The organism is Tenacibaculum sp. SDUM215027, from assembly GCF_050566205.1.
Lineage (GTDB): Bacteria > Bacteroidota > Bacteroidia > Flavobacteriales > Flavobacteriaceae > Polaribacter.
The window spans coordinates 1-57,671 of record NZ_JBNXUE010000008.1 but is presented as its reverse complement, the minus strand read 5'-3'; the positions used below and the strand labels follow the sequence as shown (position 1 = coordinate 57,671).

At 31.3% G+C, this 57,671-nt stretch carries 56 protein-coding genes (1 of these 56 running past the window's edge); 26 read left to right on the top strand and 30 right to left on the bottom strand.

Annotated features, from left to right (window positions below; genetic code table 11):
- From ACQYZ7_RS15760 to ACQYZ7_RS15740, 5 genes are all read left to right on the top strand, one after another.
- Positions 1 to 1,682, top strand: the 3' end of a protein-coding gene (locus ACQYZ7_RS15760) for a translocation/assembly module TamB domain-containing protein (RefSeq protein WP_430730672.1). 2,707 nt of this gene lie to the left of the window's left edge; 1,682 of the gene's 4,389 nt are visible here — the last part of the coding sequence; its start codon lies off the left edge, out of view; the stop codon is at positions 1,680 to 1,682.
- Positions 1,683 to 1,694: 12 nt separating this feature from the next.
- Entirely contained in the window at positions 1,695 to 2,618 is a 924-nt protein-coding gene (locus tag ACQYZ7_RS15755) for a DUF368 domain-containing protein (RefSeq protein ID WP_430730671.1), read from the top strand.
- Between the two features lie 33 nt (positions 2,619 to 2,651).
- On the top strand, positions 2,652 to 3,659 hold the full coding sequence (locus ACQYZ7_RS15750; protein ID WP_430730670.1) for a DUF368 domain-containing protein: 1,008 nt from the start codon (positions 2,652 to 2,654) through the stop codon (positions 3,657 to 3,659).
- A complete protein-coding gene (locus tag ACQYZ7_RS15745) occupies positions 3,640 to 4,401 on the top strand; it encodes a shikimate dehydrogenase family protein (protein WP_430730669.1) in 762 nt (253 codons plus the stop codon). Before ACQYZ7_RS15750 ends, ACQYZ7_RS15745 begins: the two co-directional genes overlap by 20 nt.
- An 86-nt stretch (positions 4,402 to 4,487) precedes the next feature.
- Positions 4,488 to 6,332, top strand: coding sequence for a DUF349 domain-containing protein (locus ACQYZ7_RS15740; RefSeq protein WP_430730668.1), 1,845 nt, complete (start codon positions 4,488 to 4,490; stop codon positions 6,330 to 6,332).
- 59 nt (positions 6,333 to 6,391) lie between these two features.
- On the opposite strand, the gene ACQYZ7_RS15735 is transcribed toward ACQYZ7_RS15740, so the two are convergent.
- Entirely contained in the window at positions 6,392 to 6,799 is a 408-nt protein-coding gene (locus ACQYZ7_RS15735) for a hypothetical protein (RefSeq protein ID WP_430730667.1), read from the bottom strand.
- A 22-nt stretch (positions 6,800 to 6,821) separates the two neighbouring features.
- Entirely contained in the window at positions 6,822 to 8,459 is a 1,638-nt protein-coding gene (locus ACQYZ7_RS15730) for a M1 family metallopeptidase (protein ID WP_430730682.1), read from the bottom strand.
- A 125-nt stretch (positions 8,460 to 8,584) separates the two neighbouring features.
- On the opposite strand from ACQYZ7_RS15730, the gene ACQYZ7_RS15725 reads away from it, so the two are divergent.
- From ACQYZ7_RS15725 to ACQYZ7_RS15710, 4 genes are all read left to right on the top strand, one after another.
- A complete protein-coding gene (locus tag ACQYZ7_RS15725; RefSeq protein ID WP_430730666.1) occupies positions 8,585 to 9,385 on the top strand; it encodes an SDR family oxidoreductase in 801 nt (266 codons plus the stop codon).
- A gap of 114 nt (positions 9,386 to 9,499) precedes the next feature.
- Positions 9,500 to 10,153, top strand: a complete 654-nt coding sequence (gene fsa, locus ACQYZ7_RS15720; RefSeq protein WP_430730665.1) for a fructose-6-phosphate aldolase — start codon at positions 9,500 to 9,502, stop codon at positions 10,151 to 10,153.
- Positions 10,154 to 10,262: 109 nt separating this feature from the next.
- Positions 10,263 to 11,915, top strand: a complete 1,653-nt coding sequence (menD, locus tag ACQYZ7_RS15715; protein ID WP_430730664.1) for a 2-succinyl-5-enolpyruvyl-6-hydroxy-3-cyclohexene-1-carboxylic-acid synthase — start codon at positions 10,263 to 10,265, stop codon at positions 11,913 to 11,915.
- Between the two features lies 1 nt (position 11,916).
- The gene (locus ACQYZ7_RS15710) at positions 11,917 to 12,327 is read left to right on the top strand and encodes a DNA-binding protein (RefSeq protein WP_430730663.1); all 411 of its coding nucleotides are present in this window, start codon (positions 11,917 to 11,919) and stop codon (positions 12,325 to 12,327) included.
- Position 12,328: 1 nt separating this feature from the next.
- Here the strand turns inward: ACQYZ7_RS15710 and ACQYZ7_RS15705 are convergent, their stop codons facing one another.
- Positions 12,329 to 13,570: an alpha/beta hydrolase-fold protein gene (locus ACQYZ7_RS15705; RefSeq protein WP_430730662.1), complete on the bottom strand. Its 1,242-nt coding sequence runs from the start codon at positions 13,568 to 13,570 to the stop codon at positions 12,329 to 12,331.
- Between the two features lie 94 nt (positions 13,571 to 13,664).
- Here ACQYZ7_RS15705 and ACQYZ7_RS15700 point away from each other — a divergent pair, with 94 nt between their 5' ends.
- The 7 genes from ACQYZ7_RS15700 (at position 13,665) to ftsY (ending at position 18,461) form a co-directional block, all read left to right on the top strand.
- Positions 13,665 to 14,504 (top strand): 1,4-dihydroxy-2-naphthoyl-CoA synthase, encoded by an 840-nt coding sequence (locus ACQYZ7_RS15700; protein ID WP_430730661.1) that lies wholly within the window; start codon positions 13,665 to 13,667, stop codon positions 14,502 to 14,504.
- Positions 14,505 to 14,581: 77 nt separating this feature from the next.
- Positions 14,582 to 15,190 carry a fumarylacetoacetate hydrolase family protein gene (locus tag ACQYZ7_RS15695; RefSeq protein WP_430730660.1) on the top strand — a complete coding sequence of 203 codons (609 nt, stop codon included), beginning with the start codon at positions 14,582 to 14,584 and terminating at the stop codon, positions 15,188 to 15,190.
- Between the two features lie 41 nt (positions 15,191 to 15,231).
- Positions 15,232 to 16,476, top strand: a complete 1,245-nt coding sequence (locus tag ACQYZ7_RS15690) for a competence/damage-inducible protein A (protein ID WP_430730659.1) — start codon at positions 15,232 to 15,234, stop codon at positions 16,474 to 16,476.
- 164 nt (positions 16,477 to 16,640) lie between these two features.
- Positions 16,641 to 16,880 (top strand): 50S ribosomal protein L28, encoded by a 240-nt coding sequence (gene rpmB, locus ACQYZ7_RS15685; RefSeq protein ID WP_047790661.1) that lies wholly within the window; start codon positions 16,641 to 16,643, stop codon positions 16,878 to 16,880.
- Positions 16,881 to 16,907: 27 nt separating this feature from the next.
- On the top strand, positions 16,908 to 17,090 hold the full coding sequence (gene rpmG, locus ACQYZ7_RS15680; RefSeq protein WP_013070733.1) for a 50S ribosomal protein L33: 183 nt from the start codon (positions 16,908 to 16,910) through the stop codon (positions 17,088 to 17,090).
- Between the two features lie 28 nt (positions 17,091 to 17,118).
- A complete protein-coding gene (locus ACQYZ7_RS15675; RefSeq protein WP_430730658.1) occupies positions 17,119 to 17,271 on the top strand; it encodes a DUF4295 domain-containing protein in 153 nt (50 codons plus the stop codon).
- Between the two features lie 236 nt (positions 17,272 to 17,507).
- Positions 17,508 to 18,461, top strand: a complete 954-nt coding sequence (gene ftsY, locus ACQYZ7_RS15670; protein ID WP_430730657.1) for a signal recognition particle-docking protein FtsY — start codon at positions 17,508 to 17,510, stop codon at positions 18,459 to 18,461.
- Between the two features lie 68 nt (positions 18,462 to 18,529).
- Here the strand turns inward: ftsY and ACQYZ7_RS15665 are convergent, their stop codons facing one another.
- Positions 18,530 to 19,129: a nitroreductase family protein gene (locus ACQYZ7_RS15665; protein WP_430730656.1), complete on the bottom strand. Its 600-nt coding sequence runs from the start codon at positions 19,127 to 19,129 to the stop codon at positions 18,530 to 18,532.
- 96 nt (positions 19,130 to 19,225) lie between these two features.
- Between ACQYZ7_RS15665 and ACQYZ7_RS15660 the strand changes: the two genes are divergently transcribed.
- Both ACQYZ7_RS15660 and ACQYZ7_RS15655 read left to right on the top strand, forming a co-directional pair.
- Entirely contained in the window at positions 19,226 to 19,582 is a 357-nt protein-coding gene (locus ACQYZ7_RS15660) for a winged helix-turn-helix transcriptional regulator (protein WP_430730655.1), read from the top strand.
- Between the two features lie 112 nt (positions 19,583 to 19,694).
- A complete protein-coding gene (locus tag ACQYZ7_RS15655) occupies positions 19,695 to 21,341 on the top strand; it encodes an amidase family protein (RefSeq protein ID WP_430730654.1) in 1,647 nt (548 codons plus the stop codon).
- A gap of 68 nt (positions 21,342 to 21,409) precedes the next feature.
- Here the strand turns inward: ACQYZ7_RS15655 and ACQYZ7_RS15650 are convergent, their stop codons facing one another.
- The 4 genes from ACQYZ7_RS15650 to ACQYZ7_RS15635 all read right to left on the bottom strand — a co-directional run bounded on the left by ACQYZ7_RS15650 (position 21,410) and on the right by ACQYZ7_RS15635 (position 26,039).
- A complete protein-coding gene (locus ACQYZ7_RS15650) occupies positions 21,410 to 22,513 on the bottom strand; it encodes an SMP-30/gluconolactonase/LRE family protein (protein WP_430730653.1) in 1,104 nt (367 codons plus the stop codon).
- Positions 22,514 to 22,579: 66 nt separating this feature from the next.
- A complete protein-coding gene (locus tag ACQYZ7_RS15645) occupies positions 22,580 to 23,155 on the bottom strand; it encodes a Crp/Fnr family transcriptional regulator (RefSeq protein WP_430730652.1) in 576 nt (191 codons plus the stop codon).
- A gap of 258 nt (positions 23,156 to 23,413) precedes the next feature.
- Positions 23,414 to 24,637, bottom strand: coding sequence for a DUF5018 domain-containing protein (locus ACQYZ7_RS15640; RefSeq protein ID WP_430730651.1), 1,224 nt, complete (start codon positions 24,635 to 24,637; stop codon positions 23,414 to 23,416).
- 22 nt (positions 24,638 to 24,659) lie between these two features.
- The gene (locus ACQYZ7_RS15635) at positions 24,660 to 26,039 is read right to left on the bottom strand and encodes a PQQ-binding-like beta-propeller repeat protein (protein WP_430730650.1); all 1,380 of its coding nucleotides are present in this window, start codon (positions 26,037 to 26,039) and stop codon (positions 24,660 to 24,662) included.
- A gap of 135 nt (positions 26,040 to 26,174) precedes the next feature.
- On the opposite strand from ACQYZ7_RS15635, the gene rimO reads away from it, so the two are divergent.
- Together rimO and ACQYZ7_RS15625 are read left to right on the top strand one after the other, a co-directional pair.
- A complete protein-coding gene (rimO, locus tag ACQYZ7_RS15630) occupies positions 26,175 to 27,527 on the top strand; it encodes a 30S ribosomal protein S12 methylthiotransferase RimO (RefSeq protein WP_430730649.1) in 1,353 nt (450 codons plus the stop codon).
- A 98-nt stretch (positions 27,528 to 27,625) separates the two neighbouring features.
- Positions 27,626 to 28,384 (top strand): diphthine--ammonia ligase, encoded by a 759-nt coding sequence (locus ACQYZ7_RS15625; RefSeq protein ID WP_430730681.1) that lies wholly within the window; start codon positions 27,626 to 27,628, stop codon positions 28,382 to 28,384.
- Here the strand turns inward: ACQYZ7_RS15625 and ACQYZ7_RS15620 are convergent.
- The 6 genes from ACQYZ7_RS15620 to ACQYZ7_RS15595 form a co-directional block, all read right to left on the bottom strand.
- Complete coding sequence (locus tag ACQYZ7_RS15620; RefSeq protein WP_430730648.1) at positions 28,373 to 28,756, bottom strand: DUF6122 family protein; 384 nt, start codon at positions 28,754 to 28,756, stop codon at positions 28,373 to 28,375. The two genes, ACQYZ7_RS15625 and ACQYZ7_RS15620, sit on opposite strands and share 12 nt — an antisense overlap.
- Positions 28,757 to 28,767: 11 nt before the next feature.
- Positions 28,768 to 29,328, bottom strand: a complete 561-nt coding sequence (locus ACQYZ7_RS15615; protein ID WP_430730647.1) for a PAS domain-containing protein — start codon at positions 29,326 to 29,328, stop codon at positions 28,768 to 28,770.
- Positions 29,329 to 29,359: 31 nt separating this feature from the next.
- On the bottom strand, positions 29,360 to 30,124 hold the full coding sequence (locus ACQYZ7_RS15610; RefSeq protein ID WP_430730646.1) for a TIGR02757 family protein: 765 nt from the start codon (positions 30,122 to 30,124) through the stop codon (positions 29,360 to 29,362).
- Between the two features lies 1 nt (position 30,125).
- Positions 30,126 to 30,677: a CPBP family intramembrane glutamic endopeptidase gene (locus tag ACQYZ7_RS15605; protein WP_430730645.1), complete on the bottom strand. Its 552-nt coding sequence runs from the start codon at positions 30,675 to 30,677 to the stop codon at positions 30,126 to 30,128.
- Positions 30,678 to 30,722: 45 nt separating this feature from the next.
- Positions 30,723 to 31,385 (bottom strand): ABC transporter ATP-binding protein, encoded by a 663-nt coding sequence (locus ACQYZ7_RS15600; protein ID WP_430730644.1) that lies wholly within the window; start codon positions 31,383 to 31,385, stop codon positions 30,723 to 30,725.
- A gap of 89 nt (positions 31,386 to 31,474) precedes the next feature.
- The gene (locus ACQYZ7_RS15595) at positions 31,475 to 34,009 is read right to left on the bottom strand and encodes a DUF5916 domain-containing protein (protein WP_430730643.1); all 2,535 of its coding nucleotides are present in this window, start codon (positions 34,007 to 34,009) and stop codon (positions 31,475 to 31,477) included.
- Positions 34,010 to 34,241: 232 nt separating this feature from the next.
- Between ACQYZ7_RS15595 and sucC the strand changes: the two genes are divergently transcribed.
- Positions 34,242 to 35,438: an ADP-forming succinate--CoA ligase subunit beta gene (gene sucC / locus ACQYZ7_RS15590; protein ID WP_430730642.1), complete on the top strand. Its 1,197-nt coding sequence runs from the start codon at positions 34,242 to 34,244 to the stop codon at positions 35,436 to 35,438.
- A gap of 286 nt (positions 35,439 to 35,724) precedes the next feature.
- On the opposite strand, the gene uvrB is transcribed toward sucC, so the two are convergent.
- The 12 genes from uvrB to ACQYZ7_RS15530 form a co-directional block, all read right to left on the bottom strand.
- Complete coding sequence (gene uvrB / locus ACQYZ7_RS15585) at positions 35,725 to 37,713, bottom strand: excinuclease ABC subunit UvrB (RefSeq protein WP_430730641.1); 1,989 nt, start codon at positions 37,711 to 37,713, stop codon at positions 35,725 to 35,727.
- Positions 37,714 to 37,780: 67 nt separating this feature from the next.
- Entirely contained in the window at positions 37,781 to 40,636 is a 2,856-nt protein-coding gene (locus tag ACQYZ7_RS15580; protein ID WP_430730640.1) for a T9SS type B sorting domain-containing protein, read from the bottom strand.
- A gap of 51 nt (positions 40,637 to 40,687) precedes the next feature.
- The gene (locus ACQYZ7_RS15575) at positions 40,688 to 41,536 is read right to left on the bottom strand and encodes an ABC transporter permease (RefSeq protein ID WP_430730639.1); all 849 of its coding nucleotides are present in this window, start codon (positions 41,534 to 41,536) and stop codon (positions 40,688 to 40,690) included.
- Between the two features lie 9 nt (positions 41,537 to 41,545).
- On the bottom strand, positions 41,546 to 42,442 hold the full coding sequence (locus ACQYZ7_RS15570) for an ABC transporter ATP-binding protein (protein ID WP_430730638.1): 897 nt from the start codon (positions 42,440 to 42,442) through the stop codon (positions 41,546 to 41,548).
- Between the two features lie 127 nt (positions 42,443 to 42,569).
- Complete coding sequence (locus ACQYZ7_RS15565) at positions 42,570 to 43,268, bottom strand: response regulator transcription factor (RefSeq protein ID WP_115900566.1); 699 nt, start codon at positions 43,266 to 43,268, stop codon at positions 42,570 to 42,572.
- Between the two features lie 11 nt (positions 43,269 to 43,279).
- Complete coding sequence (locus ACQYZ7_RS15560) at positions 43,280 to 44,845, bottom strand: sensor histidine kinase (RefSeq protein WP_430730637.1); 1,566 nt, start codon at positions 44,843 to 44,845, stop codon at positions 43,280 to 43,282.
- 109 nt (positions 44,846 to 44,954) lie between these two features.
- Complete coding sequence (gene coaE, locus ACQYZ7_RS15555; RefSeq protein ID WP_430730636.1) at positions 44,955 to 45,545, bottom strand: dephospho-CoA kinase; 591 nt, start codon at positions 45,543 to 45,545, stop codon at positions 44,955 to 44,957.
- Position 45,546: 1 nt separating this feature from the next.
- Positions 45,547 to 46,476, bottom strand: coding sequence for a hypothetical protein (locus tag ACQYZ7_RS15550; RefSeq protein WP_430730635.1), 930 nt, complete (start codon positions 46,474 to 46,476; stop codon positions 45,547 to 45,549).
- Between the two features lie 81 nt (positions 46,477 to 46,557).
- The gene (gene yajC, locus ACQYZ7_RS15545) at positions 46,558 to 46,878 is read right to left on the bottom strand and encodes a preprotein translocase subunit YajC (RefSeq protein WP_430730634.1); all 321 of its coding nucleotides are present in this window, start codon (positions 46,876 to 46,878) and stop codon (positions 46,558 to 46,560) included.
- Positions 46,878 to 47,345: a DUF1573 domain-containing protein gene (locus ACQYZ7_RS15540; protein WP_430730633.1), complete on the bottom strand. Its 468-nt coding sequence runs from the start codon at positions 47,343 to 47,345 to the stop codon at positions 46,878 to 46,880. The genes yajC and ACQYZ7_RS15540 overlap by 1 nt, the downstream gene beginning before the upstream one ends.
- Positions 47,346 to 47,385: 40 nt before the next feature.
- Positions 47,386 to 48,324 carry a transcription antitermination factor NusB gene (nusB, locus tag ACQYZ7_RS15535; protein ID WP_430730632.1) on the bottom strand — a complete coding sequence of 313 codons (939 nt, stop codon included), beginning with the start codon at positions 48,322 to 48,324 and terminating at the stop codon, positions 47,386 to 47,388.
- Between the two features lie 77 nt (positions 48,325 to 48,401).
- The gene (locus tag ACQYZ7_RS15530) at positions 48,402 to 49,502 is read right to left on the bottom strand and encodes a Glu/Leu/Phe/Val family dehydrogenase (RefSeq protein ID WP_430730631.1); all 1,101 of its coding nucleotides are present in this window, start codon (positions 49,500 to 49,502) and stop codon (positions 48,402 to 48,404) included.
- A gap of 155 nt (positions 49,503 to 49,657) precedes the next feature.
- On the opposite strand from ACQYZ7_RS15530, the gene ACQYZ7_RS15525 reads away from it, so the two are divergent.
- Complete coding sequence (locus tag ACQYZ7_RS15525; protein ID WP_430730630.1) at positions 49,658 to 51,412, top strand: ABC transporter ATP-binding protein; 1,755 nt, start codon at positions 49,658 to 49,660, stop codon at positions 51,410 to 51,412.
- An 83-nt stretch (positions 51,413 to 51,495) separates the two neighbouring features.
- Positions 51,496 to 51,858: a PUR family DNA/RNA-binding protein gene (locus tag ACQYZ7_RS15520; protein WP_430730629.1), complete on the top strand. Its 363-nt coding sequence runs from the start codon at positions 51,496 to 51,498 to the stop codon at positions 51,856 to 51,858.
- 381 nt (positions 51,859 to 52,239) lie between these two features.
- On the opposite strand, the gene ACQYZ7_RS15515 is transcribed toward ACQYZ7_RS15520, so the two are convergent.
- From ACQYZ7_RS15515 to ACQYZ7_RS15505, 3 genes are read right to left on the bottom strand one after another with little or no spacing between them, the layout of a single operon-like run.
- Complete coding sequence (locus ACQYZ7_RS15515; protein ID WP_430730628.1) at positions 52,240 to 53,277, bottom strand: isochorismate synthase; 1,038 nt, start codon at positions 53,275 to 53,277, stop codon at positions 52,240 to 52,242.
- Complete coding sequence (locus ACQYZ7_RS15510) at positions 53,274 to 54,125, bottom strand: alpha/beta fold hydrolase (RefSeq protein ID WP_430730627.1); 852 nt, start codon at positions 54,123 to 54,125, stop codon at positions 53,274 to 53,276. The genes ACQYZ7_RS15515 and ACQYZ7_RS15510 overlap by 4 nt, the downstream gene beginning before the upstream one ends.
- A 1-nt stretch (position 54,126) precedes the next feature.
- The gene (locus ACQYZ7_RS15505; protein ID WP_430730626.1) at positions 54,127 to 54,543 is read right to left on the bottom strand and encodes a PaaI family thioesterase; all 417 of its coding nucleotides are present in this window, start codon (positions 54,541 to 54,543) and stop codon (positions 54,127 to 54,129) included.
- Positions 54,544 to 54,601: 58 nt separating this feature from the next.
- On the opposite strand from ACQYZ7_RS15505, the gene ACQYZ7_RS15500 reads away from it, so the two are divergent.
- From ACQYZ7_RS15500 to ACQYZ7_RS15490, 3 genes are all read left to right on the top strand, one after another.
- Positions 54,602 to 55,102, top strand: coding sequence for an IS1096 element passenger TnpR family protein (locus tag ACQYZ7_RS15500; protein ID WP_430730625.1), 501 nt, complete (start codon positions 54,602 to 54,604; stop codon positions 55,100 to 55,102).
- A gap of 3 nt (positions 55,103 to 55,105) precedes the next feature.
- Entirely contained in the window at positions 55,106 to 55,726 is a 621-nt protein-coding gene (locus ACQYZ7_RS15495) for an L-threonylcarbamoyladenylate synthase (protein WP_430730624.1), read from the top strand.
- 85 nt (positions 55,727 to 55,811) lie between these two features.
- Entirely contained in the window at positions 55,812 to 56,480 is a 669-nt protein-coding gene (locus ACQYZ7_RS15490; protein ID WP_430730623.1) for a hypothetical protein, read from the top strand.
- Here the strand turns inward: ACQYZ7_RS15490 and ACQYZ7_RS15485 are convergent.
- On the bottom strand, positions 56,472 to 57,470 hold the full coding sequence (locus ACQYZ7_RS15485; RefSeq protein ID WP_430730622.1) for a glycosyltransferase family 2 protein: 999 nt from the start codon (positions 57,468 to 57,470) through the stop codon (positions 56,472 to 56,474). The two genes, ACQYZ7_RS15490 and ACQYZ7_RS15485, sit on opposite strands and share 9 nt — an antisense overlap.
- Positions 57,471 to 57,671 lie beyond the last annotated feature (201 nt).

Sequence of the window (57,671 nt, the reverse complement as noted above, 5' to 3'; positions counted from 1 at the left end):
AAAGACCAATTATAGATTTAGATATTTACTTGAAAGAGTATGATATTGGAGCTTTCGGACCGTTAGGAGAAGGTGTCTTATCTAAACTAAGAGGAAAAGTAACAGGAGATTTTACGGCAAAAGGTTATTTAAGAAACCCAGATTTTAATGGAGTTCTAAACTTTGAAAATGCAGGATTAGCTTTTCCGTATTTAAACGTAGATTTTGATTTAAAAGGAAACACGAGCGTAGTTTTAGATAAACAAGAATTTGTTTTTAAAGACATAATATTAGAGGATACAAAATACCTAACACAAGGGGATTTATCAGGAAGTATTGTGCATCAAAATTTCGAAGACTGGTTCTTGAATTTTGATATTAATACTCAAAATTTACTGATTTTAGATACACAAGAAACGGAAGAATCTCAATATTACGGAACTGGGTTCTTAGATGGTGAAGCAAAAATTAGAGGACTTACCAGCTATTTAGATATAGAGGTTAATGGAAAAACAAATAAAGGAACTCTTTTTGTAATTCCGTTAAGTGATGTTAAAACAATAGATAATTATAAGTTAATCCGATTTAAAACAGGAGAAGAAGAAGAGGGATCAAAAGGGAAAATTATTGGTGATATAAAAGGACTTGATTTAAGACTAGATTTAGCTGTAACAAAAGAAGCCGTAGCTCAAGTAGTAATAGATAAAGTTTCAGGAAGTGAATTAAAAGGAAGTGGTGAAGGAAACCTTAGAATCGATATTGATACAAGAGGGAAATTTAATATGTTCGGAGATTTTACGGTAGATAATGGTTTTTACAACTTTAAGTATGCAGGAATAACAAAGCCTTTTATAGTACAAAAAGGAGGAACTATTTCTTGGAATGGAGATCCTTATGAAGCTGATTTAGATATAACAGCAGTATATAGAACAAAAGCAAACCCAGCACAATTACTAGATAACATCAATTCAAATCGTAAAATTCCAATTGACTTATACACAAAAATTACAGGAGGATTATTTAGTTCAAAACAAGAGTTTGATATTAAAATACCAAATGCAAATTCAACAGTAAGTTCAGAGTTAGAGTTTCTATTAAACGAGAATGATTTAAATACAAAAATGCAACATTTCTCGTTTTTATTAGCTTTTGGTACATTTTATAATGCGGATGCTATTGGTAATAGTGCAAGTTCAGGAATTACAGGTACAGCCTCTGAAATTGCCTCAAGTATTTTAACAAATATGTTAAATAGCGATGGAAACAAATTTCAATTAGGAGTTGGGTATACGCAAGGAGATAGAGGAAATGTTGATAACCTTAATTCGGACGATCAAGTAGATGTGTCAGTATCGACACAGTTGACTGATAGAGTATTGGTTAATGGAAAAGTTGGGGTACCAGTAGGAGCTAATACACAAACTAGTGTTGTTGGTGAAGTAAAAGTAGAAGTTCTTTTAAATGAAGAAGGTAATTTAAGAGGTACGGTATTTAATCGTCAAAATGAAGTACAATACTCTACAGAAGAAGAAGGATATACGCAAGGAGTAGGTATTTCATATCAAGTTAATTTTAATAACTTGCGCGACTTAGGAAAAAAATTAGGTTTAAATAAAAAAGAAAAGAAAAAGGAAGTGAAAAAAGATAGCATAAAACCTAAGAAAAAAGGGCTGATAAATTTTAAATCTAAAGAGAAAAAATAACCAAACTATTTTATGAATAGAACAAGTAAGGATTACCTTGTAATCATGTTAAAAGGGATGGCTATGGGAGCTGCCGATGTTGTTCCAGGTGTTTCTGGAGGTACCATTGCATTTATTTCAGGGATTTATGAAGAGCTATTAGGCTCTATAAGTAATATCAATATAAAATTACTTAAAATCTTACAAAAAGAAGGTTTCAAGTCAGCATGGAAACAGGTAAATGGTAATTTCTTAGTATCTCTTTTTGTTGGGATTTTTATTAGTATCGTTTCGTTAGCAAAAATGATTTCTTGGTTATTAGTAAATCACCCAATTTTAGTATGGTCTTTTTTCTTTGGTTTAGTACTAGCAAGCGTTATTTACATAGCAAAACAGGTAACTCAATGGAATCTTGTTTCAGGAGTTTTACTAATTTTAGGAGCGATACTTGCTTACTATATAACAACGTTAAATCCACTGGTTTCAGAACATTCATCAATGTCGTTTATGTTTTTAGCAGGAGCTATAGCAATTTGTGCGATGATTTTACCAGGTATTTCAGGGTCTTTTATTCTGGTGTTATTAGGAGCTTATAAACCAGTTTTAGCAGCTGTAAATAATCGTGATTTTACAACTATAACGTTTGTTGCTTTAGGGGCGATTGTGGGCTTACTAACATTTTCAAGGGTTTTAAAATATTTATTTTCAAATTATAAAAACTATACACTGATAGTGTTAACAGGGTTTATTATAGGTTCATTAAATAAAATTTGGCCTTGGAAAAAAGTATTGACTTATAGAACCAATTCTCATGGAGAGCAAGTTCCTTTTAATGAGTTGTCTATTTCTCCGTTTTCTTATGATGGAAATCCTCAATTAATGTATGCAGCTGTATTAGCCTTAATAGGTTTCGGACTTATTTTATTACTAGAAAAAATAGCAGTAAAAAAGCATTAGAAAATAACTAACTTAGCTTTCTAATCAAACAGCATGTATAAAGAACGCAGGCTATCACAAAAAATAAATCTTTTTTTAAAAGGATTGATAATGGGAGGAGCTAATAAAGTACCAGGAGTTTCTGGTGGTATGGTGGCTTTTGTGATGGGGTTTTATGAAGAACTTATTTATACTTTTCAAAGAATAAATGGTAAAGCTTTTAAGTTGTTGATTAACGGTCGCTTTAAAAGTTTCGCTAGCTATACCAATTTACAGTTTTTAGTATGGGTAATGGCAGGAAGTATGTTTAGCTACTTCAGTGTTTCTCTTGTTTTAGATTACTTCTTAAGAAATTACCAACTATATGTATGGTCATGGTTCTTTGGAATGATTATAGGTTCTATTTACTACATATCAAAAGACTTTGGAGATTGGAAACCTAAAACTATTTTAGGGCTACTAATAGGAGTTTCAGTAGGTATCTCCATAAGTTTTATGACACCTGCTACAGAAAATGATAACTTATGGTTTGTATTCTTGTGTGGGATAATAGGAGTTTCAGGAATGACATTACCAGGGCTTTCAGGCTCATTTATACTCATATTATTAGGTAACTATGTAATGCTGTTAGTAGATAGTGTAAATGTGTTAGGAAACGTAATCACAAATCTATTTTCTGGAAATTTTGAAGTATTGAATGATCAGGTAAAAATACGTTACTTAAAAATTATAGGAGTTTTTACAGCAGGTTCAGCGTTTGGTCTTGTATCTATTTCACATGTTTTGGGCTATGTTTTAAAAAGGTGGCATCAAATTGTAACAGCAATTATCATAGGTTTTATTACAGGTTCATTAGGGGTTGTTTGGCCATGGAAAGAAACTATTTATAAAAAAGAAGAAGGTGTGTTTTTGTTAGATCAAAGCGGAAATAAAATTATAGAAAACTACCAAAGATTTATTCCGAATTTTAACGATCAAGAAACATGGGTTTCAATAGGATTTATTATTATTGGAATCGCATTAATATTAATTATTGATTTTTATGACCAAAAAAGAAAATAAGCATTTATATGCTTTAGTAGGAAAGAATATTTCATACTCATTTTCTCGTGGATACTTTACCGAAAAGTTTGAAAAATTAGACTTAAAAAATCATGAGTATATCAATTTTGATATTCAATCTATACATGAACTTCCTCAAAAAATAAAAGAAAATAAAAAGCAGTTAAAAGGAATGAATGTTACCATTCCGTACAAACTAGATGTTTTCAATTTTTTAGATAGAATAGATAAGAAAGCTTTAAAAGTAGGAGCAGTCAATACTATTAAAATTACCAAAAAAGGAAGGTTAAAAGGATACAATACTGATGTGTATGGTTTTAAAAAGTCATTAAAACCATTGTTGAAAAAACATCATAAAAAAGCCTTGATTTTAGGAACAGGAGGAGCTTCGAAAGCAGTAGCCTTTGTACTTGAAAACCTAGGGATGAAATATAAATATGTATCGAGAACTCCAGAAGGGAAAAAGCAGATTTCGTATCAAGATATTAATAAAGAACTTATCGAGTCATATTCTGTTATTATAAACTGTACACCATTAGGTACACACCCAAATGTAGAGAATTGTCCTGATATTCCGTATGAGTTTTTGACAGACAAACATTTGTTGTATGATTTGATATACAATCCATCAGAAACTATTTTTTTACGTAGAGGAAAAGAGCAAGGAACAACTATAAAAAACGGATTAGAGATGTTAGAGCTTCAAGCGGAGAAAGCTTGGAAAATATGGAGCAATAGCTAAAATTTTAAAAACTAAAATAAAATTTGCTATTCTCTAAGAATCCTTATCTTTATAATCTAAATCAAAGGAACTTAAACATTGTAGATATGTTAGAAAACAACGAGGAGAAAGTAGAAAAACCAATTATTGAAGAGCAAACGAAGACAAATGAGGAAACTGAAAATGCTGTTAATGAGGTTGAAAATGAAGTAGCCAATGAATCTGAGAAAGCAGATGAAAAGCACGAAATACCTATGCTTGATTATGCTTCGATGGAGTTAGAAAAATTGGTAGATGAATTAAAAAAATTGCTTAAAAGTCATCCAATTCAACAATTAAAATCAAATGTAGATGCTATTAAAACAGCATTTAATTCTAAGTTTGGAGCTTTGTTAGCAAAGAAAAAAGAAGCATTTTTAGCCGATGGAGGAAATTCTATAGACTTTCAATTTTCTAGCCCAGTAAAAACAGAGTACAATAACTTATTAGGTGAATATAAAGCTAAGCGTGATGCATACTATGCTCAGTTAGAAAAGCAATTAAAAGAAAATTTAGAGAGAAGAAATAACTTGATTGAAGAGTTAAAGTCTTTAATCAAAAATGCTGATCCTAAAACAATGTATAACGATTTTCAAGAAATTCAAAATCGTTGGAAAACTGTAGGAGCAGTGCCAAAAACAAAGTATAATGATACTTGGAGAACCTATCATCACCATGTAGAGCGTTTTTACGATTTACTACACTTAAATAAAGATTTTAGAGAGTTAGACTTTAAACATAACCTAGAAGAAAAACTGCGATTAATTGAAAGAGCAGAAGCTTTAAGTGAAGTAGAAGATGTTAATGTTGCTTTTAAAGAACTGCAGGAGTTACATCGTATGTGGAAAGAAGATATAGGACCTGTATCAAGAGAACATAGAGAAGATGTTTGGGGTAGATTTAGTGAAGCTACTAAGAAAATTCATGACAGACGTCATCAGCATTACAGAGAATTAAAGTCAAAACATCAAGAAATGATTGATGCTAAATTGGCTGTTGCGGCAGAAATAAATGCATACGATACATCAAACAATAAAACACATAACGACTGGCAAAAAAGTATTGCAGAAATAGAAAAACTGCGTAAAAAATATTTTGACATAGGTAAGTTACCTTACAGTAAAAGTGAAGCAGTTTGGCAGGAATTTAAAGTAGCTACAAAAAAGTTCAATACAGCAAAAAATGCTTTCTATAAGGATGAAAAAAGCTCTCAAAATGAGAACTTAAAAAAGAAAATGGAGTTAGTAGAACTAGCTGAAAGTTTAAAAGAGAGCGAGGATTGGAGTGAAACTACCAATACTATGAAACGTATTCAGGCTGATTGGAAAAAAATAGGGCATGTACCTAGAAAATTTTCTGATGATATATGGAAACGTTTTAAAAATGCTTGTAATCATTTTTTCGATAGACTGCACGCTCGTAAAAATGAGCAGAATAAAGAACAATTAGCAGTAGTGGAAGCTAAAAAAGAATTTATAGAACAAGTTAAAACGGCTGAAATTGCTACAGAAGAAGATGTAGAAAAAACGTTAGCCGATTGGAGAGCGTTAGGAGCGTTGCCAAGAAATGCACGTTACTTAGACGAAAAATTCAATAAAGCAATGGATGCTCATTTAGATAAACTAGATATGAGTAGAATTGATATTGAAATGATGAAGTTTAAAGGTGTTATTGATACATATTTATCACAAGAAGATTACAGGAAACTAGATAGTGAGCAGTTCTTTATTAGAAAGAGAATAGATGAAACTGTACGTGAAATGCAACAGTTAGAAAATAACCTAAGTTTTATTTCAAATGCAACAGAAGATAATCCTTTAGTACAGAATGTTCGTAATGGAATACAAGAGTTTAAAGATCAATTAGATCTTTGGCAAGAAAAGCTAGACTATTTAAGAAGATTAGATTACTAAACGATAATATATAGTTAAAGAAAAAACTCGAACAAGATAAGGTTCGAGTTTTTTTATGTCTAATTTTTGGTAAGTCTTTTTGCTATGGTAAGTTCAACTATAGATAGAATGATAATGATTGAGACTTCAACTAAAATATAACCCCACCCAATGCTAGTGATTGTTTTAAAATGATAGAATGCTACTCCAATAGAAAGACAACAATATAGCAGGTTTAATATGGCGATTCCTCTTAAAAAGGGTTTTAGACTATTGTCTGTTTTTTGATAACAGTAAAAATCATAAACAGCAAAAAATATAGGTAAAACAGCGAGTAAATAAAGTGTTGAAGGTGGAATTCCTATAATACTTTCAAAATTAACCAATACTACCCCTAATAAAAAAGCAGATAAAATAGCTCCTAAACCATCTATTAAAAACAACTTCTTAGGTTTTTTGGGAATGTTTTTTAGTAGCTTTTTAATCATAAAAAGATAAAATACAGCTATTTTATACAGGTTTTGAGTTTACATAAAAGTTCTTATCAACTTCAATAGAATTACCGTTAATTGTTTTTGTTTGCCAATTCTCAGTAGGATGTAATAATTCAGATTTTCCGTTAATAATTACTTTTAAAGGCATGTTAAACTCTTTTACCACATTACCCCAACGATACTTTAAAGTATTGTTTTCAATTTTGTACTCAAACTCTGGAATTTTCACTGTACGTAAATATTGGTCGAATACTTTACTTAAATCAATTCCTGATTTTTCAATCATATATTTTTCAACTTCTTGTGTAGCTACTGTTTGGTGGTAAAAGTCAGCATTTAATCCACGTAAAATTTGTCGCCATTTTTCATCGTTGTTTATTAACTGACGAATAGTATGTAACATGTTGGCACCTTTATAATACATATCACCAGAACCTTCATCATTTACATCATAATTGCCAATAATTGGAATGTCGTTTTGAATTGCATTTCGAGTTCCAATAACATATGCTGCAGAAGCTTCTTTACCGTAGTAATAATCTAAAAATAAGTTTTCTGAATACGCAGTAAAACTTTCATGAATCCACATATCAGCAATATCTACATTGGTGATATTGTTAGCAAACCATTCATGACCCGCTTCATGGATAATAATAAAATCAAACTTTAGCCCCCAACCAGTTCCAGATAAATCTCTACCTAAATATCCATTTTTATATTGATTACCATAGGTAACTGAACTTTGATGTTCCATTCCTAAATACGGAACTTCTACTAATTTAAAGCCATCTTCATAAAAAGGGTATTTACCAAACCAATGCTCAAAAGCTTTCATCATTTTAGGAGCATCTTTAAATTGCTTTTTAGCTTTTTTTAGGTTGTCACGTAACACATAATAATTCATGTCTAGCTCTCCATCTTCACCCTTATACTTTTCAGAAAAATGAACATAATCTCCAATATTTACGTTAACACCGTAATTATTAATCGGATTATCAACAAACCAATGATATGTAGTTGTATTATCATTATGTTGTTCGATGTTACGTAGACGTCCGTTGGAAACATCCATTAAATTTTTAGGTACACGAACGCTAATAGCCATACTATCTACTTCATCATACATATGATCTTTATTTGGCCACCAAATACTAGCACCTAATCCTTGACAAGAAGTTGCCACAAAATGGTTTCCGTTACTGTCTTTTTTCCAAGAAAAACCACCATCCCAAGGAGCTCTGATAGCTTCTTTAGGATTTCCTTCGTAATACACATCAATAGAATTTATTGATCCTTTCTTTTGAGGAGATTTTAGTTGAATAAAATGGGCATTTCCTTCAGAAACAATTTGCAGTTCTTCATTGTTTTGAGTGACTTTAGTAATTTTTAAAGGAGGTTGTAAGTCTATTTGTAAAACTTGATGAGGTTTTAAAACTTTGTATTGTACAGTGTTTTTTCCTTCAATAAATTTTTTATCAGGATTCACAGCTACGTTAAGATGATAATAGGTTAAATCCCACCACAATCTTTCAGGAGTAATAGAACCACGTAAAGAATCTTGACGAGTAAACTTCTCAGTATTTGAAAATAAAGATGTGTTTTTTTGAGCTGTTAAAGAAGAACATCCGACAATTGAAATAGCCAAAGATGTCATAAAAACAGATAAAGAAAATGTTTTTTTATGCATAGTGTTTATTCTTGAAAGATAAAACGCTAAGATAAGTTTTTAAAGTTTTTTTATTGATGGTAACTTTAAGATATTTGCTTAAAATAAGAACAATGTCAAAAATAGTTTTCATTACAGGAGCTTCCTCAGGAATAGGGAAATCAATAGCTTTATATTTATACGATAGAGGGTTTACAGTCTACGGAACAAGTAGAAATCCTCAAAAAGTGAATGTTCCATTTCAAATGGTAGCGTTAGATGTAACTAATGAAGATTCTATAAAAGAGGCTGTGGCAAAAGTGATTGATGTAGAAGGAAAGATAGATGTGTTAATTAATAACGCCGGAAAAGGGATTACAGGCCCTATTGAAGATACACCAACAGAAGAAATGAAGGAAAACTTTAATACAAACTTCTTTGGAGTAATTGATGTTGTTAAAGCGGTATTACCTCATATGCGAAAGCAGCAATCAGGAACTATTGTTAATACAACTTCAATTGCCGGATATATGGGATTACCATTTAGAGGGATTTATTCTGCAAGTAAAGGAGCTTTAGAGTTAGTAACAGAAGCATTGAGTATGGAGGTGAAAAGCTTCGGAATTAATGTTGTAAACGTAGCTCCAGGAGATTTTGCTACGAATATTGCAGCAGGAAGATATCACACACCTGTTTTTGAAAACTCTGCCTACAAAGAAAAATATGCTGAAAACTTAGCTTTGATGGATACTCATGTAGATTCAGGAGCAGACCCAATAATTATGGCAGAGGCCATTTATAAAATCATTGAAAATAAAAATCCTAAAATTCATTATAAAATAGGTGGATTTATGGAGAAGTTTTCAATTGTATTAAAAAGAATATTACCTGATAAAGTTTATGAAAAGCTTCTAATGAATCATTATAAATTGTAAATTCGCAGAAGATTAGTAATTGAAGAAAATTACGGCATATAAAATTGTTTTATAGAGGGGTTAGCCCTTTTAAAATAGTAAGAATTAGAACACAACTACATAATAAATATACAGATGAAATTTTTTATTGACACAGCTAACTTAGATCAAATTAGAGAGGCACAAGCTTTAGGTATTTTAGATGGAGTAACAACCAATCCGTCATTAATGGCTAAAGAAGGAATAACAGGAGAAGAAAATATTATTAATCACTACAAAGCAATCTGTGAAATTGTTGAAGGTGATGTTTCTGCTGAGGTAATCTCTACTGATTTTGATGGAATGATAAAAGAAGGAGAGGCGTTAGCTGCTTTGAATCCTCAAATTGTAGTAAAGCTACCTATGATTAAAGATGGGATTAAAGCATGTAAATATTTTTCTGACAAAGGAATTAAAACCAATGTTACATTAGTGTTTTCAGCTGGTCAAGCATTATTAGCAGCAAAAGCAGGAGCTACGTACGTATCTCCATTTATTGGTCGTTTAGATGATGTTTCTACAGATGGTTTAAACCTAATTGCTGAAATCCGTCAGATTTATGATAACTATATGTTTGAAACGCAAATCTTAGCAGCATCTGTACGTCACACAATGCATATTATTGATTGTGCTAAGATTGGATCTGATGTTATGACTGGACCATTAAGTGCTATTGAAGGGTTGTTAAAACATCCATTAACTGATATTGGTTTAGCTAAATTCTTAGCAGATTATAAAAAAGGAAACTAACCAACTTAGTTGGAAATAATACAATGTCATTTCGACAGAAGTGAGAAATCTATTTGTTCAAAAAGGTTTTTCGTTTTTTTCGAAATGACATTTTTTAACTTTAAAAGAAATGTTCCCAAAAAAAGAACTCGCGCAATTAGTAGTCTCAGCATGTCATCAATTTAATATTGATACCGTTGTAATTTCTCCAGGCTCTCGTAATGCACCGCTTACCGTTGGATTTTCAAATCATCCAGCAATTGAAGCATTAAGTGTGGTAGATGAGCGTTGTGCAGCCTTTTTTGCGATGGGAATAGCGCAACAAAAGCAAAAACCTGTAGCTATTGTATGTTCTTCAGGTTCGGCTTTGTTGAATTATTACCCTGCCATAGCAGAAGCTTTTTATAGCCAAATTCCGCTAGTTGTAATTTCTGCAGATAGACCTAAACACTTAATTGATATTGGTGACGGACAAACCATTCGTCAAGAAAATGTATTTGAAAATCATATTTTGTCTTCAGCTAATTTGATTGAGAAAGAAAGTCAGTTGAAAAATAATACCGATTTACTGGTTGAAGCATTACAGATTTCTAAAAACCAAAAAGGACCAGTTCATATCAATGTTCCGTTTGACGAACCTTTATATGAAACTGTAGAAGAGCAAAAAGTTTTTGATTTTTCAAACGTTATTTCGAGTGATACGAAACAATCTGTAGATTTAGAAAAATTAGTTCCTGTTTGGAATTCTTCAATTAAAAAAATGATTTTAGTAGGAAGCAATTTTCCAGATGTTGAACTTCAAAAAATATTAGATGTCTACGCAGAAGATGCTTCTGTTTTAGTATTGACAGAAACAACATCAAACGTATACCATTCGAAGTTTATCAGTAGTATTGATAAGCTAATATCTAAGTTAACTGAAGAAGAATATAAAGAGCTACAACCTGAGGTATTAATTACTTTAGGAGGAATGGTGATTTCTAAAAGAATAAAGCAGTTTTTAAGAAAGTTACAGCCAAAACATCACTGGCATGTTGATGAGTTAAAAGCAATAGATACCTATCATTGTTTGTCAGAGTTTGTACAAACGAACCCTGTAACCTTTTTAAGAATGCTTTCTGGTAAAAAGAAAGATATTCAAAGTGATTACCAAGCAAGATGGTTACAAGAGAAAGAACTTAGAGCCATAAAACATGAGGAATATTTAAAAAACTGTAAATATTCAGATTTAAAGTCTTTTGAAGTTGTTTTAGATAGTATTCCTGATAATTCACAAGTACAGATTAGCAACAGTTCAATTATTCGATACTCACAATTGTTTGATGTAAATTCTACATTAAAAGTATTTTGTAATAGAGGAACTAGTGGAATTGATGGAAGTACAAGTACAGCTATTGGAGCTGGATTTGGTTCAAAAAATCAAACAGTATTTATAACAGGAGATTTAAGCTTCTTTTACGATAGTAATGCATTATGGAATACTAATATTCCGAAGAATTTTAGAATAATTATTTTAAATAATGCAGGAGGTGGCATTTTTAGATATATCCCAGGGCCATTAACAACAAATGCTGCCGAGTATTTTGAAACACCGCACGGCTTAACAGCAGAACATTTGTCAAAAATGTATGATTTTGAATATGTTCAAGTAAAGGACTTAAAGAGCTTGCGAAATAGTTTGACTTCGTTTTACTCAGAATCGAATCAACCAAAAATAATGGAGATTTTTACTCCAAAAGAAATAAATGATGTAGTTTTAAAAAACTATTTTAAAAACTTATAAGATGGAATTAAAAGAAGGTGATAAGGTAGACTTAATTATAGGTGTACAAACACCATTAGGGTATACAGTTTTAATTAATGAAGAGTACGAGGGATTGTTGTATAACAATGAAGTTTTTAGTGATGTTGAAGAAGGAATGCGAAAAGTAGGTTACATTAAAAAGATACGTGAAGACGAGAAAATTGATGTGTCGCTACGCCCACAGGGATTTGAAAATGTAATTGATTCAGATGTAGAAAAAATACTTAAAAAGCTAGAAGACAAAGGCTTTTTGTTGTTGACAGATAAAAGCTCTCCTGAATCAATAAAATTTCACTTACAAATGAGTAAAAAAGCATTCAAGAGAGCTATTGGCAGCTTGTATAAGAGTAAAAAAATAGAATTACAAGAAGACAGAATAGTGTTAAAATAACCTATTCTTGTTCTTCTTCTTCCTCTTGTTCTTCAATAATCTCCTCTTTATTATTGTTAATTTCTTCTTTCTTTTCACTTCCCATTAAATCGTTTACACGCTTAATGTTTTCGTAAAAAGCATCGGCATTAGGGTTAGAAGGATCCATTTTCCCATAAGCAGCTTTATAATAAAAATCAGCTTTTTCATAGTCTTTTCCTAATTCATGATACTTACCAATGTAAAAATCACCCATGTGAGAATCAGGATACTTTATCATTACAAAATCACCTAAAACTCTTAGGTAATCACCGTCTTGTCTATCAATAACGATGTCTTCAATAACAAAAATATCATCCAAACGAACATTTAAGTTAGAACCGTATAAATATTGAATATCTAAATATTTTTTCTCAACATACTTAATAGCATCTAAAGGAGCTAAATCTTTCACATTAGCCTCAAACTCCTCTTTAGTAATCTTAGAATATAAACTAAACATTTGTGTAAAAGCTCTAGGAATAGTTTCTCCAATCATAGCTAGATAGCTAGGAGAAGAACCAAACTCATCAAAAACAACATTGAAGTTTTTAGCTTCATAAGATGATAACAAAGTTTTAATTTCACTAAAGCGATTATATTGTTTTGGGTCAATATATTTTTTGTTATTACTTGTATATACAAAGAAGGTGTTATCAATTGAGCCTAATCTGTTAAGAGAATATGATTCCATAATTGCTGGAGCAAATTGAGGGAAATCTGGTGTAATACATATGTATGAGTTAAAAACAGGCTTTTCATCCTTTAAATAATGAGTGATAAAATTAGCACCCTTTCCTTCACCAACAACTGTCATAAAAGCAGAAGTTCTATAGTTTCCTTCCATAAAAGGAATCAATTCGTGCTTAATAAAATTAAAAAAATGCACTCCAGAGCTAGTTAAGGCATTGTTAGAAGGTATAATAGAAATATCTTTTCCATAAGTATTCTTCATGTCAATTCCTACTACAATTTGCCTCGGAGCTTTATCAACATTAGCATAAAGTTTAGCATTTCCTACGTATAAATCAAAAAGATACTCGTCACCTAAAACGATAGCTAAAGGATAATTAGTAGTTTCATCTACATCGTAACCTTTAGGAAGGTAGATTTTTATATTTCTATCTTTTTCTAACTCTTTTGAATTGACTGTTTGATTGACAATGCTTTGAGAAAAAAGACTAGTACTAATTAATAAGGTAAATAATAAATATACTTGTTTCATATTGGGGGTAAATTATATCGTTCAAATATAGAAAAGAAAAATAAAGTTATTATGTTATTTTTGTACAACTAATTAACGACAATATATTAAAATTATGATACAACCTGATTGGAAAGTTGCGAAAGAATACGAAGATATTACCTATAAAAAATCACATAATGTAGCAAGAATAGCATTTAACAGACCAAATGTACGTAATGCATTTCGTCCTAAAACGACCTCTGAGTTATTAAATGCATTCCAAGATGCACATGAAGATACTAATATTGGGGTTGTATTATTGTCGGCAGAAGGACCATCAACAAAAGATGGAGTTTGGAGCTTTTGTTCTGGTGGAGATCAAAATGCACGTGGACACCAAGGGTATGTTGGAGACGATGGTTACCACCGTTTAAATATTTTAGAAGTTCAACGTTTAATCCGTTTTATGCCAAAGGCGGTGATTTGCGTAGTTCCAGGTTGGGCTGTAGGTGGCGGACACAGTTTGCATGTAACTTGTGATTTAACTTTAGCAAGTAAAGAGCATGCTATTTTCAAACAAACAGATGCCGATGTTACTTCGTTTGATGCAGGATATGGTTCAGCATATTTAGCTAAAATGGTAGGACAAAAGAAAGCACGTGAAATCTTTTTCTTAGGAAGAAATTACTCAGCACAAGAAGCTTATGAAATGGGAATGGTAAATGCCGTAATTCCTCATGATGAGTTAGAACAAACAGCTTTTGAGTGGGCACAAGAAATCTTAGCAAAATCACCAACTTCTATTAAAATGTTAAAGTTCGCAATGAATTTAACGGACGACGGAATGGTAGGACAGCAAGTATTTGCAGGAGAAGTTACACGTTTGGCATATATGACTGATGAAGCTAAAGAAGGACGTGATGCGTTTTTAGAAAAGCGTAAGCCTAACTTCCCTAAAACTTGGATACCTTAAAATCAGTTATCAGTTATCAGTTATCAGTTCGAACGAATGTAAGAAGTCTCTAAGTCAAACGTAAAAACAAATCAGAATTGAAAATAATTTGTATAGGGCGTAATTACGCAAAACATATAGAAGAATTAGCAAATGAAAGACCAGAAAACCCAGTGGTTTTCTTAAAGCCAGATTCGGCTATTCTTCCTAAGAAAATGCCATTTTTCATTCCACCATTTTCAAATGATATTCATTATGAGGTAGAAGTATTGGTAAAAATAAACAAAGTAGGAAAACATATCTCTCCAAAATTTGCACACAAGTATTACGACACTGTTGGATTAGGAATTGATTTTACAGCTCGTGATGTGCAAGCACAATGCAAAGAAAAAGGATTGCCTTGGGAAAAAGCAAAAGCTTTTGATGGTAGTGCTATTGTAGGAGAGTTTTTTCCAAAAGAAGATTTTGACTTAGAAAACTTGTCATTTCAATTACAGAAGAACGATGAGGTTGTGCAAGATGGAAATACATCTAGTATGCTGTGGAAGATTGATGAATTGATTAGTTATGTGTCACAATATTTTACCTTAAAAAAAGGAGATATCATTTTTACAGGAACACCAGCAGGAGTGGGAAGAGTGGTAGAAAATGATATTTTAACAGGAACTATTGAAGGAAAGCAAGCTTTTCAAATTAAAGTAAAATAAAATATATCCCGCTTCGGCGGGATTCTTTTTTAGATATATAAATGAATGCAGAAATCATTACGATAGGAGATGAAATTCTTATCGGACAAATTGTAGATACCAATTCTCAATGGATTGGTCAAGAACTTAATAAAATTGGAATTTCGGTTTATCAAATCTCCTCAATTCAGGATGAAAAACAACACATATTAAATGCGTTAAAAGAAGCAGAAAGTAGAGCAGATATTGTGATAATAACTGGAGGATTGGGGCCTACCAGAGACGATATCACAAAAAAAACAATTGCTGAATATTTTCAAGACAATAAGATTGTTGAATATCCAGAGGTGATTGATAATATTAAATATTTATTCAAAAAAGTTAATCACCCGTTCAACGAAATTCAGAAGTACCAAGCACAGCTTCCATCAAAAGCAACATTATTAATGAATCGTTTAGGAACGGCACCTGGAATGTGGTTTTATGAAAACAATACGGTTTTTGTGTCACTTCCTGGAGTTCCTTATGAAATGAAAGGATTAATGAAGTATAGTGTACTGCCTAAGTTGCAGTCTACTTTTAAATTACCATTTATTTCACATAGAACAATTATGACTGTTGGTACAGGTGAAACAATTATTGCTGAAAGAATTTCTGATTGGGAAGATAGTTTACCAGATTTTATAAAATTAGCATATTTGCCATCTTACGGAAGTGTTCGTTTACGATTATCAGCTAAAGGAAATGATGAAGATTTGTTAACGAAAGAGATGGAGAAGCAAGTTGCTGCACTATATGAATTAATTCCTGAGATAATTGTAGGTGACGATAATGAAACCTCATTAGAAAAAGAAGTTGGTAAATTGTTAAAACGATATGGTAAAACTGTAGCTACAGCAGAAAGTTTAACAGGAGGAAAGATAGCATCAACTATTGTTTCTGTCTCTGGAGCATCTTCATATTTTATGGGAGGATTTATAACCTATACAGCAGCTTTAAAACAACAGTTATTGGGTGTTTCTAAAGAAACAATTGATCAATTTACTGTAGTAAGTAAAGAAGTAGCATCAGCAATGGCAAAAGGATGTTTAGAGAAATTACAAACTGATTATGTCATAGCTGTGACTGGGAATGCAGGACCAACCACAGATCATAACGATAAGAATGTAGGCTTAGTGTATATTGCTATTGCTACTAAGAAAGGAGTAGAGGTTCACGAATTTAATTTTGGGCAACCTAGAGAAAAGGTTATTAATAGAACAGTAACTAAATCTTTAGAACTTTTACAAGCTACTATATTAAAATAATTAGTATTTTTGCCGCCGTTACGCTTCCGAATAGGTTAGATGCTGAACCTAGTTTTGAAAAGATAAAAATAATTAGAAATTTAATCGAGAATATTTTTGTGCAATAAATTAAATTGCATAAATTTGCACCTCGTTTAGAAATAACACTAAAAACTGTCAAGAAGATGTCTAGAGTTTGTGAATTAACAGGAAAAAAAGCGATGGTAGGTAATAACGTATCTCACGCTTTAAATAGAACTAAAAGAAGATTTAACGCTAATTTAATGACCAAGCGTTTTTATATTCCAGAAGAAGATAAATGGGTAACTTTAAAAGTATCTGCTTCTGCATTAAAAAATATTAATAAAAAAGGAATCTCTGCGGTTATCAAAGAAGCTAGAGAAAAAGGTTTTTTAACTAAATAATTCCTTACTAGATAAAATTTTAGAGAGATGGCAAAAAAAGGAAACAGAGTTCAAGTAATTTTAGAGTGTACTGAGCACAAAGCTTCTGGTCAACCAGGAACTTCTCGTTATATTACAACAAAGAACAAAAAGAATACTCCTGATAGAATGGAATTAAAGAAATTTAATCCAATCTTAAAGAAAATGACAGTTCATAAAGAAATTAAATAATAAGCTACGGCGTAAACTTTAATATAAAATGGCAAAGAAATCAGTAGCATCGTTACAAACAGGTTCGAAAAGATTAACCAAAGCTATCAAAATGGTAAAGTCTCCTAAGTCTGGAGCTTACATATTTGTTGAAGCTATTATGGATCCAACACAAGTAAACGACTTTATAGCAAAAAAGTAATTCTTGTATACAGTTTAAAGAAAAGCTACTTTCATTAGAGAGTAGCTTTTTTTATGTATTAAAAATCTGTATTTTTGGGCGTTACCCTTCGGGTCGGGCTTTTCGCTATATCTTTTTCTTCAAAAAAGGATGCCGCTACAATCCCTAACGCGAATTGTAATCGTACAATGACAATTTGACCGTATCAAAAATTTGGTATAGTTTTTAACCTATATAAGCGATTATAAAATTTAAGAATGAGTCTTTTTAAGAAAATATTTTCGAAAGAGAAAAAAGAAACCTTAGACAAGGGATTAGAAAAATCCAAATCAAGTTTTTTCTCTAAATTATCAAAAGCAGTTGCAGGTAAAGCAAAGGTTGATGATGATGTATTAGATAATTTAGAAGAAGTATTGGTATCGTCTGATGTAGGAGTTGAAACAACCCTGAAAATTATTGATAGAATTGAAGAGCGTGTATCTCGCGATAAGTATTTAGGAACTGAAGAGCTAAATCAAATCTTACGTGAAGAAATTGCAGGTTTACTGTCAGAAACGAATACAGGAGATGAAACCGACTTCACGATTCCTGCTAATAAAAAGCCATATGTGTTAATGGTAGTAGGAGTGAATGGAGTAGGAAAAACAACAACGATTGGTAAGTTAGCTTCACAATTCAAAAAGAAAGGTTTAAAGGTAGTGTTAGGAGCAGCTGATACATTTAGAGCGGCAGCGATAGATCAATTACAAGTTTGGGCGGATAGAACAGATGTACCTATCGTACGACAAGATATGGGGTCAGACCCTGCTTCCGTAGCCTTTGATACTGTAAAATCAGGAGTTAATCAAGATGCTGATGTAATTATCATAGATACAGCAGGACGTTTACATAACAAGGTTAATTTAATGAATGAGTTGACAAAGATTAAACGTGTAATGCAAAAAGTAATTCCAGATGCTCCACACGATGTATTATTAGTATTAGATGGTTCTACTGGTCAAAATGCTTTTGAACAAGCCAAACAATTTACGAAAGCAACAGAAGTAACTTCGTTGGCAGTAACAAAGTTAGATGGTACAGCAAAAGGAGGAGTGGTAATTGGTATTTCAGATCAATTCCAAATTCCGGTTAAATATATTGGAGTAGGAGAAGGTATCGACGATTTACAGGTGTTTAACAAACACGAATTTGTAGACTCGTTTTTTAAATAATATTATTACTGAGAAGACAGGAACCTATAATAAAGTAAAAACTCCCAATTTGGGAGTTTTTTTATATTTTAAACTGTTTGAATAACCTTGTTAAAAGCTAACCTTGACTTTGGTTTTCTATCTGGTTGATTAAAATCTTCGTTATCCCTATAACCTATTGCCACTGCAACAAGACTTGCATAACCTTCATTATTCAAAATTTTGTCATAATTTTCAGGTTCAATACCTTCCATTGGAGTAGCATCAATTCCCATTTCTGCACAGGCACTTAAAAAAACTCCTAATGCTAAATAAACTTGTCTGTCAAACCAAGCCTTAATTTCTTCTTCAGGTTTTGGTTTTATAAATTCTTTATAATAGCCAACAGCTCCTTCAGGTAGTTCTTGTTCAATTTGCTTTTCAAATAATTCAATATCATTAATTCGGTTGAACACTACAACAGTATCACTCTCAATAACCTTACTTGTGTTTAACCAAGATACTTCTGAAAGTTGTTGTTTAGTATCAGTATCAGAAACAAAAATAAATTTCCAAGGTTGACTATTTATTGATGAAGGACTTAGTTGTAAAACCTGTTGTAACTCTTCAATTTTTTCAGATTCAATTTTTTTTGAAGCATTGTATTTTTTGGTTGTATAACGTTGTTGCATTGATGTTATAAAGCTCATATCTTATTTTTTAAATTAAACTATAAAAATTATAGTAGCAAAAGTAATTATAGTATTTTATCTTTGCAATAACGGTCAAAAAGGATAGTATAAATTATGGAGGCACAAACATCTAAAACACTTAAGTTTAAAGGAAAAGAATTCCCTTGCTGTACTAGTCTTACTATGGGGGTTATTGGAGGTAAATGGAAAACAGTTATTCTTTTCCACTTAATAAAAGGAACACTCCGTTATAGTGAGTTAAGAAAAGAAATTCCAATGGTTACAGAACGAACACTAAGTTTACAATTAAAATCGTTGGAAGAAGATGGAGTAATTAAAAGGAAGGTATATACATCAAAACCACCTTTAAAAGTAGAATATTCTTTAACTGATTTAGGAAAAACTTTAATTCCTGTAGTCCAATCTATTGCAGATTGGGGCGATTCTGTAGTGAATAGTCACTCAAAGTAATAGTTTATGAATGTATACCACTTGAATTCATATTAAGAGAAAACTCCTTTTTTATAACAAAAGGAGCTTTTTTGTTTTTTATAATTACATTTGATTATCAAATACTTGGCAAATGAGAAAAACAGTTTTTTTATTAATAACAATTCTATTAATAGGTGCATGTAAGCAAACACCAGCAAAGGTGTACTTTAAGAAATACGATGAATCTTCTGAAATAGAAAAGCAACAGGAACATGAGAAAACAAGGATGCAGTTTCAACTACTTCAATCTAAATATTTAGATTTAAATAAAGAGTTTAAACCTTTTGAAAAGGAGTTGTCATATTTTTCTGAAGAAGAGTACAATAAATTAAAATCATTAATTTTAGAAAAAGACATACCGTCTATTCAAAAAAGTATATCTGAAAAGAAGCTTAACTACGAAAAATTAACTCTGTTTTATTTGTATAGAATTCGAAAGTTTGAAAGTGATAGTACAAAGTATTTAAACGCAATCATATCATTAAACCCAAAAATTTTAGAAGAGGCGAGAGCAAAAGATGAAGAATCAAAAGAAGTTACAGAATTCTCTTTGAATGGAATACCTATTTTAATAAAAGATAATATTGATGCAGAAGGAATGATAACTACTGCAGGAGCCGTAGCTTTACAAAACAATTTAATCGATGAAGATGCTTTTATTGTTAAAAAGTTAAAAGAGGCTGGTGCTTTAATTTTAGGGAAAGTGAATTTAAGTGAATGGGCATATTTCTTTTGTGAAGACTGCCCATTAGGTTATAGTGCTACAGGAGGACAAACTTTAAATCCTTACGGAAGAAAAGTTTTTGAAACTGGTGGTTCTAGCTCTGGGAGTGGTGTTTCCATAGCTGCAAATTATGCAGTGGCTGCTGTGGGTACAGAAACAGCAGGTTCTATTACTTCACCTTCAAGTCAGAACTCAATAGTTGGATTAAAGCCAACGATTGGAGTCTTAAGTCGTTCAGGAATTGTACCAATTTCAAGCACGTTAGATACTCCAGGGCCGATGACTAAAAGCATAGTAGATAATGCTATTTTATTTGAAGCAATTCTAGGGAAAGATAATGAAGATGCTGCTTCTTTAGAAATAGAAGATTTTAATCCTAAAGAGTTACTTAATGAAAGCTACACAATTAAAGGAAAAAGAATAGGAGTACTAAAACCTATTTTAACAGATTCTATTTACAAAGAAAATATAGAAAAACTACAAGAAGCTGGTGCAGAAATTATTGAGTTAACACCACCTGAAATATCGTTTGATGGATTTTTAACACTGTTAAATATAGATATGAAACACGATTTACCTAAGTATCTATCTATTTATGGAAATAAAAAACTAACAGTAAAAGATATAGAAGATGTAGTAGTATTCAATAAAAAAGATTCAATTAAAAGAGCTCCTTACGGACAACAGTTATTTGAAGGAATATTAAAAGACACAACAACTTTAGCACAGTTAGAAGCCGTAAAAGATAGTTTGAGTTTTAACGGAAAGAAGTTTTTACAAGATTTAAAAACTCAAAACTTAGATGTTATTCTATCCATTAATAATTATCATTCTGGTATTGCAGCAGTAGCGAAATACCCAACCTTAACAGTTCCTATGGGATATAAAAACTCTGGAGAACCTGTTAGTTTAACGTTTATAGGGAAGCCTTTTACTGAAAAAGAATTATTGCAACTAGGATATAGATTTGAACAACTAAAGAAAGTAAGAAAGATTCCAGTTGATTATCATTAATAGAACTACATATAAAATAAAAACTCCCATTTAGGGAGTTTTTTGTTGCTGTATTATTCTGAAGAATTTTAATTCTCCAATTTATATTTTCCAATATGACCAGATACATCTCCACCGAGATAAAGATATCCATCATGCTCTTCAACAGAACTAGCTTCTGACACAACTTTACCAGTCGTGTCATAATACGTTTTTAAAATCTCTCCATCAGCACTCAAATGCATAATCATTCCATAGCGAGCTACTTTAGGTTGTAAAAATAGAGGAAGACCATAAACTAACTTTTTTACAAGAGGTTTAGAGTGTATTCCATCTAAAGAAGGATCTCTTTTAGTAGAAAAACCAAGCCAAAAGCTCCCGTCGGCTCTTCTAGAGACTCCATTTGGGAAACCAGGTAAGTTGTCTAGAAAAATATCTGTTGTTCCTTTATTACCGCCTTTTAACCAGTATCTAAGGATTCTGTATTTCGCTAGATCTACCATTAAAACAAAGTCATCATTTTGAGAAACCGCAACACCATTTCCAAAATAGGTGCCTTCTATAAGTGTTTTTACTTGTTTAGTTTTCGGATTGTAACTATAAAGACCACCATCAGGTTTCGCTTCCATTAATAGTTTCCAAATATGTGTTCTACTAAAAGGAATTTTAGAAGAAGTATTGGTAAAATAAATAATCCCATCAGAAGCAATGTCTACGTCATTTGGGATTAAAAACTTGTTTCCTTTTTCATCTTCACTAGCTAAGGTTGTGATTTTTCCGTTTTTACCAACACTGATTAAACCTCTTTCTAAATCGCAAGCAATTAGGTTTTGATTACTATCAAAATGTAGTCCAGCAACCCAAGATTCTGTATTACAAAAGACAGAGACTTTTCCTGATGTATCAATTTTTAAAATTCTACCATCTGAAAAATCTGTTTCAGAAATGTGTACCCCACAGTATAAATTTCCTTGATTATCTACAGCAATATCTTCTGGACCATACCAACCGTCTAAATTGATGTGTTTAGTTGAACTTAGCAGTTCATTTTCAAGAAGCACGCCTACCAATTTTGGTGGTGTGGGAGGAAACCAAGCTTCAGGGCTGATTGAACATGATTTAAACGAAACACTAGCTATAAAAATGAGCAAGATTAAGAGTATAGTATATTTTACTATCGATACGGTTTTCATTGTATTTATTTTATGATTTATAAAGACAAAGAAAACGATGATAAATTATTTTTATCTTGACAAATGTTAGGAAATGACAACCTCTTTTCTAATTCTACTAAGCGACTCAGGAGCTATACCAAGAAAACTTGCTATTTGGTATTGGGGAGCTCTCAAAACAATTTTTTTATCGTAATTTTTTATAAAATCTAAATACTTTTTTTTGGCTGACTTAGTTTGCATTGTTAACGTTCTTTGCTGAGCGCAAAGGTGATTTCTTTCAGCTAAAACGCGTCCAAACTTTTCAAAATTAGAAGACTTTTTATATAATTGAGTTAAATTCTCAAAAGAGATTTTATAAACTACACTATCTTCAATGGCTTCTAAAAATTCAGAAGAAGGAGTTTGGTATATAAAACTGTCAAAAACTGTTATAAAATGCTTGTCACAAGCAAAATAGGTAGTGAATTCTTTATCTTCTATGTTTTTAAATGTTCTAAAGAGCCCAGATTCGACAAAGTATAAATCTTTTACTATTTTTCCTTCCTCAATTAATAACGTTTTAGCTTTATATTCTTTTCTTTCTAATTGATTGTAAAATTGTTGAAACTCATCTTCTGTGAGTCCGATTAAGTCATGTAGCAATTTTTTGAGTTCGTCCATTCTTTAATATAAAGTTCAATTAGTAGCGAAGTTATCTAAAACAAGTTTAAAAATCAAACAAGTCTTAAATGTGTAAATAGAAGAGAAGCTCTTTGTAGTATATTGAAGTAGGAGGTGGTATTAATGATTTACAAGTATTTAACAAACACGAATTTGTTGATTCTTTTTTTTATAAAAAAATAACATCATATAATTTATAAAAATTAAAAAACTCCACTTTAATAGTGGAGTTTTTGCTTTATTAGATGAATAAACATTCTAATTATTAACATTAATATTAATTTGATCTCCCATTCTTCCTTCTGATCCTATAAATATAACTGTTCTTTCAGTTAAATTATCGTTGAAAAAGGCACTGCGAACAAAACTCCCATCCATTAATAAGTTATATTCTGTCTTTTCAGGATTTAGAGTTGCATCAATACTACCACTAGGATTAAACTGGTAAAAGCTTCCATTTGAAGGAACTCCAATATAATCTGTTAAGTTTTCACCAGTAATAATTAAATTATCTCCATAGCTATAAGAGTTTTGATTTGTAGATATTATTTTAGGTGCATTTTCTGCCAAAATATCAATAAACTGATCAGATTCAATCTTTACTAAATTTGTTTTATAAATTATTTTATAGTTAGTGTTTGTAGGGATGTTTTCAGGAATTTTAGTATTAATATTGAAAGTAGTGACTCTCTCTTGTGAAGAATAACTCTCATAGTTTAAAATAGGTAAATAATATTTATTTGTGCCATCAGTTAAATATATTTCTGCTCCAGGTTTACTTGGATCTATAAATTTTCCTGAAATTACCATGTTAGCTCTAATGTAATAAAGATAATAGCTTCTATAATTATTTATTACAGGCATGTTTGTTATTACTTTGTACTCACGTTGTTCACCATTTTCTGCTGTAACAGTATATGTTACAGGTGTTTCGAAATTTTGGCTATTAGAATTGTTAGGAGAAATTGAAGCGTACTCTGAAATTGAAACTGTAGGGGTAAGAGAGCTTATATCTAATTCTCCAGTGTTAAAACTTATTATGTTAGAATCTTGATTAATTTCTGCATCAATAGTTTGATTATTTAAGATGACAGAAAAAGAAAGAATCTGATTCTCAGAACTTAGAGGTCTATTGTTAACTTGAACTCTATAAATACTTGTCTCACCATTTTCAGCATAGACTGTATATGGGATTTCATTGTTAAAATTTTGACTTTCATTTTCTGAGGGAGATATAGTTGCTCCAGTAGAGTATTCAATAGAAGGGATTAATGAAGAAATATCAGCACCTACAACATTAAAAACTATAGTTTTAGCTGTTTGGTCTATATTGCCATTTAAAATTTTACCATTTATCTTTAATGCAAATGAAGTAATTTTACTTTCAGAATTTAAAATAATTGGAGATTCTGGTTCATCATCTTTTGAACAAGAGACAAACATTAGTATTGTAAAAGTAATCGATATAATTTTCTTTATCATTTTTATTTATTTAAGTATAGTTTTAATTCTTCAAGCCATGTGAACTTGGGTAAATTACAATATCACTATTACCTATAATAATAGTAGGTGATTTAGTTATAATTTCTTCTGTTTGTAAAGTCCATTTTAAGTTACCTGAGCTAGCATCAATAGCATAAAAGGTTTTATTCCAATCTCCAATATAAACGGTATTTTCATATACAATTGGAGAACTTGTAGTCTTCTTTTGTAAATTATATTTCCACTTTATATTTCCATTATCAGCGTCAAAGCAAATTAGTTCACCACTACCATCAGTGGAGTTAGAAATTCCGATATAAATATTATCGTTGTACACAAAAGGAGATGATTCTATAACTCCGTTATTTTTGTGATAACTCCATTTTACACTATTATTTTCTTTATCAAGAGCATATAAATCTCTAGCGGTTGCAGTAATAATATAGTTATTATAAATAGTTGGCGAATTTTCAAATCCATTAAAAAGCCCTGCGTTAAAAGTCCAGTTTAAAGTTCCAGTATTTTTATTTAAAGAATAAAATCGACCTATATTATCCCCAATGTAAATATTGCCTTCATGTATTAACGGATTGGTGTTTATTTCAAGAGCAGCGTGTGTATTGTTGTCAGGTTTGAAATTCCATGTTACGTTTCCAGAAACTTTATCTACTACCTCAAAATAATTTTCGTTTGATATATATAATTTTGAATCATCTATAGATAGCGGTGTTGTAAAATTAAATCTACGTTCCCACAATTTTTCTTGTTTTTCAATAGAAAAACATTGTAAATTAGAATAAACATCAAAGGTATATAAATAAGTGTCATCTGTTATTATATCTCTATAAAATTCATCATTGGTGTCTATATTTGGATTTATGCTCCATATAGGTTTTCCTGAAAGAATATTTAACGCATTTCCGTTTATACCCGAAAAAATAAGGTTTTTATGTCCAGTGTGGGCTTCTATGAGAGAATAGGTCTTGGATTTCCACAAGATTTCATTGGTTATTAAATCATAAGCAATTAAATCATTTGAAGCTATAGGAATGAAAAGAATTTTACTTTTAGGACTCTCAAATGTAAAATTTAATTCAGAGACTCCACCTTTCTTATCCGTTGCTATTATTTTTCCTTCATATTCATTATTATATTCTAAATGAAAAGTATAGTTAGAATAAGTTGTCTCTGTAACTAAGACAGAATTAATGTATAGACTATAATATATAATATCATTGTCAATATCTAAAACATCATTCCAATCTATGGTTACTTCATTTCCATAAAAGCTAATGTTTTCTAATATTAATTGTTCTGGTTTTGTGTTTTCAGGAGGTATATTATCATTATTAGAGCATGATAAAAATAATAGTAAGAAGAGAATAGAAATAGTTTTTTTCATAGTAATTTAAAGTGTAAGCAATTTTTATAGCTGCAAATATATGCGAAAACAGATTTTCAATCAAACTAATTTTTAAGGGTTTAAAGTTAAAGAAGTTCAATTAAAACGTATCTTTGCACACCGAATTTTTATAGTATGCGTACCAAAACAACAAAACAAAACAAAATTAACGTAGTTACTTTAGGTTGCTCTAAAAACGTTTACGATAGTGAAGTGTTAATGGGGCAGTTAAAAGCCAATGGTAAAGAAGTAGTTCATGAAGATGAAAATGACGATGGAAATATAGTAGTAATTAATACTTGTGGCTTTATAGGTAAAGCCAAAGAAGAAAGTGTAGATACTATTTTACACTACGCACAAAAGAAGGAAGAAGGAGAAGTTGATAAAGTATTTGTTACCGGTTGTTTAAGTGAGCGTTATAAACCAGACTTAGAAGCTGAAATTACCAATGTAGATCAGTATTTTGGTACTCACGATTTACCAAACTTGTTAAAAGTTTTAGAAGCAGATTATAAGCACGAGTTAATCGGGGAACGTTTAACAACGACTCCGCAACATTATGCCTATTTAAAGATTGCCGAAGGTTGTGACCGTCCGTGTTCGTTTTGTGCTATTCCGTTAATGCGAGGTAAACATGTTTCTACTCCAATTGAAAATTTGGTTACAGAAGCTACGAAGTTGGCTGAAAAAGGTATCAAAGAAATCATGCTAATCGCACAAGATTTAACCTATTACGGATTAGATATCTATAAAAAAAGGGCTTTAGCCGATTTGCTACAAGCATTGACAAAGGTTGATGGAATTGAGTGGATTAGAATGCACTATGCATTTCCAACTGGGTTTCCTTTAGATGTGTTAGAGGTAATGAAAAAAGAACCGAAAGTTTGTAATTATTTAGACATCCCGTTACAGCATATCAACACAGAGATTTTAAAATCGATGAAGCGGGGTACCACCCACGAAAAAACTACTGCATTGATTCATAAATTCCGTGAGGCAGTGCCAAATATGGCAATTCGTACAACATTGATTGTTGGATACCCTGGAGAAACCGAAGAGCAGTTTCAAGAGTTAAAAGATTGGGTAGAAGAAATGCGTTTTGAGCGTTTAGGGGCTTTTGAATATTCACACGAAGAAAACACAGGAGCTTTTGTTTTAGAAGATGATGTTCCTGCTGATGTAAAATTCAGACGTGTAAACGAAATTATGGAAGTACAGTCTCAAATTTCTTGGGAATTGAATCAAGAAAAAATAGGGAAAACTTTTAAATGTTTATTCGATAGAAAAGATGGAGAGTATTACTACGGACGTACCGAGTTTGATTCACCAGATGTAGATAATGATGTAATTGTTGATGCACGTGAACATTATATTAAACTAGGAGAGTTTATTGATATTGAAATTTTTGAAGCAGGTGATTTTGACTTACACGGGAAGCCTGTAGTAAAGCAAGAAAGACCAGTTCCTTTAAATCAGAAAAGAAAGTAATACTGATAAACGTCATTCCGAACGAAGAGAGGAATCTTACTAAAAACGAAATAAAAATGAATCCTGCTATTGCAGGATTTTTTATGCATATTTGTCACATGAAAAAAGCCTATTTTAATTGGAGTTCAGGGAAAGACTCTTCATTAGCATTATACAAAATATTGCAACAAAAGGAATACGATGTACAAAAGTTGATTACGAACGTAAATCAAGATTACCAACGTGTTTCAATGCATGGGTTGCATGAAGATTTACTAGATGCACAAGCAGAAAGTATCGGAATCCCTTTGGAGAAAATCTATTTTCCTGCTGAAGTTACGATGGATTTGTACAATCAAAAAATGAAGGAGAAAACTGCTGAGTTAAAAGATGCAGGTCTTGTAAATGGCGTTTTTGGCGATATTTTCTTGGAAGACTTAAGAGCGTATCGTGATTCAAAATTACAAGAAGTAGGAATTACAGGAGTATATCCATTATGGAAGCAAGATACTAAGGAGTTATTACGTGAATTTCTGAGTTTAGGTTTTAAAACAATTACCGTTTGTGTCAACGCAAAATTGTTAGGGGAAGAGTTTGTAGGCAGGGTTATTGATGAAGATTTCATCAATGAGCTTCCTGAGGGAGTAGACGTTTGTGGAGAAAATGGAGAATTTCATACTTTTTGTTATGACGGGCCTATTTTTAAGAAACCTGTAGAGTTTGAAATAGGAGAGAAGGTGCTAAAATCGTATACCTTACATAAAAACGATGATGACAACTGTTATCAGAATTCAAAGGATACAAATAAATCTGAAGAAAAAAACACTAAAAATTATGATAGAAGTTTTTGGTACTGTGATTTGCAGTTAAAAAAGTAAATTATATACTATTTCTAGCATTGTTTTTGCTGGAGCATTTTCTAAGTAAGAACTACAAGTATTGTACATAAATAAGCAATCGATAAAATCGGTTAGCATATGTAGTAATAATCCTAAACCGATAATGTTATAAGGTTTTTTCAAAAAAAGTAAAAGAATATATAATCCCGTGGCGTAGTAGGAGTGGAATATGTGAAATCCAAAACTACATCGATTAGGATCAAATATTGGATTAGCGAATAAATGGTCTATATCTACTAACATGGTAGCAAGCAATATTAGAGCAACTCTCTTCCAATTTTTTCTAAAAAACAGATAGGCTATGATTATAGGAAAACCGAAATGTAAAAAGTAATGAATAAATGCTTGCATTTAATTAAAGATTAAACTACTTCTTTTTCTAGAGCTAAAAAATGTGTGATTTTTGAACTGTTATTGTTATACAGTGGAATAATGTGTAATTCACATTTATAGGTAGATTTATCTTTTCTGTAATTGATGATTACATCTTTAAAAGGCTTCCCTTTTAATAGTTTCGTTTGAATTCTTTTTCTAGTAGTTTCTTTGGTTTCTTCACCTTGTAAAAAACGTGGAGTTTTGTTTAAAGCAAACTCTTTTTCATAACCTGTCATTTTTGTAAAACCGTCACTTACCCAAACTATTTTTTTATTCGTATCGGTAAGAACTAAAGACTCATAATAGCTTTCTTTTATAACAGTTGAGATGTTGTTTTTCCAGTTGAAACTTTTAGACAGTGTTTTTATAACTTTTAAGTCACTGTATAACTCTTTTTCAAAAAACAAATCTTGAATTCCCCAACTTAAAAGGTTTACACTTTTCTTTGATGAAGGTTCAAGGTCAGTAGCAATTTTAGAATACTCCTCTTTTTCTAAATTAGATACATAAATATCTAAAGACATCATTTTATCAAAACTATTTTTCATATCAACTAAGTAACTACTTTTTTTAGAAAAATTAAAATTTTTCAAATACTCCTAAACCAAAAAGAGCAAAATCATACTTAACAGGATCTTCTTTATCAAACTTTCTTAAAGTAAGGTCAAGTTCTTGAATTGCTTTCCAATCATTTTGTTTTCGAGTAAGGATTTTTAGTTTTCGAGCAACATTTCCTGTGTGAACATCTAGCGGACAGTGTAAGTGTGCAGGTGAATGTGTTTTCCAAATACCTAAATCGACTCCAGTTGTATTATCGCGTACCATCCAACGTAAAAACATGTTAATTCGTTTGGAAGCAGAACCTTTCAGTGGATCGGAAACATGTTTTAAAGTTCTTGGTTGGTGTGGAATTTCAAAAAAAACTTGTTTGAAATTATGAATAGCATTTTGGTAATTATCAGCATTGTCTTTTGGTTGTAAAACAGCTTCTAATCCGTCATGATTTAGATATATGTTTTTTAATGATTGAACAAAAAACTTAAAATCTTCCGAATTAAAAGTTCTGTGGACAAAACCCTCGAAACCAGCTAAATCTTCTTCAGAATGATTAAGTATAAAATCGTAAGGAGAGTTTCCCATTAAGCTCATCATTTTATGGGAGTTGTTAATAATCATTTTACGATTTCCCCAGGCAATAGTTGCTGCTAAAAAGCCAGCAATTTCAATATCTTCTTTCAACGAAAATTGATGTGGAATTTGAATAGGGTCACTATCAATAAAATCAGGATTGTTGTACTGTATTACTTTTTCGTCTAAAAATTCTTTGAGTTCTTTTTTGTTCATTCTATGCTAAATCTCCTGCAAAACTAAGTAAAACAAAGAAAGCATTGTAACAAGCGTGTAATAAGATACTCCATTGTAAACCAAAACGAACTCTTATAAAACCTAAATAACCACCTAAAATAGTTTGTGGAGCTACTAATATTGGTGCTAATAAAAGTACGTTAGTAGTAATATTAAAGTTAGTTAAATGTACCAAACCAAAAAGTAGCGCAAATGCATAAAAGGCTATTTTAAAAGTTTTTTTACCATGGAATAAGGTGATTGGAGCTCTAAAAAATAATTCTTCAAACAATGGTGCTAAAATGATTGCAAGAAAGGCAATGAACCATTTGGTATGTGCTTTTAGTAATTCTTCCATAGCATGCTCATTCATGTTTACCCAGCCTAATTCTTCAATAAGAACAAAAAGAGGGGATAATGCTGCACCTGTAATAATACTTATGATAAGTAGATGAAAGAATTTTTGAAATCGATACGTAATATTCTGGTTAGTATCTTTTTCTAAAACAGGATTTTTTAAATAACTGATAAGCTCTTGAAAAGTTTCTTTCATGGAATTGATTTATTAATTAGTAGGCAGAAACTTTAAATAGTTACATTATTCAACTATAATTCCGTCTTTCATGGTAAGTGTTCTATCAGCCATTTTCGCTAACTCTTTGTTATGCGTAACTAACACAAAAGTTTGTCCGAACTCATCACGTAGCTTAAAAAATAACTCATGTAAGTTTTTAGCAGAAGTAGAGTCAAGGTTTCCTGAAGGTTCATCAGCAAAAATAACAGAAGGCTCATTAATTAAAGCTCTGGCAACGGCTACACGTTGTTGTTCTCCACCAGAAAGTTCATTAGGTTTATGGTTCTCTCTATGTGATAATCCTAAAAAGGTTAGTAATTCTTTGGCTCTTTTTTCGGTTTCTGCTTTTCCTTTTCCTCCTATAAAAGCAGGAATACAAACATTTTCTAAAGCAGTAAATTCAGGTAATAACTGATGAAACTGAAAAATAAACCCAATATGTTTATTCCTGAAAGTAGAAACTTTTGTATCGTTTAAATCTTTAATAGAAACACCATCAACTAACAATTCGTAGTTTTGGTCTTTTAAAGGTTTATCTAAAGTTCCTAAAATTTGCAATAAGGTTGTTTTACCAGCTCCAGAAGGACCAACAATAGCTACAATTTCACCTTTTTTTATATGAAGGTCAACGCCTTTTAAAATTTCTACCTCTCCGTAATGTTTGTGGATGTTTTTAGCAACAATCATAGTGTTATTTTCTAAGTAACGAATGTATAAAAAAGAAATCAGATAAACTTTAATGCTTATCTGATTTCAAATAATAAATGAACGTGTATTTAAATTATGTTTTTGATGTTGTTATAGTCGATAAAATAAACCAATCTAACGGAAAACCTATGTTGCATACTTTGGTCAAAAAGCTTAGAAATATTGTTTTTGAAATCAATATTTGCAGGAGCAAAATCATGATCAGGTCTTATAGAGTTTCTGTAAAAGAAAATTAATTGACTACCAGGAGCAAATTGCCATTGATAGTTTAAATCTAAATTCCAACTATTAAAGTTTTTGTCGTGTTCTCCTTGATAGTTATTCGAAGCAAGTTCTCCGTTATCTTCATTTAAACTATAAAATTTACCTAGATATGGAACTTTACTCCAGTTATGCCTAAACGATAACGATGCTGCTGATTTTGTACTAAACGTATATTTTCCAGTTAAAGAATTGTCATAAGTAGCCCAATCTCTTTGTCCAAAAATAATATTATCTTCTAAAGGAGCTAATGAAGGTTTTTCTTCTACATCCTCCTCGCTAACTTTTGTGACATATCCTTGACCGTTATTGGTTTTTCCGTATCTAAAGCCATAAATTAAAGAAAACTTATTAGTAAAACGATACCTAGGAGAAACTCTGAATCCATAGTCTTCTTTAGGATTGTCTTTATAGAAAGTATAATACCAATTATAGTCTACAGCAAACTTTTTTCTATAATCAGTAGACCCCCAGTGATTCACATTTAGTCTTTCAGGCCTGTTAAAATAAACTCCACTAGTAGTTCCTTGTCTTGGTTCAAAAAAGTCTTTTCGTTCTGTACTATAATTCAAATTACCTCCGAAGCTAAATCGTTTTTTAGTATCAGCCCAAAAAGATAAACCAGCATTTGTACCAACATAAGTTCCAGGGCTGTGTAAGAAGTTAACATTGTAATATATATCAGCTCCATAGTTATTAAAAATTCCTTTAGGTTTTAACGATCTATAACCAACAAAACCATAAATAGTTTGTTCGTTATTACTAAAAAGGATACCAAAGTCGTTAGGGTTATAATCTTTGTTCTCAAAGTTATATCCAATTTCTCCACGCCAATTTCCTGATTGTTTTCCTATACTAGTATCGAAAGTGTAACCTGTATTAGGGTTGTCTTCATCGTCAGATATATTACTCATTTTAAAACTACCATCTATATTGTATCTACTTTCTTTGTCTTCAATATGCCATAGTAATCCAGTAACATTAGCATCTCTAAATCGTCCATCACGAGTTACATTGGTGTTAATTAAGGTAACAGATGAGTTTTGATTAAACTGCTGATCTAATACCATAATATTATAATTAGAAAACGGATTTACTGTAGTTTTATAGGTACTAACATTACTTATGGTATCTAATCCGTTAATGTTTTGTTCTGTTCTTTGAACAGTTGCTTCTGTTTTTTCTGTAATAGCATTAAAAAAACCTATTCCTAAACCACTTTTGGTTCTTCCTGAAAGTTTTATAGCGTTTAACATTTGTACTTTTTCAGGAACATCTATAATTTCATCATTTATTTTTTTACCATCAGTAAATTCATCATCGTCTTTTCGTTCGTTAGAAAATTGATCTATAGGTCGTCCACCAATTCTTCTAGAATAAAACAAATTACCTTTAGTAAAAAGGTCGGTTCCTTCTGTAAAAAATTGACGTTGTTCTGTAAATTGTTGTTCGAAAGGACCTAGGTTTAAAGTAACATTGTCAAAACCTACTTGACTAAAATCAGGAATTAAAGTGGCATCTAACGTAAAGTTTTCGGTAACCCCATACTTTACATCCATACCTACGCTCCAGTCAAAATCGGTATTACTATCTTTAGTGGTTGAGGTAGCTGAGGCATAAGGATAAAAGTTTAATCGAGTAGGAGGCTTTATGTTGGTGAAGTTTTCATACAAACCATCGTATTGTGTCCAGTTTCCTTGTTGATTATCAATATGATTCCAAGTAAATTGAGCGTTTAAATTCAATACTTTTCTGTGGAAGTTAATTCCCCATGATTGAACCGGAACATTGGCAAAACGTAAAGCTCTATAAGGAATCTTCATTTCTACAACCCAAGAGTCTTCATTAATACTAAAATCGCTACCCCATACAGCACTCCAGTTAAAATCTTCATTTCCGTTTGATACTTTTGAATCTGCTTGCGCACCAGAACTGGTTACAATAAATTCAAAAGGATTTTGTCCATCATCGTTAGGGTTAATGGTTATTAAAAAGAAATCACTGTTACCAATATTGTCTCTGTTAGTAAACTCAGCAGGTATTTTTGAAGGATCAGGATCATACATTTTGGCACTGATATAAATAGCATCGTCATCATACACCAATTTTACTATTGTTTTATGGGTGTTAGGTTCCGCTTTTCCATTATCAGGGCGCATCATAACAAAATCGTTAGCAGCAGGAACATTTTGCCAAGCGGTGTCATCTAGTTTTCCATCAATTTTTGGTGGTGAATCTACACGTACTACGTCTAGTTTTTTTCTATTTTGGTTAATAGTTTGAGCAGTTGTGACTTCTATAAAGAAGAAACAGATTGTAAGAAATGCTAAAATTTTAAGCATAGTTGATTGAGATATAGTATTAGTTGTTGAGCTAAATTATTATGATTTGGGTTAATAAATCATAAAATCATGTTAATTACAGTAAAGACCTGTTAAAAAAAAGAATGTTACATGTTTAAATGTTAAAAAAATGTAAAAACTAAAATTGATTTTAATTATAAATTAAAGTACAAATTATAAGGTATTATAAATTGAATTTGTATTTTTGTTCGACTTTAAAAATTCATATCTAATGAACTTACACGAATATCAAGGTAAAGAAATATTAAGCAGTTTTGGCGTTCGTATTCAACGCGGAATTGTTGCAAATACTCCAGAAGAAGCTGTTGAAGCAGCAAAGAAATTAACAGAAGAAACAGGTACAGGTTGGCACGTAATTAAAGCTCAAGTACACGCAGGTGGTCGTGGAAAAGGAGGTGGAGTTAAGTTAGCTAAAAACTTAGACGAAGTAAAAAGCATTTCTGATGATATTTTAGGAATGATGTTAGTAACTCCTCAAACTTCAGCAGAAGGAAAGTTAGTTAACCAAGTGTTGATTGCTGAGGATGTATATTATCCTGGTGATAATGAGCCAGATGAATTTTATATGTCAGTTTTATTAAACCGTGCTACTGGTAGAAACATGATTATGTACTCTACTGAGGGAGGTATGGATATCGAAACTGTGGCAGAAGAAACTCCACACTTAATTTTTACAGAAGAAATTGATCCAGGTACAGGATTATTACCTTTCCAAGCTCGTAAAATTGCTTTTAACTTAGGATTAAGCGGTGGGGCTTTAAAAGAAATGGTAAAATTTGTTACCGCTTTATATACAGCATACATCAAGTCTGATTCTTCGATGTTTGAAATCAACCCAGTATTAAAAACGTCTGATGATAAAATTATGGCAGTAGATGCTAAAGTATCGTTAGATGAGAATGCTTTATATCGCCATAAAGATTATGCAGCAATGCGTGATTTACGTGAAGAAAACCCAATTGAAGTAGAAGCTAAAGCTGCAGGATTAAACTATGTAGATTTAGATGGTAACGTTGGATGTATGGTAAACGGAGCTGGTTTAGCAATGGGAACTATGGATTTAATTAAGCAAGCAGGTGGTGATCCAGCTAACTTCTTAGATGTTGGTGGTACTGCAGATGCACAACGTGTTGAAACAGCTTTCGGAATTATTTTAAAAGATCCTAACGTAAAAGCTATCTTAGTAAACATTTTTGGAGGAATCGTTCGTTGTGATCGTGTTGCTCAAGGTGTTGTAGATGCTTATAAAAATATGGGAGACAAAATTAATGTGCCTATTATTTGTCGTTTACAAGGAACAAACGCTAAAGAAGCAAAAGAATTAATTGATAATAGCGGAATGGAAATTATCTCAGCAACTGAGTTCCAAGAAGCAGCCGATAAAGTAGGAGAAGTTTTAAACGCTTAAACTACCTTTTAATTCTTAGTTAGAATATAAAAAAAACCTCACTGTTGCAGTGAGGTTTTTGTTGTATATGCTATTTTTGACTAGAGAGTAATATTTCAAACCTTCTTCTATTACAATTTTATTTATACCCTTTCATTTGAATATAATTAAAAATTGTATCTACATAAGAGTTATATTCTCCTCTAGCAGAAGGTTCGTCAGAAATATCTATTAGATTCTAAATGTAATATAAGACCTCTTGGTTTATTCTTCCTTTCAATTTCTTTACTTTATTAAAATTATAGTATTACAAATTCCCTTTCAAAACCTCAATTTCATCGCGTAACTGTGCAGCTACTAAAAAGTCTAGCGCTTTAGCAGCTTCTTCCATTTGTTTGCGTTTAGTGCGTATGCGTTTCTCTATTTCTTGTTTTGGTAAGTATTCTAACTCTTGTTCAGCAGCTTTTTGAGCCACATTATCATAATGATACGAGGTAATTGCATTTTTAGATAGCGTATTGTCTATCTTTTTATTGATTTGTGTTGGTGTAATTCCGTGAGCGGTGTTGTAATTAATTTGCTTTTCACGTCTACGATTGGTTTCATCAATCGTTAGTTGCATGCTGTTGGTAATTTTATCAGCGTACATAATTGCTCTACCGTTTACGTTACGTGCAGCACGACCTACGGTTTGTGTTAACGAACGGTGTGAACGTAAAAAGCCTTCTTTGTCAGCGTCTAAAATAGCAACTAACGATACCTCTGGTAAATCTAAGCCTTCACGAAGTAAGTTTACCCCGATAAGTACATCAAATAAACCTTTTCGTAAATCTTGCATAATTTCTACACGCTCTAAAGTATCAACATCGGAATGAATATAACGACAACGCACCTGAATTCGTGTTAAGTATTTTGCCAATTCCTCAGCCATACGCTTGGTTAAGGTAGTCACTAAAGTACGTTCGTCTTTTTCAACACGAATTTGAATTTCTTCAATTAAATCATCAATTTGATTTAAACTAGGACGAACTTCAATTTCTGGGTCTAACAATCCAGTAGGTCGAATTACTTGTTCTATAAACAAACCTTCGGTTTTTTGTAATTCGTAATCTGCTGGGGTTGCCGACACATAAATCACTTGATTTTGTAAAGCTTCAAATTCTTCAAATTTTAACGGACGGTTGTCCATAGCAGCTGGTAGGCGAAATCCGTATTCTACCAAGTTTTCTTTTCTACTTCTGTCGCCTCCATACATCGCGTGAACTTGTGGTACGGTAACATGACTTTCGTCAATTACCATTAGATAATCATCAGGAAAATAATCTAACAAACAGAAAGGTCGTGTTCCGGCTTCTCGTCCATCTAAATAACGAGAGTAGTTTTCAATTCCTGAGCAATACCCCAATTCACGAATCATTTCTAGGTCGAATTCAGTACGTTCTTGTAAACGTTTTGCTTCTAAATGTTTTCCTATCTCTTTAAAATAATCTACTTGTTTCACCATATCCTCCTGAATTTGATGAATGGCGTTTTGTAGTATGTCAGGAGATGTTACGAATAAGTTAGCAGGATAAATATTAAGTTTTTCTAAACGTGTAATGACTTCGTTGGTTTCAATATCAAAGGTTTCAATTTCTTCTATTTCATCTCCAAAAAAATGAACTCTGTATCCATTATCTCCATAAGAAGGATAAATGGTAACGACATCACCTTTTACTTTAAACGTTCCACTTTTTATTTCAACTTCGGTACGTGCATATAAACTTGTTACTAAGCGATGTAAAAATTTGGTACGAGAAATTTGTTGATCAGTTTCAATGGTAATAACGTTCTTTTTAAACTCTGTAGGGTTACCTATACCATACAAGCAAGAAACAGAAGCTACAACCAATACATCTCGACGTCCTGAAAGTAGGGAAGAAGAGGTGCTGATTCGTAAGCGTTCTATTTCATCGTTGATTGATAAATCTTTCTCAATATAGGTTCCTGTAACTGGAATATAGGCTTCAGGTTGATAGTAATCATAGTATGAAACGAAATACTCCACAGCATTGTTTGGAAAGAACTGTTTGAACTCAGAATATAACTGTGCTGCCAAGGTTTTGTTATGAGCCAAAACAAGTGTTGGTCGTTGTACTTCAGTTATAACATTGGCTACAGAGAATGTTTTACCAGACCCCGTAACCCCTAAAAGAGTTTGATATCTTTCATCGGCTAAAATTCCGTTTGAAAGTTGTTTTATCGCTTGGGGTTGATCTCCAGTCGGTTTAAATTCTGAGTGTAATTCAAAGTTCATTCAACAAAAATACGGATAGTTTATGTGAAAAACTATCCGTATGATTTGTAATTATTTGTGGCATTTTTTATTTTCTTAACAAAGAAAAATGACCTGTTTTTTTACGAGTTTTTCCATTAGTGTCAATTAACTCAGCATTGTACCAATAATCATTTGAAGGAAGGATAGTACCATTGTAAACCCCATTCCATCCAGGGTGATTTTTATCTGTGATTTCACTGATAAGTTTTCCATAGCGGTCATAAATCTGAACTTTAACAACATCGTAATAATCATTATTCACTCCTAACACTTTCCAAGTATCAAAGTGCCCATCACCGTTTGGTGTAAAGTGACGTTGAAAGTAAATAGTTGAAATTTGGTTTGAAGATACAACACCACAACCATTACGATCTCTAATAGAAATAGAATTTAAACCAGGTGGGATGTCTGTAAATATAAAAGTTAAGTTTTCATCTCCTTTCGAAAAGTCACTAAGACTGGTACTATTCAATGCATATTCATAATCTCCAATTCCATCGACAGTGATTTCAATTTTATTACTTTCTGGATTATCTAGATCATCTACAGATTTAATATTAACGACTAATGCTTGATTGGATTCTTTTACAAAAAAAGTATTATAGCCCATACAAAGAGAATTTATGTTTGGGTATTTTCTATAAGTTTCAACTTTATACTCTCCTGCAGAATTTGCATTTATAATAGCAGATGTTTCACCTGAAATTAATTTACCATTTAAGTACCACTTATAGGTGTCGATTGGATTCCCTGTGTCAGCATTTAAAGGGATTGTATGTGGTTGAGGGTTTGACCTTGGGTTATCGATACATAAAATTAAGTCATTAAGGTCTCCTTGAGGTACGGGGATCTTTTCTACAAAAATTTTAAAACTTCCAACTGCTTCACATGATGTAGCTCCTTTGTTAGAGATTCTAACATATACATCAGAATTATCGGTAAATAAGTCGTCTTGGTATGGAGGTAGAATTTGATTTGTTTGTAATGAAGCGTCTTCTGCTGTTCTGTAATATTGGAAATCATGAGTAGTTTCAGATAATGTTCCACCAGAGTTATTAATTATTTCTTGAGTTTTCAGAGAAAAATCAAGAAAACCGTTGTTAGTACCAATACTAAATTTAGCACCAGGATTAGATGCGTTTTGATCTAATTCATGAATATATTCATTGGTATATGAAGTTAACCCTGTAGGGTTTACTTGTAAGTTGATAATTTCAGTTTGATAGCATTGGGTCGTGTTGTTAGTAACCCTTGCAGTTATTGAGTGATTTATGGCTACTGAATTAGTGTAATTGTTCTTGTTGATAGGTGTTGAAAAACTAGTATCGGATGTTTCAAAAAAGTCTATTGTAACTTTAGAAAGGTTATTGACTAGAGCTCTTTCTAGTATTTCTAGGTTAAAAGTAGTGAAGCCATCAATGGTATTGTTATCAAAATCACATTGAATATAAGGTTGAATTGTATTGATTATAGGTTTAGGTTCGAATGTTACTTGAACTTTACCTGTGTATGTTTTTTTACAATCCGCACTAGATTCTATTTTAACTTCGTACAAACCGCTTCCAAAATTAGTATTATTTATAATTAAAGATCTTGTGCTAGTTATTTCTGTTCCGTCTTTAAACCATGTATAAATATCGTTTGGGTTATTAATTTCAGGAACTATTTCGTAGTCATCTCCTATACAAAATACTTGTTTTGTGTTGCTTAACACTACATTAGAGTTTGCATTGAGCAATTTTACAGGAGCAAAAAAAGACTGAATAAAAGGAGGTAGTCCTTGTGTAGTTTTTCCTCTTCCTAGATCAACAGCTATTGGATTGTATGTGACATTATTAGCTTTTTCATCAGGGTTTTCAATAGCGCCTAAATATGATTTATCTGGAATAGAACTGTATATTTTTCCGTCTGAAGCTAGCTGTAAAGCACCTCTATACCCAGACCCTTTCCATACTTGAGCTTTTGTTAGCGCTACATCTCTATCAAATAAGTCAAATTGAAGAATGTTAAAAGTAAAAGGTGGAATAAGTAAGGAAACATAAAGTTTAGATGATTGTGGGGAAAACTCAACTCCATATGGTATTCCATCCGTTAAAGGGGTAGTAAGTATAGTTCCTGAAGAAGTAACCTTTCCTGTAATATTATCAAAATCATACAAAACTAAACGACCATTTCCTAAGTCGTTTACGCCAGCAGTAAAGTCTGCTAAAGCAACTTTTGTTCCATTAGGCGATACTTTTAAGTATCCTCTTTTGTTAAGTACTTTGTAAGACGAAGCAGAGGTTATAGGGTTTAAGTAGTCTACTCCATTTTCTGTTACTTTATAAGCATAGAAAGTATTTCTAATAATTGAGAGAACCCATATTTCTTTGCAGTTTTTTCCTTGTACAGCAGTAATCTTTTCAGACCATAGTTCATCTTTTCCATCAGATAAACTTATAGGCCCTGATGTGATTTCACCTCCATTACCTTTTGAGACATCTATAGTGTAGAAATTAAAACCTGGATTAGCGTCTGCAGGTTTAAGAACAAAATCTGTACCTACTGTAAAAATATAGTAGATATTCTTGTCTTCTGGTTTTGGAACTATTAAACCAGATTGAGTACTTGTAGGGTTTCCTTGTAAATTATTAGCAAGGCGTCCATCTGAATACTTCATTAATTCATGGTTTTTTGTCCAAACATTAATTCCATCTGAATAAAACAATAAGCTACCATTTTCATCTGAAATAGTTGAACAACCTTCGTCTGTTTTTAGTAGTCCATCATTTAATGTTACTGGATTTCCTGAGTTGAAATCCAGTCCTGCATTGTTCCCGAAATACCAAACATTTGCTTCTTTTTGGCTATACAGAGAAATAGAAGCTATAAAGAAATATACTAGAAGTAGTCGTTTTTTCATTTTAAATGGAATTAATTATATAAATAAAACAACTAAGCTACATAAAACCCTCTATAAATCTCGTTTTTTTAACAAAGCATATGATGAATAAATAAAAATAGTTGTCCAAATTAATACAATTACTATGTTGAATAAACTAACAGAATAATCTTTCGTGAAATTTTCTCCTATTTGATTTGCCACTGATTTAACTGCACCTAATCTTGTAAAAGGTTCTTTAATTAAGTTTGCCATTGACTCTAGAGGGAAAAACTGCATAATTGAATTAACAGCCTCATCAACACCAGTTTTTACATTTCTAAATGTCCAATATAAATATCCTTTAATTAAACTTTCTACAATTAACCAAACAATCATAGCAGCTACAGCAAAGGCAGATCGTTTAATTAAGACTCCTAAAAACAAACCAAAAGAGAAAAAGCCTAAAAGTTTAATGAAAAAAGCAAATAAATAACCCAAGTCTGAAAATATGATAGAAATTTCATTAAAATCAGAATATATAGCTCCAAGAATTAATGAAACTGCAAAAACAAAAACGGTAGAAATAAGAGAAAAATCTATAACAGTATAAAATTTTGAAAGAATAAATTCTTTTTTGCTTAATCCATCAATTAAATTTTGTTTTAAAGTTTTATAACTGTATTCGTTTGCCATCATGGAAACAATAACTAGTAATAAAAAGAATTTAAAAATAGCAGCCATATATGTGTTAAAGTGCCAGATATAAGGGAAATTAAAAATTCCTTGTTCAGCTAAATGAAACTTAATAGGACCTATATCAAATTTTATTGCTGCAATTAAAGCGATTGAGGTTAATAAAGCGAAATATATAATAGAAAGAACTTTACTAGCTCTGTTATATTTTAATTTATGAATTTCTATATTTAAAAGTCGTAACATGATGTAGGTTTATTGGTTGTTGGTTAGGTCTAAGAATTGTTGCTCTAAGCTAGGTTTACGTTTTACTAAATGAGAAAGAGATACACCTTTGTCATATAAAAATGTATTAATTTCTGATGCTGACAATTCTGAAGCTAGACTTGCTATTAAAATTCCATTCTCTTCTTTAATTTTTCCTATTGCTGGATGATTTTCCAAAAGTTGAATAAGTGTATCTTGATTATCTGCTTGAAGTTCAAAAAAACCATTTGAAGCGCTCATTTCATCAACTCTACCGCTATATAGTTTTACACCATTTCTAATTACTACAACGTGCGAACATACTTTTTCAACTTCGTCAAGTAGGTGAGAGGCAAGTAAAATTGTGGTTCCATTTTTAGCAATTTCTTTAATTATTTGACGAATTTCATGAATTCCTTGAGGATCTAATCCATTTGTTGGTTCGTCTAAAATTAAAATCTCAGGATCATTTAATAGGGCAGAAGCAATAGCTAAACGTTGTTTCATTCCTAAAGAATAAGTCTTGAACTTACTGTTTCTACGTTCATAAAGGTTAACAGTTTTTAATTTTTCATCTATTTTATCGTATGAAACTCCTTTAATTTTACATATTAATTGTAAGTTTTGAACAGCACTCATGTATGGATAAAAATTAGGGCGTTCTATAATCGCTCCTACTTTTTTTAATGCTTGGTGTGTAGAAAGGTTTCCGTTAAACCAGCTAAAACTACCTGAGGTTTTATTTACTACATTTAAAATAATTCCTAATGTGGTCGATTTTCCACTTCCATTAGGACCTAAAATTCCGTAGACAGTCCCTTTTTGAATATCGAAAGAAAGGTTGTTTACGGCATGAACTTTTCCGTATTTTTTATCGAGATTTCGAATAGATAAAATTGTTTCCAAGCTATTTTGGTTTTTGTTGATTATATGTATTTGACGATTGATGTAAATTATTGTTACAATGTATAAAAAAGAAAAGACTTCTTAAATTTAAGAAGTCTTTTACATGTTTTTTTAATGTATTTATACCTTATTTATTGTCTATCAATCTAAAGCCTTCACCATGAATGTTTAAGATTTCAACATTCTCATCACTTTTTAAGTATTTACGAAGTTTAGCAATATAAACATCCATGCTACGAGACGTAAAATAGTTATCGTCTCTCCATATTTTTGTTAAAGCTAATTCACGAGGCATTAAGTCATTCTTATGAACGGCTAACATTCGTAAAAGTTTACTTTCTTTCGGTGATAATTTTTGTGGTTCACCACTTTTGTATATTAAATGACGTAGTTTAGAGTTGAAGTCAAAAGCCCCAATTTTAAATTCAAACTCATCATTGTCATTTGTTTTTTCGGTTTCTTTACGCTGTAAAATAGCTTTGATTTTATGTAATAAAACTTCTGAGTCAAAAGGTTTATTTAAATAATCATCAGCACCTACTTGATACCCTTTTAAAACATCTTCTTTTAGTGTTTTAGCGGTTAAGAAAATAATAGGGATTTCTTTGTTAGTCGAACGAATGTCTTCAGCTAAAGAAAAACCATCTTTACGAGGCATCATTACATCTAAAATACATAAGTCGTACTCTGCATTTTTAAACATAATTAAACCATCTATTCCATCTTTAGCATGTGTAACATTGTAATCATTTAATGCTAAATAATCTTTCAGAACTGTTCCAAAATTAGGATCATCTTCTACTAATAATATTTTTTTACTCCCCATTTCTTAATAATTTATATTAATGGTAATTTAACTGTAAATGTGCTTCCTTTACCTTTTTCACTTTCAACATAAACGGTACCTTGGTGACTATCTATAATTTCTTTTACATAGGCTAAGCCTAATCCATGACCTTTTACGTTGTGTATATTCCCTTTATGTTCTCTATAAAACTTATCGAACACATATTTTTGAGCATTTTTACTCATTCCTATACCTTCATCTTTTATCTTAAAGATAAAGTATTTATTTGTGTTTTCAGTAAAAACATCAATTTTTGGTGCGTTTTCTGAATATTTTAATGCATTTTCTAATATGTTAACAACAACATTTGTTAAGTGAAACTGATTTCCAAGAACTTCTGTCGAAATAGCTTCAAAATGAGTTGTTACACTTCCTTTTTTGTCGTCAGTTAATAGCTGGATATGTTCAGTAGCCTCTTCAATTATGTCGTGCATATCTACTGCATCCTTACTAATTTCAATCTGGTTCTTCTCGAGTCTTGAAATTCGTAATACATTTTCTACCTGTCCATGCATACGCTTATTTTCATCGCGAATCATTTGAACATATCGCTTTACCTTTTCTTCGTCTGATATGATTTTTGGGTTTTTAATCGCATCTAAAGCTAAGTTAATAGTAGCAATAGGTGTTTTAAACTCATGTGTCATATTGTTTATGAAGTCTGTTTTTATTTCAGAGATCTTTTTTTGACGAATAAGCTGATATAATGATGTTGAAAAAGCAGCAATGATAATTCCTATAAAGAATAAAGAAAGTATCAGTACCTTCATCATACCTGAAAGCAGATTCTTTTTCTCGTTAGGGAATTTAACATATAACTTGTACTTACTATTTCCATTTTCATCTTCCAACAACGGATAGTTAATATCTTCTGGTTGTATGTTAAAGTATCCAGATTTTAATTGTGTTGCTAATCCATCTTCATAAACAACATATTTAAAATCTTGTGTAATATTCATTTTAGCAAACTCTTCTTTAAGAGTGTAGCTCAATTCTTTATTACTTATCCTTTGATTAATAGGAAACACGGCTTTACTTCGTCTAAAAGCATGTTCCATTACTTCATTATTCCAACTATTATAAGGTCTAAACGTAGAGTAACGATTTTCTTCTAAAAAAGGCTTAAAATCTTTATTTTCAGATTTTATTACCTGAGAAAAATAAATGTCTTCTTTCCCAGAGTAGCGCTTGATAATGATAGAGTCGTTATCTACAAACTCATTAGGCATTTTAATACTCTCTTCTAAAATAGTACTACCAAAAGAAAATTTTTTCTTACTAACTGTATCAACTTGTTGAAAAAGAAAAGTCGTTATTTCAGCATCAGTTCTTAGCTTATCGTTTTCAAAATAGTCTTTATAATTTTGCTTAAACTCTAGATACTCTCTCTCTTTTATATTTTCAGAGGTGCGAGCCAAAGCAATTTTCACATTGTTTTTAAATTGTTCCTTTTTATTTTTAATAGCATCATTAATCCAATACACTTGAATAGATATGATTCCTATTAAAGAAATACTCATTAAAACAACAATGAGAATAAAAATTTTCTTACCCATTATTCAAAAATAAATTAATAAAATTTAGGCGTATAATCTTTTAACTTAGATTAACAAAGTTACTATAAAATTAAGATAATTTTAACAAAAAATATTGGCAAAACGTAAACTAACTTATCTTTTCTGTTAAATAATTGTGGATTTTTAAGACTTGTTCTTTTGATTTTGTAAGTGTAATGTTTTCAATTAAATAGTTTGATTGAAGATTTTTTTTAGTTTCGTTCCATTGATTTTTGATTCTGCTTTTTACTTCTTCAATGGTTGAGTTATCTCTTTTAATAACTCGGTTAATTCTTATGTCTATTGGAGCGGTAACTGTAATAATTTTATCACAGAAAGAATCGCTTCCGTTTTCAAAAAGAATGGCATTTTCGTATAAAATGTAATCTTTATTACTATTCTCTTTAATAAAGTGTTGCAAATGTTTATTAACGACAGGGTGAACGATGGCGTTAAGCGTACTTAACCTTTCTTTGTTGTTAAAGACAATTGAAGCTAAATAAGGCTTGTTAAGTTTATTATTAATATAAACTTGTTCACCAAATTCAGTAATTAATTGATTTTTAATTTCAGCTGATGTGTTCATTAGCTTTTTGGCTTCATCGTCAGCAATGTAAATAGCAATATTTTCAAACTCTGAAAACATTTTAACTATGGTAGATTTTCCACTACCAATACCGCCTGTTAAACCTATTACCATGTTATTCGTATATTAAAAAATCAATCTTATTAGGAACTATTCTTACTAATGTAACTATATCAGGAAGATCTTTTATTTGAGGGGTAAGATAGTTTACTTCTTTGTATTTAGATTGTAGGTAATCACATTCTACTTTAAATAAGTCAGGGGTTACTTCATTAAAATTTTGCAGACCGACTTTATAGATGATCTTAACTTTCTTAGGAAAGATATTAATTCCTTTTGGAGCGTTTTTAACAAACACAGGGATCTCTATTTCTCCTTCTGTAAATTTATCAACGTCAATACTGATTTCAGCAGTTGAATGACTTGATTTTAGTTGTACATTTTCAGGGAAAATAATAGGGGAGGTAATATTAGTGCTTTTTGATAAATTTTCTAAACTTATATTTTCTAAGGTTAAAAACTTTGTGCTTTTAATATAGGTCTCATCTCCAGAAATTAAAACACTATCGGGAGTGATTGTAACAGGTTTAGAGAGGTCATACCCTAGTTGAAAAGTGATATTTAAGTTAGGTTTTAAAGGGATTTTTTTTGAACTAAGCGTACCAATTTTTATAGGAATCGTGTCTTCTTTAATTTCAATTAATTCAATACTAGATTTTAATTGCTCTTGAATATCTGAAGTTAGGTCTTTAGACAAAAAATAGTAATTAGTGCCAGTTTTCTTTGAAGTTTTATTAAGGTTTAACTTAATAGGTTTATGGGTAATGCTAGCAACAAACAAATTATATCCACTACTTTTTAGTTTTAAAGAAAGCTTGTTAATAGGTGTTTCTATCAATGTTTTTTGTTGCGGTAGTTGTATGTATTCAACATCATACACAATAGTAGTATCATATTCTTTTGATAAATTGATAAGCAACCAAAAAAATACAGAAGCAGTTAAAAAACCAAAGAAAGTTTTAGGTATGTTAAATTTTGTTTTCAAGAAATAGTTTATTGACGCAATCTACGTAAAAAACAAAAAAGTGAGCTCAAGAGCTCACTTTTTTTATAAAATAATAGATTACTATTTTTTAGTTTCAGTAGAGTGTTTTTTACTCATTTCCATAGAAATGGCAGAACGCTCAAATTTTATTTTACCAGCGCCAGTTTCAATAGTAACTGTATTGTCAGTATCGTTAATTTCAACAATTTTACCGTGAATACCACTAGTGGTAACTATTTTTGCTCCTTTTTTGATTTCAGTTTGAAATTGCTTTTCCTTTTTTTGACGTCTCATTTGTGGACGAATAATTAAAAAGTAAAAAACAGCAATCATTGCTACAAAAGGAAGCATGTTCATTAAACTTTCTTGAGAACTAGCTTGTAAAAAAATGGTTGTAAACATTATGAATTTTTCTTTTTAGGAGTTACCATTCCAGAAATCTTAATAACCTCTCTACCTTTTTCAGTGTTGGTAGTTAGGGTAATAGATTTTGATTGTTTGTTAACTCTTCCGTTGGTGTTAAAACTAACTTTAATATCTCCTGTTTTACCTGGAGCAATAGCCTCTTTTGGCCATTCAGGAACAGTACATCCACAAGATGCTTGTGCATTTGTAATGATTAAATCACTCTTACCAGTATTTGTTACTAAGAAGGTCGTTTTAACAACTTCTCCTTCGTTAACAGTACCAAAGTCAAATTCTTCTTTGTCAAAAGAAATAACAGGAGCACCTAAACCAATAGAGCTGTCTCTTTTTTCTGCGTTTTCAACATTTTCTTTTTTAACTTTTGATGAAGCATTTCCTTGTCCACAAGAAACTAACATTCCTGCCGATACAACAAATGCTGCTATTACTGCTATTTTCTTCATTGTAAAAATATTTTTAATTTATTGTAAAAATACTAATTTATTATAATAAACCTCTACCAATTTTTACCATCTTGTTTGAACTTAGGTAGTCTTTGGCTAATTTATCTAAAACACCATTTATAAAGTAACCACTTTTATTCGTTGAATAATCCTTAGCTAGTTCAATATATTCGTTTATAGTAACTCTACTTGGAATAGAAGGGAAGTGTAAAAACTCAGTAATTGCCATTTTAATAATAATCATATCAATATCAGCAATTCTATCAGCTTCCCAATTAGGAGTTTTTTCTATGATGTCTTCTTCGTATTTGTGTTGATGTAACATCGTTTTTGTAAACAAATCAGAAACAAATATTTTATCCTCATTATCTTTATATAAACTACCTAAAATAAAAGGTTTATTAGCTTTTTGTTTGTTTAAAGATTTAAGAATCCAAGTGTTTACAAAAGGAATATCATCTACCCAAGAGATCATTTTATCTTCAAAATAATCAGCTAACTTTTCATTAGGAGCTACTATTTCTCTAAAAAAGTCGATAACAAAAGCTTTGTCTACATTATAAGAGTCTTCAATAGTATCCATATACTTTTTATAAAGATCGCTTTTTTGTAGCTCATCTAATAAAATCTTTACGTACTCATCATCAAGATCCCAGTAATTTAGCTTGTTAAGCTCAATATACCCCTCTAAACTCACACTTTCGTTAAGTAAGTTTAAAAGCTTGTTATCTATAAATTTTGTATTTGGATTCAGTTCTTCTTTAGTAGCAAGTATTTTCTTTTTAGAAAGCTCCATTCTCTTACGAGCTAATTTTTGCACTTCAACTAATAATTGAAGATTTAAAACGTACAAATCGTACATTTTTTGAATGCTGTGTTTTAAGAATTTTCCTTCCTTAACCAAATCATCGCTATGCGATTGTTGCATCGCATAAGCCGACTGCATTACTTTAACACGAATATGTCTTCTGTTAATCATTCTAAAGAACTTTAAAAAAAAGAGCGATAGAAACCATTTCTAACGCTCTGCAAAAGTAAAACTTTTTTATTTTTTATCTAGCTATTTTGCTCTTTTTTGCGAGCATCAATTCTTGCTTGTGCAATATTGAAAGCAGCTTGATGTGTAGTGATGTTTTCTTTTTCTGATAAATTGAAAATATCTAATGTAGTATTGTAGATGTTTTCGGTTCTTTTTAAGCTCTCAGCTTTATCGTAACCTACAACCTCAGCATATACATTAATAATACCACCAGCGTTAATTAAGAAGTCAGGAGCATAAGCAATTCCTTTTTCTTTTAACATTGTACCGTGTTTTAACTCATTAGCTAATTGGTTGTTAGCTGCACCAGCAATAACTTTAGCTTTTAATTGAGCAATACTTTCATCATTAATAGTAGCACCTAAAGCACATGGAGCGTAAATATCAACATCTAATCCAAAAATGTCATTACCTAACACCACGTTAGCACCATATTTTTTACTTAACTCTTCTAAACGAGCTTCATTAATGTCGTTTAAAACAACTTGAGCACCTTCATCAGTAATGTGCTTTACTAAAGTTTCTCCAACATGACCAACACCTTGAACTAATACTTTTTTACCATCTAAGTTTTCAGTTCCAAACTTATATTTAGCGGCAGCCTTCATACCCATGTAAACACCGTAAGCTGTTACAGGAGAAGGGTTTCCAGAACCTCCAATACTTTCAGAAACACCTGTTACGTGTGGAGTAACTTCACGGATAATATCCATATCTCGAGTTTCCATTCCAACATCTTCGGCAGTAATATACTTTCCGCTTAAAGAATTAACAAACTCACCAAACTTACGCATTAAAGCGTCATTTTTTTGAGTTTTAGCATCACCAATAATAACTGCTTTACCACCACCAAGGTTTAAACCAGTAATAGCAGACTTGTAAGTCATACCACGAGACAAACGTAACACATCGTTTAAAGCTTCCCATTCACTTTTATATTGCCACATTCTAGTACCTCCTAAAGCAGGTCCTAAAGTTGTATTATGGATACCGATAATTGCTTTTAAACCTGTATCTTCGTCGTTGCAAAAAACGATTTGCTCGTGATTGTCAAAAGATAACTGACCAAACACTGGGTCATTCTTAAGATCTTTAGTATCAATGATTTCTGATGTCATTTGTTTTGTTTTTTAATTTGAGATGATTTGGATAATCTCAAAAATTAGAGGGCAAAAATAAGAAATCGTTAAAACATAAGCAAAAAAAGAAGTCTCAATTATGGTATCTTTAACAAGACGTCTTTATAAAGTTTAACTTTTATAATAAAATAGAATTGAAAGCATTACAATATTTAAACAAGTACTTTGTTAAATACAAATGGAGATTATTACTAGGAATTTTAATTACAATATTATCAAAAATACTGACACTAAAAATCCCCAATTTTGTTGGTGATTCATTAAATGTTGTAGAAGACTATCAGTTAGGTAAAATAACAGAAATGTCAGAGGTGAAAAGTATTCTTTTTACAAATATCCTACTTATAGTTGGAGTAACATTATTAGGTGGTTTTTTTACTTTTTTAATGCGTCAAACTATTATTGTAATGTCACGATTAATAGAGTTTGATTTAAAAAACGAAATTTATCAGCAATACCAACGACTATCACTTAATTTTTACAAACAAAATAGAACAGGTGATTTAATGAACCGTATTAGTGAAGATGTGTCTAAGGTACGTATGTATTTTGGGCCGGCTATTATGTACTCGTTAAATATGCTGGTATCTTTCGCTGTTGGCTTTACCCAAATGTATGCGATTTCACCAAAGCTTACTTTGTATACAATGATACCTTTTCCGGTTTTATCAATATCAGTTTTTGTTTTAAGTAAGCAAATCAATAAGCGAAGTACTGTAGTTCAGCAATATCTTTCAAAGTTAACCACTTTTAATCAAGAGTTCTTTTCTGGGATTAATGTAGTGAAATCGTATGCAATAGAAAGTGCTGTGATTAAAAATTTTGATACGTTAGCAGATGCTAGTAAAGACAAAAACATTAACTTATATAAAGTACAAGCGTTGTTTTTTCCATTGATGATTTTGTTAATAGGAATCAGTAATATTATAGTGTTGTATGTTGGTGGTAGTTTATATATTAATGATGAAATTAAGGTAGGAGCCATTGGAGCATTTGTGATGTATGTAAACATTTTAACTTGGCCAGTAGCTGTAGTTGGTTGGGTTACTTCTATGGTGCAACAAGCAGAAGCTTCTCAGGAGAGAATAAACGAGTTTTTAGAGCAAGTTCCTGAAATTAAAAACGCAAATGAAGGAGAAACTATAATAGAAGGAAATATTGAGTTTAAAAATGTTTCTTTAACATATGAAGATACAAATATTACTGCGCTAAAAGATGTTAGCTTTAATGTGGAAAAAGGAGAAACGCTAGCAGTTTTAGGGAAAACAGGAAGTGGCAAATCATCAATTATCAATTTAATTTCACGTTTGTATGATACTACAGGTGGAAATGTGTTAATGGATGGAAAAGATATTGAGACCTGTAATTTATATGATATAAGAACCCAAATTGGGTTTGTACCTCAAGAGCCATTTCTGTTTTCAGATACGATTGAAAACAATATAAAGTTTGGTAAAGAAGACGCGACAGAAGAAGAAATTATTGAAGCAGCTAAAAATGCAGTAATTCATGAAAATATTATTGACTTTAAACAAGGATATAAAACTATTTTAGGAGAGCGTGGTGTTACGCTTTCAGGAGGTCAAAAGCAGCGAACTTCAATAGCGAGGGCTATTATAAAAAATCCTAAAATTTTAATTTTTGACGATTGTTTATCAGCAGTAGATACTGAGACAGAAGAAAGGATATTATCCAATCTAGAACGAGTTTCTAGTGATAAAACAACGATAATAATAAGTCATAGAGTATCATCAGCAAAAAATGCAGACAAAATAATTGTATTAGATAACGGAAAGATAATTCAGCAAGGTATTCATAATCAATTAGTAAAAGAAGAGGGGTATTACAAAGAGTTATATGAGCAACAGCTTTTAGAAAAAGAAATATAGCATTTCGTATTGTCAAGTCAAATATTTTGTTAGATTTGTTGAGAAAAATTTAAGTAAACAACTATTATTTTAAGTAGCGAATTATGAGCGAGAGAGTAGAACAAGAGGAAATCTTTTCACAAGTTTTAAGAGCAGGAAGAAGAACATATTTTTTTGATGTTAGATCTACAAAGGCAGATGATTATTATTTAACCGTGACAGAGAGTAAGAAGTTTACTCATGATGATGGTTCTTTTCATTATCAAAAGCATAAAATTTACTTATATAAAGAAGATTTTAGCGACTTTAAAGAGATGTTGAACAAAGCAACAGACTTTATCGTAAACGAAAAAGGATCTGAGGTAATCAGTGAGCGTCATCAAAAAGACTATAAAAAGGAAGAAAACGTAGAAACAGAAGCAACTTCAACTGAAAGTTTTACTGACGTTTCTTTTGACGATATTTAAACAGAAGAAACTGTTTTGCATAACTCTAAACACAAATGTATAATTTGTGTTTAGAGATTGGATTGTGCAGAAAAAAATCAATTCAAATTCAATTTACACTAGAAAAACCGCCAGTTGTTGCACAGCAATTGGTGGTTTTTTATTTTTAGATAAGCGACTTTATTTTGTTTGGTAGTTTTGATGCGAATTCAACCAGCTGCTTATAAGTTAAAGTTCTACCTACTCTACTATTAAGTTTATCTTCACCCTGGTTAATCCTAAGTAATTTTTGTTTCATAGGAAAGCGAGTTTTTGAGTTTATCTAAATATAATAAAAAAAACTGAATTTCAGTGGGTTAAGTTTGTTTTGGTTTGAAAAAAATAATCAACTAGGCATTTTTCCTATAAAACTTTTTTCATTGTAGTTGTTTTAGCAACTGTTTCTTTCCACTCTTTTGTAGGGTTACTGTCTTCTGTAATTCCTCCTCCAACATAAATGTATAGAATATTGTTAGAAACCTCCATACAACGAAGATTAACAAATAAGTTACTTTCTTTAGCGTTAATATTTAGCTCGCCTAAAAAACCTGTATAAAACCCTCTATGATAACTTTCATTATCCAAAATAAACTGTTTTGATGCTTCTAATGGTAGTCCACAAACAGCAGGAGTGGGGTGTAAAGTTTTAATTAAAGAAGCAGTATTAGTTTTTAGCTTACCATTAAGAACTGTTCTTAAATGAAGTAATTTACCTGCTTTAATAGTTTCAACTTCTGATGTTGTAATTTTTGAAGAAATATTTGATAACCTATCAATGATGTAATCAGTTACAAATTGTTGTTCTTCTAACTCTTTTGGTTGCCAAGTAACATTAGTTGTACCATTATAAACTTGTGTTCCGGCCAAAGCCATAGTAGTAAAATTCTTATTTTGAATACTAACTAAGGTCTCTGGAGTAGCTCCTAACCACATCCCAACCTTAGGATGATACCAAACATATACAAAAGCAGTAGGGTAGTTACTTAATAGTTTTTGAAAAGTTTCAATAAGATTAAAATCAGCTATTTCAACTTTTTCTTTTCGAGAAAGTACGACCTTTTTAAATTGCTGGTTTTTAATAGCTGCTATTCCTTTTTCAACTAGTTGAATATGATTCTCTTCGGAAGTAGTATCAGGAGTGTGATTTGTGTTGTTAACTAAGATAGTATCAAAAGTAGTTTTCTCTTCAATATATGTTGATTGATCCTTAGGGATTAAAATAGCTTTCTCCTTACTATCAAACGGAGCAAAAATAAACCCACTTTCACTATAATTTTCCGAAGCAATTAAATTATCATTTTGTTGAAACCATCCTCTTATTTTAGAAGTATTTGGTTTTCTATAAGTAACAAAAGGTAATTGTTTGTCTAAAGCTTCTTTTATGTTTGAAAAAATACTCAATCTAATTGTTGTATTAAATGTTTTTTAATCGTGTCAAATTTACTCCAAATAAACCCATGACCAGCATCAGGGACGCTAATTAACTCAAACTGATTTTTAGGAAACTGATCCTTTAAAAATAAAGAGTTTTGAAAAGGAACAATCCAGTCACTAGTTCCATGAATGCTTACAACCTTGTTTGGAGTTGATTTCCAATTATTTTCAAAAAGTAGTAAATCCTGTTTATGAGATAACTTTTCTCTGCTAGCTTCTTGCCAAATAGGAGGAACAAGCCACCGAGTAAGCTTCCACTTATATAAGTTTAAAGGCCAAGGCATAGGCTCTACTTTGCTATAAACAGCAGGAGCCAATAATAGTACTTTTCGAACTTTTTGATGTAAAGCTAAGACGATAGGTCCGCCATAGGAATAACCTACTAGGATTGTTTTGTTAGGATTAGTATCTTGTAAAATGTTCTTCAGCATGTCACGCTCAAAAGCAATACTTTCCTGAACTGGGCTTTTATCTTGATAATTATAACCAACTCTATCGTATGAAATTATATTAGCTTTGTTTAGTAATAAACTATCTTTCATATATCTTACAAAATCGGTAGAAGAGCCTATGGTTCCATGAACAAAAACGAGTGTAGGTAACGTCGTATCTTTTAGAATAGAAAGTTTTCTATACTCAAAACCTTTAAAATTTTCATTAGTGAGAACAGGAGTAACGGAACTACCTGAAAACTTTTCAAGTACTTTTGTATCAGATTTAGGGACAGAAAAATTCCAAAACAAGTAATACAGAATAAGGAAGAGTACAAAGAGAGCAATTCCAATAATTTTTAAGATTTTTTTTAGCAATTTCATGCTATTGTTTGTCTAAAACAATATTGGTAATCTTACAAAGAGAAATCAAATTATTATCTTCATCAACAATTCTCACTTCCCATAAATGTGTAGTTCTACCTTTATGAATTGCTTTAGCGGTAGCAAAAACATGTCCTTCTCGCTTACTTTTTACATGATTGATGCTTAGCTCAATTCCTTTAACAATTTTATTAGAGTCTCTTAAAAAAAAAGCAGAAGCACAACTTCCGACTGACTCAGCCAAAGCAGCAGTAGCACCACCGTGTAATATTCCGTAGGGTTGGTGTACTTTAGGCGTTACAGGCATTTTAGCAGTAATAAAATCATCCCCCAAATCAATAAACTCTATTTCTAAAGTTTCCATCAAGGTATTTTTATTGTAATTGTTTAAGATAGTAAGAGATTCTTGCTTGTTCATTGTTACTAGAAATTATCACCCAAAAATACGTATTTTTGCATTGAATAAAAATGATAGAATGTATAAAGTACGCGTAATTTTAGATACGAAAGAAGATGTAATACGAACACTGTTAGTAAATGAAAAAACTTCGTTAGAAAACCTACATTTTGATATTGCAAAAGCGTTTGGTTTTAACGGACAAGAGATGGCTTCTTTTTACCGTACCGATGAAGATTGGAATCAAGGAGAAGAAATTCCACTATTCAATATGTCAGAAGCAGGAGAAGGAATTTCAATGTCAACATGTATTTTGAATGAAACCTTACCTAATCAACACGATAAGTTAATTTATGTGTATGATTTCTTACAAATGTGGACGTTTTATGTAGAGTTGATAGAACAATCAAACGAAGTACTTACTGAAACAAAAATGATTTTATCTGTAGGGGAGTTACCAGAAGAAGCTCCTGAAAAAGAATTTAAGGCAGAAGATCTTTCAAAAAATATAGATGATGAAATTGATGATGAATTCAATAATTTTGAAAGTCTAGATGATTTTGACTTTGATAATTATTAAGCTATGGCACAATTTATAAAATTGTATAACGACAATCCCAATCCGAAAGAGATTGAAAAAATTGTAAAAGTTTTACGAAATGGAGGGTTGATTATCTATCCAACCGATACTGTTTATGGTTTAGGTTGCGATATTACCAATACTAAAGCACTAGAAAAAGTAGCGAGAATAAAAAAAGTAAAGCCAGAAAAAGCTAACTTTTCGTTTGTTTGCAACGATTTGAGTCACTTATCAGATTATGTAAAACAAATTGATACAACCACCTATAAAATTTTAAAAAGAGCACTACCAGGCCCATATACTTTTGTGTTACCTGGAAGTAATTCACTACCAAGAGCTTACAAAAAGCGTAAAACGGTAGGTATTCGTGTGCCAGATAATAATACTGCCAGAGCCATTGTAGCAGCTTTAGGGAATCCTATTGTATCTACGTCTATTCACGATGAAGATGAAGTATTAGAGTATACAACCGATCCTGAATTAATCTTCGAGAAATGGCAAAATATTGTCGATGTTGTAGTTGATGGAGGTTATGGAGATAACCATGCATCTACTGTAATTGATTTAACAACTGATGAACCAGAAGTACTTCGTGAAGGAAAAGGAAGTTTAGATATTTTGTAAATATTAAGTCTGGTTGAAATCTTAAAAAATCACTTTTTAATTAAAAGCGTAATCCTTATCTTGGTACAGAATAGAAAAAGGATATATGTTTTTACTGGATAGATTCCCCAACGACAGCGGACCAATATATCAAGAAACCATAGCAGGCAGATTGCCCGTTGAGCCTTTCAATACTTTTAGTAACTTAATTTTTATTATACTACTGATTTACTTCGGAAGAAGAATCTATCAAAACCCTAAACAATATCCATTTTTTCTGTTTGCCATTCCAGTAATATTTATCAGTTGGATAGGAGGCACCATGTTTCACGGAACACGAAGTCATGAGTTTTGGTTGTTGTTAGATTGGGTTCCTATTATGATTGTATGTTTAGGAGCTATTATTTATTTCATAGGAAAAATTAAAAAGAAATGGTGGCAACGATTAGCAATAATTGTAGCTATACTTTTAGTATCCGTTTTACCAAGATTTTTACCAATACCTTCAGGATATAGAACATCGTTTGGATATGCAGTAACAGCATTTGCAGTAATAACCCCGTTAATTTGGTATGCTTACAAAACACATTGGAAAAACGCAAAGTATATAATGTATGGAGGAATGGTATTTGGAATAGCGTTACTATTTAGAACTTTAGATAATAAAGTAGAGTTACTACCTATGGGAACGCACTGGTTATGGCATACTTTCGGCGGAATTGCAGTCTTCTTCCTATTATATTATATCTATAAAGATGAGCAAGAATTAACGTAGTTCAGTAAATTCTTTCCTTCCTTTAGCGTAATACTGCCAAACTATAGACTTGTGTTCGTAGTAATTCGATTTTTTAGGAGATTCATTTCTCTTTTTTATGAACTTAGGAAGATGCATATAAAAACTAAAATGAGCTTTTAAAATAGCAAACAAATGATTAGGTTTTCCTTCCAATAAAAATTTAAGGCTTGCTAATCCGTCTAAGACCAAACGAGAAAAAATGATTGGAAACAATTTCCTAGAAGGTAAGTTTTTAACTAAGTTGAGTAAACTATTCCTAAAATTTAAAAACGTTTTTCTAGGGTTTAAAGTATCCAATGTAGCACCACCTACATGATATACAGTTGATGTACCAACATATTTTATGGTGTGTCCACTATTTTTAGCACGCCAGCACAAATCAATTTCTTCTTGATGTGCAAAAAAGTCTTCATCAAAACCTTTGAGTTGATGAAAAATCTCTGAACGAATAAAAAAACAAGCTCCCGATGCCCAAAAAATTTCAGAAGTATCGTTAAACTGTCCGTTATCGGTTTCCAAGTCGCTAAACAAACGACCACGACAATACGGATACCCAAAGGCGTCAATAAAGCCACCACCAGCACCTGCATATTCAAACTTCGATTTATCTTTAAAATCTAAAATCTTTGGTTGAATAATCGCAGTGTTAGCTTCTTTCTTAAAAGTATTAATAACAGGAGTTAACCAATCTTTGGTAACTTCAATATCAGAATTTACTAAACAATATACATCTGCATCAATATGTTGCAAAGCATCGTTGTAACCTTTTGCATAACCACCATTCTCGGTATTTTTTACAATCTTAACAGTAGGGAAATGCTGCGTAACAAAGGTAATAGAATCATCTGTAGAAGCATTGTCAGCGACATATACTTCTGCTTCTTCAGAACTAAAATTCACGACAGAAGGTAAAAACTGCTCAAGCAATTTTTTTCCATTCCAATTTAATATGACGATTGCTGTTTTCAAGATGGCAAATTTACAGTTTATAAATGAATTTGCATTAGAAAATATTAGTCATTCCGACGATAGAAGGAATCTGATAAGGTGAGTAATTCTTATGCTTAAGATTTCTCCTTTCATTTCACTCTAGTTCGAAATTGTAAAGGTTAACTAATTCGTTGACAAAATCTTATATTTTGTTATGCGTATAAATACAGATGATTTAAC

Excerpts from the sequence above, each read along its gene's own strand:
- ACQYZ7_RS15730 (WP_430730682.1), bottom strand. The coding sequence starts at position 8,459 with ATGACATCTTTGGCTATTTCAATTGTCGGATGTTCTTCTTTAACAGCT.
- ACQYZ7_RS15520 (WP_430730629.1), top strand. The coding sequence starts at position 51,496 with ATGAGCGAGAGAGTAGAACAAGAGGAAATCTTTTCACAAGTTTTAAGA.
- ACQYZ7_RS15580 (WP_430730640.1), bottom strand. The coding sequence starts at position 40,636 with ATGAAAAAACGACTACTTCTAGTATATTTCTTTATAGCTTCTATTTCT.
- ACQYZ7_RS15750 (WP_430730670.1), top strand. The coding sequence starts at position 2,652 with ATGTATAAAGAACGCAGGCTATCACAAAAAATAAATCTTTTTTTAAAA.
- yajC (WP_430730634.1), bottom strand. The coding sequence starts at position 46,878 with ATGTTTACAACCATTTTTTTACAAGCTAGTTCTCAAGAAAGTTTAATG.
- ACQYZ7_RS15560 (WP_430730637.1), bottom strand. The coding sequence starts at position 44,845 with ATGGGTAAGAAAATTTTTATTCTCATTGTTGTTTTAATGAGTATTTCT.
- ACQYZ7_RS15710 (WP_430730663.1), top strand. The coding sequence starts at position 11,917 with ATGGAATTAAAAGAAGGTGATAAGGTAGACTTAATTATAGGTGTACAA.
- rpmG (WP_013070733.1), top strand. The coding sequence starts at position 16,908 with ATGGCAAAAAAAGGAAACAGAGTTCAAGTAATTTTAGAGTGTACTGAG.
- ACQYZ7_RS15505 (WP_430730626.1), bottom strand. The coding sequence starts at position 54,543 with ATGAACAAGCAAGAATCTCTTACTATCTTAAACAATTACAATAAAAAT.
- rpmB (WP_047790661.1), top strand. The coding sequence starts at position 16,641 with ATGTCTAGAGTTTGTGAATTAACAGGAAAAAAAGCGATGGTAGGTAAT.
- ACQYZ7_RS15540 (WP_430730633.1), bottom strand. The coding sequence starts at position 47,345 with ATGAAGAAAATAGCAGTAATAGCAGCATTTGTTGTATCGGCAGGAATG.
- ACQYZ7_RS15530 (WP_430730631.1), bottom strand. The coding sequence starts at position 49,502 with ATGACATCAGAAATCATTGATACTAAAGATCTTAAGAATGACCCAGTG.
- ACQYZ7_RS15740 (WP_430730668.1), top strand. The coding sequence starts at position 4,488 with ATGTTAGAAAACAACGAGGAGAAAGTAGAAAAACCAATTATTGAAGAG.
- rimO (WP_430730649.1), top strand. The coding sequence starts at position 26,175 with ATGCGTACCAAAACAACAAAACAAAACAAAATTAACGTAGTTACTTTA.
- ACQYZ7_RS15565 (WP_115900566.1), bottom strand. The coding sequence starts at position 43,268 with ATGGGGAGTAAAAAAATATTATTAGTAGAAGATGATCCTAATTTTGGA.
- ACQYZ7_RS15705 (WP_430730662.1), bottom strand. The coding sequence starts at position 13,570 with ATGAAACAAGTATATTTATTATTTACCTTATTAATTAGTACTAGTCTT.
- ACQYZ7_RS15675 (WP_430730658.1), top strand. The coding sequence starts at position 17,119 with ATGGCAAAGAAATCAGTAGCATCGTTACAAACAGGTTCGAAAAGATTA.
- ACQYZ7_RS15625 (WP_430730681.1), top strand. The coding sequence starts at position 27,626 with ATGAAAAAAGCCTATTTTAATTGGAGTTCAGGGAAAGACTCTTCATTA.
- ACQYZ7_RS15510 (WP_430730627.1), bottom strand. The coding sequence starts at position 54,125 with ATGAAATTGCTAAAAAAAATCTTAAAAATTATTGGAATTGCTCTCTTT.
- ACQYZ7_RS15665 (WP_430730656.1), bottom strand. The coding sequence starts at position 19,129 with ATGAGCTTTATAACATCAATGCAACAACGTTATACAACCAAAAAATAC.
- ftsY (WP_430730657.1), top strand. The coding sequence starts at position 17,508 with ATGAGTCTTTTTAAGAAAATATTTTCGAAAGAGAAAAAAGAAACCTTA.
- fsa (WP_430730665.1), top strand. The coding sequence starts at position 9,500 with ATGAAATTTTTTATTGACACAGCTAACTTAGATCAAATTAGAGAGGCA.
- ACQYZ7_RS15725 (WP_430730666.1), top strand. The coding sequence starts at position 8,585 with ATGTCAAAAATAGTTTTCATTACAGGAGCTTCCTCAGGAATAGGGAAA.
- ACQYZ7_RS15600 (WP_430730644.1), bottom strand. The coding sequence starts at position 31,385 with ATGATTGTTGCTAAAAACATCCACAAACATTACGGAGAGGTAGAAATT.
- menD (WP_430730664.1), top strand. The coding sequence starts at position 10,263 with ATGTTCCCAAAAAAAGAACTCGCGCAATTAGTAGTCTCAGCATGTCAT.
- ACQYZ7_RS15620 (WP_430730648.1), bottom strand. The coding sequence starts at position 28,756 with ATGCAAGCATTTATTCATTACTTTTTACATTTCGGTTTTCCTATAATC.
- ACQYZ7_RS15495 (WP_430730624.1), top strand. The coding sequence starts at position 55,106 with ATGGCACAATTTATAAAATTGTATAACGACAATCCCAATCCGAAAGAG.
- ACQYZ7_RS15575 (WP_430730639.1), bottom strand. The coding sequence starts at position 41,536 with ATGTTACGACTTTTAAATATAGAAATTCATAAATTAAAATATAACAGA.
- uvrB (WP_430730641.1), bottom strand. The coding sequence starts at position 37,713 with ATGAACTTTGAATTACACTCAGAATTTAAACCGACTGGAGATCAACCC.
- sucC (WP_430730642.1), top strand. The coding sequence starts at position 34,242 with ATGAACTTACACGAATATCAAGGTAAAGAAATATTAAGCAGTTTTGGC.
- ACQYZ7_RS15605 (WP_430730645.1), bottom strand. The coding sequence starts at position 30,677 with ATGAAAGAAACTTTTCAAGAGCTTATCAGTTATTTAAAAAATCCTGTT.
- ACQYZ7_RS15655 (WP_430730654.1), top strand. The coding sequence starts at position 19,695 with ATGAGAAAAACAGTTTTTTTATTAATAACAATTCTATTAATAGGTGCA.
- ACQYZ7_RS15640 (WP_430730651.1), bottom strand. The coding sequence starts at position 24,637 with ATGATAAAGAAAATTATATCGATTACTTTTACAATACTAATGTTTGTC.
- ACQYZ7_RS15500 (WP_430730625.1), top strand. The coding sequence starts at position 54,602 with ATGTATAAAGTACGCGTAATTTTAGATACGAAAGAAGATGTAATACGA.
- ACQYZ7_RS15610 (WP_430730646.1), bottom strand. The coding sequence starts at position 30,124 with ATGAACAAAAAAGAACTCAAAGAATTTTTAGACGAAAAAGTAATACAG.
- ACQYZ7_RS15615 (WP_430730647.1), bottom strand. The coding sequence starts at position 29,328 with ATGAAAAATAGTTTTGATAAAATGATGTCTTTAGATATTTATGTATCT.
- ACQYZ7_RS15650 (WP_430730653.1), bottom strand. The coding sequence starts at position 22,513 with ATGAAAACCGTATCGATAGTAAAATATACTATACTCTTAATCTTGCTC.
- nusB (WP_430730632.1), bottom strand. The coding sequence starts at position 48,324 with ATGATTAACAGAAGACATATTCGTGTTAAAGTAATGCAGTCGGCTTAT.
- ACQYZ7_RS15735 (WP_430730667.1), bottom strand. The coding sequence starts at position 6,799 with ATGATTAAAAAGCTACTAAAAAACATTCCCAAAAAACCTAAGAAGTTG.
- coaE (WP_430730636.1), bottom strand. The coding sequence starts at position 45,545 with ATGGTAATAGGTTTAACAGGCGGTATTGGTAGTGGAAAATCTACCATA.
- ACQYZ7_RS15490 (WP_430730623.1), top strand. The coding sequence starts at position 55,812 with ATGTTTTTACTGGATAGATTCCCCAACGACAGCGGACCAATATATCAA.
- ACQYZ7_RS15660 (WP_430730655.1), top strand. The coding sequence starts at position 19,226 with ATGGAGGCACAAACATCTAAAACACTTAAGTTTAAAGGAAAAGAATTC.
- ACQYZ7_RS15690 (WP_430730659.1), top strand. The coding sequence starts at position 15,232 with ATGAATGCAGAAATCATTACGATAGGAGATGAAATTCTTATCGGACAA.
- ACQYZ7_RS15635 (WP_430730650.1), bottom strand. The coding sequence starts at position 26,039 with ATGAAAAAAACTATTTCTATTCTCTTCTTACTATTATTTTTATCATGC.
- ACQYZ7_RS15745 (WP_430730669.1), top strand. The coding sequence starts at position 3,640 with ATGACCAAAAAAGAAAATAAGCATTTATATGCTTTAGTAGGAAAGAAT.
- ACQYZ7_RS15645 (WP_430730652.1), bottom strand. The coding sequence starts at position 23,155 with ATGGACGAACTCAAAAAATTGCTACATGACTTAATCGGACTCACAGAA.
- ACQYZ7_RS15700 (WP_430730661.1), top strand. The coding sequence starts at position 13,665 with ATGATACAACCTGATTGGAAAGTTGCGAAAGAATACGAAGATATTACC.
- ACQYZ7_RS15595 (WP_430730643.1), bottom strand. The coding sequence starts at position 34,009 with ATGCTTAAAATTTTAGCATTTCTTACAATCTGTTTCTTCTTTATAGAA.
- ACQYZ7_RS15755 (WP_430730671.1), top strand. The coding sequence starts at position 1,695 with ATGAATAGAACAAGTAAGGATTACCTTGTAATCATGTTAAAAGGGATG.